Raw genomic sequence first — 57,671 nt, 5'->3', positions numbered from 1 at the left:
CTTCGCTGGCACCGATGTAATGGCCGAGGAAGGATTTGGTGATGGCCACCAGCGCAATCAGCGGCGCGGCGTAGGCGATCACCGGCGTCTGGAAGTGGTTGGCCAGGTACGACAGGATCGAGATGTTCTGCGCCTTGGCCGCTGCTAGGTCGGCCGGCGACAGTGCCAGTACGCAACTGAAGCAGAAGAACATCACGGTCAGCACCATCATGCCGTGGGCGGTGGCCAGGATGCCGCTGCTTTTACGCTCGGCCTGGGCGCCGTACACGCGTTTCTGGTCGACGGCGAAGGCGGAGATGATCGGTGAATGGTTGAACGAAAACACCATCACCGGGATCGCCAGCCACAGGGTCTTGAAGAATATCGGCAGGGGCATGCCCTCGCTGGCGGAAGCGAAGAACGCGCCGTTCCAGTTGGGAATCAGGCTGATTGCCAGCAACAGCAGCGCCGCGACGAACGGGTACACCAGCACGCTCATGGCCTTGACGATCACGCCCTGGCCGCAACGCACGATGGCCATCAGGCCGAGGATCAGCACCAGCGACAGGATCGCCCGGGGCGGCGGGGTCATGTGCAGTTGGTGTTCCATGAAGCTGCCGAGGGTGTTGGTCAGCGCCACGCTGTACACCAGCAGGATCGGGAAGATGGCGAAGAAATACAGCAGGGTGATCAGCTTGCCCGCGCCGATGCCGAAGTGCTCTTCGACCACTTCGGTGATGTCGCCGGATTTGCCTGACAGCACAAAGCGCGTCAGCCCACGGTGGGCGAAGAAGGTCATCGGGAAGGCCAGCAGTGCCAGCACGATCAGTGGCCAAAAACCGCCGACGCCGGCATTGATCGGCAGGAACAGGGTGCCGGCGCCGATGGCCGTGCCGTAGAGGCCGAGCATCCAGGTGGTGTCATGTTGGGTCCAGCCGGTGGTCACGGTTGCTTCTACAGCAGGGTTTTCTACGGCAGGTGTACGTACATCGGTCATCGTTATTGCCTCGTTATTATTTTTGCGCGGGCTCACGTTGGGGCAGGTAGCAGTGCTCCGATCAGCACTCCACCCAGCTGACCGCCAGGCCGCCCCGTGAAGTTTCTTTGTATTTGTCATGCATATCGGCGCCGGTATCGCGCATGGTGCGGATCACCCGGTCGAGGGAAATGAAGTGTTTGCCGTCACCGCGCAGGGCCATTTGCGTGGCGTTGATCGCCTTGACGGCGGCGATGGCGTTGCGCTCGATGCATGGCACTTGCACCAAGCCGCCGACCGGGTCGCAGGTGAGGCCCAGGTTGTGCTCCAGGCCGATCTCGGCGGCGTTTTCCAGCTGCTCGGGAGTTGCACCGAGCACGTCCGCCAAGCCGGCGGCGGCCATGGCGCAGGCCGAGCCGACTTCGCCCTGGCAGCCGACTTCGGCGCCGGAGATGGAGGCGTTTTTCTTGCACAGGATGCCGACGGCGGCGGCAGCCAGGAAGAAATTGACCACATCGTCGTCGGACGCGTCGGCATTGAACTTCATGTAGTAATGCAGCACGGCCGGGATGATCCCGGCGGCGCCGTTGGTCGGCGCGGTGACCATGCGCCCGCCGGCGGCGTTTTCTTCGTTGACGGCGAGGGCGAACAGGTTGACCCACTCCATGGCCGACAAGGTAGAAGTAATGACATTCGGCTTGCCGATTTCCAACAGGCTGCGGTGCAGTTTCGCGGCTCGGCGCGGCACGTCCAGGCCACCCGGCAGGATGCCTTCATCGCGCAGGCCTTGCTCCACGCATTCGCGCATCACCGACCAGATATGCAGCAGGCCGCTGCGAATATCTGCATCGCTGCGCCATGCGCGTTCGTTGGCCATCATCAGTTCGGAAACCCGCAGGCCGTGCTTGTTGCACAAGGCCAGCAGCTCGACGGCGCTGGAGAAGTCGTAGGGCAATTGCACATCGCTGGTCGGCGCAATGCCAGAGGCTGCCTCGGCCGCTTCGATAATGAAACCACCGCCCACCGAGTAGTAGGTCTGCTCGCTCAGCAGGCCGTTTTCACCGTAGGCATGCAGGGACATGGCGTTGGGATGGTAGGGCAGGCTTTCGTCCAGCAGCAGGAGGTCGGTGTGCCAGTTGAAGGCAATCTCCTGTTGGCCTGCGAGCAATAGGCGGCCGGATTCGCGCAGTTGCTGGATACGGGCATTGATCGAGGTGGGATCGACGGTGTCTGGCCACTCGCCCATCAAGCCCATTACGCAGGCGCGGTCGGTGGCATGGCCGACACCGGTGGCGGACAGCGAGCCATACAAGCGCACCTCCACACGGTGAGTGTGGTTCAGCAGTTGTTGGTCGATCAGGGCCTGTGCAAAGGTCGCCGCCGCGCGCATGGGGCCGACGGTATGGGAGCTGGAAGGGCCGATGCCCACCTTGAATAGATCAAATACACTGATAGCCATGCTAAAGCCTTACAAGCAATGGAGTAGGAATCGCTGCCATGTTTTGTAGGACGAGCGCAATTGGCGCGATACTGAGCCTCTAGCACGGCACTGACCAACGAATTATCCTAAGACACCCTTTAGCAGGACTAAACGCTATGACCCGGCCCCTTCATGGCCAGACGTATGTCTGGCTGCACGTTTTTTCCTGTGCAGCGCGGCACCTGTCGTTCACCCGTTGCGCCGAAGAACTGCACATCACACCGGGCGCGGTGAGCCAGCAAATTCGTCAGTTGGAGGAGCGATTGGGGTTTCGTTTGTTTCATCGGCGCGCCCGTGGGGTGGAGCTCAGTGCCGAGGGGCAGCGCCTGGCCGCGACGGTGGGTGAGGCCTACGGCAGCATCGATGCCGAATTGCAGCGGTTGGACGCGGGCATGATCAGCGGCACCCTGCGCCTGCGCTCGATCCCGTCGTTTCTCGGCAAGTGGCTGACCCCGCGTCTGCCGCGCCTGCAGCAGCGCTTTCCGGATATTCAGCTGCGCATGGTCGCCGAGGACAGCAGCATCGCCCTGCACGAGGGCGACTTCGACCTGGCCATCGACTTGAATGACGGCAGTTACCCCGGCCTGTTATCCACAGCCTTGCTCGACGAGCAGATTTTCCCGGTGTGCGCGCCGAGCCTGCTGCGCGGTCGTCCACCGTTGCATGGCCCGGCCGACCTGGTGCATTTCCCGCTGCTGCATGACATCACCGCCTGGCGTGGGAGCTATGAGTATGCGGAGTGGGAGTTTTACCTGAATGCCATCGGCTACCACGACGCCGATGTGCGCCGTGGCCATACCTTCAACCGTAACCACCTGACCATTGAGGCCGCCATCGCCGGCATGGGCGTGGCCATCGCACGGCGTACGTTGCTTAATGATGAGTTGGAGCGCGGCACCCTGATCGTGCCCTTCGGCCTGGCTGTGCCTAACCATAAACGCTACGTGTTGCTGTATGCGCCGGGTGCGCTGAGCCATCCGGGTGTGCGTGCGGTGCATGATTGGCTGGTGGAAGAAGCGGAGATCTTTCGCGGATTGCATCCGTTGGGAGAGGGGCAATTGTGAGGTTAGCTGTGCGTAAGAAGATGTAACTAACTCCCCACCCTAACAGCGTTTTTGCTCGTAGTCAGACTTAATTTGTAATGTGGGATTTATCTTTGCAAAGGGGTTGAATTGTTCTGCGGACTGCTCAATTGTGTAATCAAGAGGTCATGGTTTCACCACCCCGGTGTCGCAGTTGTGACCTCTCGCGAGCTAGCTGAAATAAGGGAAGAACTATGCAAATCCAAGTCAATAGCGATAACCATATTGAAAGCAGCATCCGACTGGAGGAGTGGGTACGTACTACCATTGAGAGCACGCTCGAACGCTACGAAGAAGACCTGACCCGAGTGGAGGTCTACCTGCGGGATGAGAACGGCGACAAGCCCGGTCCCCACGATTTGAGTTGCCGCCTGGAAGCGCGGCCAAAAGGCCATCAGCCGCTGTCGGTGCTGCACAAGGCCGATACCCTGGAACAGGCGATCGACGGTGCGGCGACCAAGCTGGACCATGCGTTGGAACATCTGTTTGGCAAACTGCAAGGCAAGCCGCGCGCTGCCGGGAAAAGCCAGCCGACCACCAAAGTCAATGAAGATGAGCTAGAGCAGGAGTTTCTGGAAAAAGAACGTGCCGTGTTCAACGGCTGATAACTTTCTCACGCTCCACTAAGAACGGGCCTGCATTTGCAGGCCCGTTTTCATTTACTGCCCGCGTCGGAAAAAGTACCGGCTCGATAGCGCCAGCCCACAGGCACCCAACCCTGCAAACAGCATCGCCCAGCCGGCACCATGACGCAGTGCGGCCTGGGCCTGCGCGACGCTCACCCCCGGTACATCGAGCTTACCCGCCGCGATGTTCTGGCTGATGCCCGGCCAATCCAGCGCCGTGGCGCCCGGCAGCACATTGGCCAGTTGAGCGCTGATCCCCAGCAACAGCACCAACCCCATCAACGCGATGTTGAGCGCCAGGGTAATCAGCCGTGCGCTCAGGTCGATGCCCGAGGCCATGCCGGCGCGGTCCGCCGACACCGAGCCCGTGGTGGTGTTGGTGGTGGGGGAGTTGGTCAGTGCCAGGCCCACGCCGGCAATGATGCAACTGGCCAGGATCAGCAGGATGCTGGGTTGCGCCGCCCGATTGGCGGCGGCCATGGCCAGGAAACCCGCACCCATCAAACCCAGGCCCAACGGGATGATGCGCTCGGCGCCGTAGCGCAGGGCCAGGCGCTCCGCCAGCGGCGGCACCAGCAGCGTGGGCAGGGTGTAGGCGAGCAGGGCGCCGCCGCTGGTCAGCGTGTCGTAGCCCAGGCCCGCCTGGAAATACAGCGGCAGGTAGATCATGAACGGCCAGAAGCTGAAGTTCATGCCGATGGAACCCATCAAGGCGCCATTGAAGCGCTGGATGCGGAACACCGAGAAGTCGAACATCGGGTGGGCGCTGCGTCGCTCAACGACGATGAACAGCAGCAACCCGGCCACCGCCAGCCCAGCCCAACCGAGCATGATCGGTGTGCCAAAACCGTTCTCGGTGCCCTGGGTGATGAAATAGACCAGCGCGAACACTGACAGCGTCAAGGTGAGCATACCGGCGATGTCCAGGCGGTGGCTGGCCGGGTCGCGGGATTCCTGCACGCTCACGTGCAGCAGCACCAGGGTGAACACGGTGAGCGGCACATGCACCAGGAACACCCAGCGCCAGTCCGCTACCGCCAGGATCAATGCGCCCACCATCGGCCCGAAGCCCAGGCCCACGCCAGCGATCACGCCCCAGATCGCGAACGCCCGTGCCCGCGCCGCCGGTTCGCGAAACAGGTGCGACAGAATCGCGAACTGGCAAATCATCATCGCCCCGGCGCCCACGCCCTGGACGAAGCGTGCGGCAATCAGCGTCGGTGCATCGTTCGCCAGCCCGCACGCCAGCGAAGCCAGCCCGAACAACCACAGACACAGCACCAGCATGCGCTTGCGACCAAAGCGGTCGGCCAGGGTGCCGGCGGCCATCAACACGCTGGTGCAGGCCAGGGTGTAGGCATTCATGATCCATTGGGCATCCTGGAAACCCGTGCCCAGTTGCTGTTCCAGCGTGGGCAGGATCACCGGCACGCTGGAGATCTCCAGGCCGAACATCAGGGCGACAAGGCATACGGCGGTGAGGGCGAGGCCGTTTCTGGCGGAGCGGGGTGGGTTGGCGGCCGATAACGTGGCGGCGGGTGGCATGGGATTCTCCTGAGGTTGAGGGATTGTTAGATTTTCAGGGGAATCTGTTTCTTTATTCGTGATAAGTTTTCCGGCAATAAGGGAATCATGGGCGACAATATAATCATGACCACTGCGCGTTTTGATGGCGTTGAACTGTTTCTGCAGATCGTCGAGAGCGGCAACCTCACGGAGGCTGCCGAACGCCTGAACCTGACGCGTTCGGCGGTGGGCAAGGGCCTGGCACGGCTGGAGGCGCGGCTGGGGACTTGCCTGTTGCAGCGCTCCACTCGCCGCCAGCGTCTGACGGAGGACGGGCAGGCGTACTACGAGCATTGTCTGCGCGCACTGGCCGAACTCGAAGCCGCTGAATCGGTGCTGGAAAGCGGCCGGCAGCAGCCACGCGGCAGACTGCGCGCCAGCGTGCCGCTGGCTTTCGGGCATCACTATGCGGCGCCCGCTTTGTGGGGGTTGATGGACCGCTATCCGGAACTGGAGATCGAGGTGTGTTTCGCTGACCGCATGACCGACCTGGTGCAGGAAGGCTTTGATATCGCTGTGCGAATCGGCCCTTTGCCCGACACCGACCGCTTGAGCGCACGGCGCCTGGGTGAACAATCTGTGGGGCTGGCCGCTTCACCGGCGTACTTGCAGCGGGTGGGGCGGATTGAATCGACGGATGACCTTGCCGGCCACCGCGGCATTGCCTACCGCAGCAATACGCCGCACCGCTCGCGGGTCGTTTCGCCGTTGGTGCTGGATGACCTCCAGGCCGTGGCGGACGCTGCCATCGCGGGCGTCGGCCTGGCCTGGTTGCCCAGTTGGTTGATTGCACACTACGTGCTGCGCGGGCAATTGGAAGCGGTGTTGCCCGCCTACCGTGAGCAACCCTCGCCGATCCACGTGATCTGGCCGACCGCCGCGCATATGCCGGCCAAAACCCGTTGCGCCATCGACGCTTTGGTCGCAGCTACCCCCAGTTGCCTGGCGGGCAGTTAGAAGCAGACGGTCGGGGATGAGCAGTGTCCATTGTGGCGAGCGGGCTTGCCCCGCGTTGGGTTGCGAAGCGACCCCCCAAATGGGCCTGCTACGCAGTCCGACGCGGGGCAAGCCCGCTCGCCACAACAAATCTGCTCACCACAGGGAGTGCTTCTCGCGCGGTTAGAACGCGATCGAGGTCTGCACGTACACCGTGCGTGGCTCGCCGACGTATTTGCCTTTGTTGTTATCGTCGAACGAGCGCGTGTAGTACTGCTTGTTGAAGATGTTTTTCACCCCCACCGCCACATTCAGATCCGACAACTGCGGGCCGAAGTCATACGCGGCGCGGCTGCTGAACAACATGTATCCGGGGATGCGCCCATTCGCACCGTCGGCGCTTTCGGCCTGGGTGTTGGCGTTGTCGGCGAACTGGCTGCTCTGGTAGCTGCTGTCCAGGTTGAGCTTCCAGCGACCTTCGGTGTAACCCACGCCCAGGGTGCCTTTGTGCTTGGACGAGAAGGGCACGCGGTTGCCTTTGTTCGGGCCGTCTTCGCGGATGGTGGCGTCGACATAGGCGTAAGTGGCGTACACATCGAACCCGGCAAGTGCAGGGCTCAAGCCATCGAGCGCGTAGTTGACGCTGGTCTCGATACCCTGGTGGCGGGTTTCGCCACGGGCGATCACCGAGTCGTTGGTCTGGTTGCTTTCGTACTGGTTGTCGAAGTTGATCAGGAACGCGCCGATTTCCGCGCGCAAGGTGCCGTCGTCGTAGCGGGTACCCAGTTCCCAGGTGCGGGCTTTTTCCGGTTTCACTTCGCCGCTGGTCACGCGGTTGGGCATCTGGCTGTACTGCACGCTGCCGAACGAACCTTCGGTGTTGGCATAGAGGTTCCAGCTGTCGGTGAGGTGGTAGAGCACGTTCAGCGCCGGCAACGCGGTGTTGTAGTCGCCTTTGTACTTGACGTGGGTGAGGTTGTTGGTCTGCTGGGACTCGATCATCTCGTAGCGAATGCCCGGGGTGATGGTCCACTTGCCGATATCAATCCGGTCGTCGATGAAGAACGCATTGGCTTCGGTACCGCCACGGGTGTCGCGGTCGTTGCGGCTGTTGGTGGTGGGGATCTGCTGGTTGGCGGCAATCGGCGTGCGGTAGCGCAGTTCGTGGCCGGCTTCGTTGATGTAGCGGTAACCGACGCCCACTTCGTGGCTGGTCGGGCCTAAATCAAAGCCTTGGGCGAAACGGGTTTCCAGGCCTCTTACCCAGTACTCGCGCGGGGACAGCGAGAGGAAGGTGCCTTGGTCCAGATAACCGCTGCGCAAGGTCTTGGTGAAGAAGCTGTTCACGGTGAATTCGCGACGGTCCTGTTCATAGCGATAGCCGACGTTGAACATCGTACGGCGGCCCCAGAACTTGTCGTAGGGGCGCGTGGACTGGTACGGATCGGCTTTGTAGTCCACAACGTTCAACCCCCCAGGCATATCGGCCTGGCCTTCGTAGTACTGCGCCATGGCGTTGAAGCTGTTGGCGTCATCGAGCTGGTATTTGCCCTTGAGGATCAGGTCGTCGATGCGCGTGTTGCTGTTCTCGCGCCAGTCGCCGCCACGGGTGCCGGAGTACAGCAGCGCACCGCCAAGGCCGTTGTCGGCCGTGCCGCCGGCCAGCAGGTTGCCGGTGGTCTTGAAGCCGTCATGGCTGGAGGAGGGGCTGGTTTCGGTCTGCAGGCCGCCTTTGACGGTAGGCGCATCCGGAATCGCGCGGGTCACGAAGTTGACCACGCCCCCGACGTTCTGCGGGCCGTAGCGCACGGCGCCGCCGCCACGCACCACGTCGACGGCATCCATGTTGCCCATGCTGATCGGCGCGAACGACAGTTGGGGTTGGCCGTACGGGGCGAACGGCACCGGGATGCCGTCCATCAGTACGGTGGAGCGTGAGGCCAGGCGCGGGTTGAGGCCGCGAATACCGAAGTTCAGCGCCATGTCGTGGCTGCCGGTGCCGTTGTTGTCCGGGGCGTTGACGCCGGGGATGCGATTGAGCACGTCCTTGGCCTGGGTGGCGCCCTGGCGTTCGAATTCTTCGCGGCGGATCACATCACGGGCGCCGGGGTGTTCGAACACGTTGGTCTGTGCTGCGTCGCCGAGCCAGTCGCCGACCACGCTGGAGGTGCCCAACTCGATAGTTGCCGGTGCACTGGCCGGCTGCAGGCTGTAGGCATTGTCGCCTTCGGCGCGGGCTTGCAGGCCGGTGCCTTCCAGCAGTTTCTGCAGGCCGTCTGCGGCGCCATAGTTACCCGACAAGCCACGGCTCTGCATGCCTGCGGTGACTTGCGAGCCGAAGGAGATCAGCACACCCGCTTCACGTCCGAATTGATTCAACGCCGCTTCCAGCGAAGTCGGCGCGATGTGATAAGGCTTGGCCTCGTCTGCCATAGCGTGTGGCAGTACCGTAAGACTCAGGCTGGCGCCAAGCAGGAGTTGGCGCAGGGTGCGGGCGAGAAGCGTGGGGTGCTGGGGCATGACGAACGGTCCTGAGAAGGAAGGATCAAGGGGGCTTTCCTTCTCTGTCACGCGAGGTGTGGAAAACGGCTCACAGTGTTTGAAATTAATGTCAGGCGCGTGCCTGCACGGTCACCCAATACCGCGTGAAACGCCGTACTTTCACCGGCAGGCTCACTTCCAGCAGGTCCAGAATGCGTTCACTGTCGTCCAGCGGGTAGCTGCCGGAGATCAACAGGTTGGCCACCTGCGGGTCGCAATTGAGCTGGCCACGACGATAACGGCCGAGTTCGCCGAGGAAATCTTCCAGGCGCATGTGGGCGGCGACCAGCATGCCGTCGGCCCAGGCACCGCTGTTGGCGTCGGTAGGGCGAGGGGTATCCCAGCCTTTGCGGGTGAAGTTGACCTGGCGCGCGGCCTCGACCGTCAGCGGCAGGCCGCTGTAGGTGTTGGGCATTACCTCGACGCGGCCATCGAATACCGCCAGCTGGGTGTGGTCGTTGAACTGGCGCACGTTCATGCGTGCCGCGTGGCTGGTAAGTAGACCCTGGCCGGTCAACACGTTAAGCGGTGTGTTGCCGGCGAAACCGGTCAGCAGGATTTCGCCTTCAAGCAGGCGGATCAGTCGTTGCTGGCCATCGAAGTGCACATCCACTGCGCTGCCGGTATTGAGCTGCAACTGGCTGCCATCGGCCAATTGCACCTTGCGCCGCTGGCCGATGGGGCTGCGGTAATCGGCGGTCAGCGGCGGCAGGATATGTTGCTGGCGCAGGCCCCAGGCGGCGGCCGAACCGGCACCGAGGATCAACAGCAACTTGAGCGCTTGGCGGCGGCTGGTGGAGGTTGGCGCGTTCAACGCCGCGTGGGCCAGCGGCGAGGGCATGCCGCGCAGGCGCTGGTTGACGCGTTGCATATGGTCCCAGGCGCGCTGGTGTTCGCTGTGGGCGTTCAGCCAGTGTTGCCAAGCGGCCTGCTGGCGTGGGTTGAGGCCGCCTTGCTGCATTTCCATCAGCCAATGCACGGCCTGTTCGGCGACTTGAGTGGAGAAGGTCATAGGGCGAAATAGCAGCGCATGGCCGCTTTGGTCAGGTGACGCTTGACGGTGGCGATGGAAATCCCCAACTCAGCGCCGATTTGCGCGTAGGTCAGGCCATCCAGCTGGGCCAGCAGGAAGGCGCGCTTGACCTGCACGGGCAGGCCGTCGAGCAGTTGGTCCAGCTCGACTAGGGTTTGCAGGATGATTGCGCGTTCTTCTTCGGATGGCGCCACGTGTTCGGGCATGTGTGCCAGGGCATCGAGGTAGGCGCGTTCCAGGTCCTGGCGGCGGTAGAAGTTGAACAGCACGCGCTTGGCAACCGTGGTGAGAAACGCACGGGGCTCGACCAGCGTGGGGGTTTCCCGCGCGGTGAGCACGCGCATGAAGGTGTCCTGGGCAAGGTCAGCGGCGCTTTCCGGGCAGCCGAGCTTGCGTCGCAACCAGCCGGTGAGCCAGTGGTGATGGTCGGTGTACAAAACTTCGACGGTGTTGGACGGGCTCAACGGGGACACTCCACAAGCATCGCCATGCTTTAGAGAACAAGAATTGTTCGCATTGTAGGGGCCGTGAAGGGCTTCGGCAATCCATCCGCGCAGGTGATTCATCCGTTCTGTTTTGCTTATGAGAATATTTATCATTAATATTGCGCGCTGATGAACCTGGCGCCTCCCGCATGAAAAGCAAAACCTCGCTGCCTGTCTCTTATCGTCTTGCCGTGACCTCGCGTGTGTTGGCTGCCGTGGTGGGCGGTTACCTGATGGCGTCCCTGGCCAGTATCTGCCTGGCGCTGTGGCTGCCCACCTCCCGCGCCGATGCGGTGATCACCGGGATGATGAGTTCCTTCGTGTTCTACCTGCTGGCAGTCATCTGGTGTTTCGCCTGCCGCAGCGCCGCACGTGCCTGGTTCGGCGTGATGCTGCCAAGTGCCGCGTTTGCCACCTTGGCGGGTGTGGGCTTGTGGATGGCACGGGTATGAAAGAGGGTTTCCGTCAGGCGATGGCCTGGTTGCACACCTGGGCCGGGCTGATCTTTGGCTGGCTGCTGTTTGCGATTTTCCTGACAGGCACCCTGTCGTATTTCAAGGACGAGATCAGCCACTGGATGCAGCCCGAAGTGCAGGCCCGTCCCTTGGACGATGCACGCAGCCTCACCGTCGCCCAAACCTATCTGCAGCAGGTCGCACCCACCGCCGCTCGCTGGTTCATTACCTTGCCGGATAGCCGCGATCCCGGCCTGTCGGTGATGTGGCAGGACAAAGTCGACCCCGGCAAGCGTGGCAACTTCATCCAGAAAACCCTCGACCCCGTCACCGGCCAGGCCGTGCAGGCCCGTGAAAGCATGGGCGGCGAGTTCTTCTATCGTTTCCATTTCCAGCTGCAAATGCCTTACCCGTGGGGCCGCTGGCTGTCGACCATCGCCGCGATGGTGATGTTCATCGCGCTGATCACCGGCATCATCACCCACAAGAAAATCTTCAAGGACTTCTTCACCTTCCGCCCCCGCAAAGGCCAGCGTTCCTGGCTTGACGGGCACAACGCGGTGGGTGTCCTGGTGCTGCCCTTCCATCTGATGATCACCTACAGCAGCCTGGTGATCTTCATGAGCATGGTGATGCCAGCACCGATCCTGGCTTCCTACGGCAACGACACCCGCGCCTTTTTCAGCGAGGTGTTCCCGAACACCAACAACGCACCGGCATCTGGCCAGCCAGGCACATTGCTGCCGCTGGTGCCGATGTACGAGCAGGCGCGTGCGCAGTGGGCGGGTGGGCATGTGGGGCGTGTGGCGGTGAATAACCCCAGCGATGTGAACGCCTCGGTCAATGTATTTCGAGCAGGTTCCGACAGCGTGGTGCACGATTTCGGCAGTACTGTGTCCTTCAATGGCAGCACCGGTGAACTGTTGCGAGTGAGTGGCGGGCAGTCGCTGCCGGCGGCTATCGGCGGCAGTTTCTATGGCCTGCACATGGGCCATTTCGCCGGCCCGGTGCTGCGCTGGTTGTACTTTATCTGTGGGTTGGCGGGCACGGCGATGATCGGCACCGGGCTGGTCATCTGGCTTGGCAAGCGCCAGCTCAAGCACGCCAAGGCCGGCGTGATGCCCTTTGAGTTGCGACTGGTGGAAGTGCTCAACATTGCCAGCATGTCCGGGCTGATGATCGCTATCGCGGCGTTCTTCTGGGCCAACCGCCTGCTGCCGGTGAGCTTCGCCGAGCGTTCCGACTGGGAAGTGCAGACCTTCTTTATTGCCTGGGGCCTGAGCCTGCTTCACGCCATCCTGCGGCGTGGCCGCCAGGGCTGGGTCGAGCAGTTGAGCGTCGGCGCATTGCTGTTTATTGCCATTCCATTGCTCAACGCGTTGACCACCTCGCATCACCTGGGCGTTTCATTGGCCACCGGCGACTGGGCCATGGCCGGCTTCGACCTGACGTGCCTGGCCAGCGGCGTGTTCCTCGGCTGGGCAGCCTGGAAGATGCAGCACCGCACCGTGCCTGCGCCCAAGGCCGAACGTGCACGCGGGTTGACGCTCAAGCAGGAGGCGAACTGAATGCTACTGGCGCTGCTGATGTGCTACGTCGGGTTCACCGCATTGTGCTTATCCACCGACCGTCATCACGGTGAGTTGCTGCACAGCAAACTCTCGTCCCGTCGGCGTACGGGGTTGCGTGTGGCCGGGTGGTTGCTGCTGACCGTGTCGATCTGGCCCGCCGTGGCCATCGCCGGTTGGGGCCAGGGCCTGGTGGAGTGGTGCGCCGTGTTGATGCTCAGCGCATTGCTGCTGGTGTTTCTGTTGCCATATAGGCCAAGGCTGGCCTTGATCCTGGCGGGTGTCGGCCTGCTCGCCAGCCCTGTTGCAGCCTTCGCCACCCTCTGAGCCCGCCCATGATGATCAGCACCCCACCCGAACCCCAGGACAGCCAGCACGCTGACGCGGCCGGTGGGCGTGCGCATTTCCTGCAGGTGTTCCTGTCCCAGCGTTCGCAGATGGAGGCCCTGGTGAGTCGCCGCGTGGGGTGCCGCGCGACGGCGGCGGACCTGGTGCAGGACCTGTTCCTGCGCTTCTGGCGCCGGCCGCTGGTGCAGGTCGAAGAACTCAGTACCTACCTGTTGCGCTGCGCCGGCAATATCGCCATCGATCACTTGCGCAGCGAAGGCGCGCGAGTGCGCAGCAACGAAGGCTGGCTGCCCGAACAGCAGGACAACCAAGGCTCCGAGCCCCAGGCGGCGCTGGAAGCTGGCAATGATCTGCGCCATGTCGAAGCGGCCCTGCGCAGCTTGCCCGAGCGCACGCGGCAGATTTTCCTGCTCAACCGCATCCACGGCCGCAAGTACGCAGAAATCGCCAAGGCCATGGGCTTGTCCCAAAGTGCCGTGGAAAAACATATGATGCGTGCCCTCGAAGCCTGTAAAGCCAGCCTTCGCGACCCCTCATCCCCACGCACGCCAGGGAAAGCACCGTGAACGTCACCCCCACGCCCGCCCAGGAACACGCCGCACTGGCCTGGCTGAGCCTGTTGCATGATCAGCCGAGCAGCGGTGACCAGGCCACGTTCAGCCGCTGGCTGCGGGCCGATCCTGCGCATGTCGAGGCGTATGCCCAGGCCCAGGTGCTGTGGGAGTTGAGCGAAGTCCCGGCGCGCAGGCTGGCGGATGAAGAGGCAATGGCCTTGCAGGGCTACCTCAATGCGATGAACACCCCGAAGCGTTCGCGGGTGGTGCGTTGGTCCGGGGCGTTGGCCATGGCTGCGTGCCTGTTGGTGATGGTGTCCATGGGGGCTGGTTGGCAGCCGTCGCGGTGGGTCGATGACTTTGGTGCGGACTACGTGACGGCGCCCGGGGAAATCAAAACCGTCACGCTGGCTGACAAATCCCAGGTCACCCTGGACGCTGACAGCGCCATCGCTGTGGATTTCAACCATGGTGAGCGGCATATCCAGTTGCGTCGCGGCGCCGGTTTTTTCAGCGTGACCCATACCGGTGAGTCGTTCGTGGTGGAGGCGGGCAGCGGTGAAGCGCGGGTGCTGGGTACTCAGTTCGAAGTGCGCCTGCAACCGGCAGGCGCCCAGGTAACGGTGTTGTCCGGGCGGGTTGGCGTGACGCCGTCAAAGCAGGGGCAACAGCAGATTCTTACCGCCGGCCAGCAAGTGGCCTACGCCGATGGCAGTGCCGAACCGATGCATGGGGTCGACAGCGAATCACGCCTGGCCTGGCGCGACGGCTGGCTCAACTACTACAAGGCGCCGCTGGCGGACGTGGTGAAGGACCTGGGCCGTTACTACCCCGGTCGCATCCTGTTGCTCAACGACGAGATGGGCGCCAAACGCGTCAGCGGCAGCTTCCCGAGCAAGGACCCACTGGCGGTGCTGAATGCGTTGCAGGCGGTGCTGGGGTTTGAACAGCACCACGTGCTGGGGCGCATGATCGTGGTGCGCTGATTACTTCAGCGCTGCCATGATCTTCTCCGGGCTGTACTCGCGAATCAGTGTGCCGTTCACGTCCACAAACGGAATCCCACCACCGCCCAACGCCTCATACGCCTTGCGCGCCTGGGCGTCCTTCTCGATATCGAACGCCTGGTAAGGGATGCCTTTCTGGTCCAGGAAACGGCGGATCTGCTTGCAGTACCCGCACCACTCGGTGGCGTAGAGCGCCACGCGCGCCTTCGCCCGCGTCTGCTCTGGCACCACCTGCGATGGGTTGAACACCCGCTCGATCTTGCCCCAGTTCTGGATCACCACCACCACCAGCAATACCAGCAGGACTTTCTTGAAGACCCCGCCGAGCATCAGTTACGGCGCTTGAGCTGGTCGGTCAGTTGGGTCGGCAGGCCCTTGATGATCAAGGTGCCGGCGGCTTCGTCGTACTCGATCTTGTCGCCCAGCAGGTGTGCTTCAAAGCTGATGGACAGGCCCTCGGCGCGGCCGGTGAAGCGGCGGAACTGGTTGAGGGTGCGTTTATCCGCCGGAATCTCCGGTGACAGGCCGTAGTCCTTGTTGCGGATATGGTCGTAGAACGCCTTTGGCCGATCTTCATCGATCAGCCCCGAGAGTTCTTCCAGGCCCATGGGTTCGCCGAGCTTGGCCTGGCTGCTGGCGTAGTCCACCAGGGTCTTGGTTTTTTCGCGGGCGGATTCGTCCGGCAGGTCTTCGCTCTCCACGAAGTCACTGAACGCCTTGAGCAAGGTGCGGGTTTCGCCCGGGCCGTCGACGCCTTCCTGGCAGCCGATGAAGTCGCGGAAGTATTCCGACACCTTCTTGCCGTTCTTGCCCTTGATAAACGAAATGTACTGCTTGGACTGCTTGTTGTTCTGCCACTCGGACACGTTGATCCGCGCCGCCAGGTGCAGTTGGCCCAGGTCCAGGTGACGGGACGGGGTCACGTCCAGCTCGTCGGTCACCGCCACGCCTTCGCTGTGGTGCAGCAGGGCGATGGCCAGGTAGTCGGTCATGCCCTGTTGGTAGTGGGCGAACAGCACATGCCCGCCGGTGGAAAGGTTGGACTCTTCCATCAGCTTCTGCAGGTGCTCGACCGCCGTGCGGCTGAAGGTGGTGAAATCCTGCCCGCCGTCGAAATACTCCTTCAACCAGCCGCTGAACGGGTGCGCGCCCGACTCGGCATGGAAGAAACCCCAGGCCTTGCCTTGTTTGGCGTTGTAGCTCTCGTTGAGGTCGGCAAGCATGTTCTCGATGGCGGCCGACTCGGCAAGCTCGGAGTCGCGGGCATGGAGAACTGCGGGTGTGCCGTCGGGTTTTTTGTCGATCAGGTGGACGATGCAATGACGGATCGGCATAGGCTTCTCGGCTGGTTGAGAGGGGAGCGGTGGGCCTCCCCGAAAAGTCGCCAAGTGTACCGCACCATTGGCCAAGACGTGCTTCGAAGGGTGTTTTGGGCAGCTTCCGACGGGGCATATGCCTTTTTTTCACGGTTTAGAGCGATAAAGCTGACCAAATGGGTAGGTAGAGGCGGATATTTCCCCGTCTCTGTGCTAGTTTTGCCCCGTCTTACGCCAAGTCTCGGCGATAAGCGTGCATTCAGCATCTGTCAGGTCGAACCAATCCCCGTTTCAAGCATCTATAACCCCGATCTCCGTGGTTATAAGCCTGGGGTGCCAGACCATGACGGTCGGGCTCGACGGCTGACACTGCACTCTGCAATCCATATGAATTTGATAGGGAAGGAACACCACAATGGCTATTACTAAAGACCAACTGATCGCTGACCTGGCTGAAGCAGTAGACGCACCGAAAACTACCGTGCGCGCTCTGCTGGACCAACTGAGCCAAGTTGTTGCTGACCAGCTGGAAAACGGCGGCGAAATCACTCTGCCAGGCGTTGGCAAACTGAAAGTGACCGAGCGTCCTGCCCGTACTGGCCGTAACCCTTCGACTGGCGCTGCCATCGAAATCGCTGCCAAGAAAGTTATCAAGCTGGTTGTGGCCAAAGGCCTGACCGACGCTGTTAACAAGTAAGACGCAGCAAAAAAAACCGTGCTTCGGAGCGATCCGGGCACGGTTTTTTGTTGCCTGCGATTTGTGTCTAGCGCACCCAGCGCTGGCGCCAGATCTGTTGCTCGTTCTTGGTCTGGAAGGTCCAGGCTACAAAGCGGCTCTGCTTCTGCCCCTGGGACATTTCCACCACCTGGCTTTCCAGCACGCCGGCTTTTTTCAGGGCTGTCTCGATCGCGGGCAAGTTCGACGCTTTTGACACCAGGCAACTGAACCACAACACCTTGTGGGCAAAATGCGCACTTTCAGCGATCAGTTGCGTCACAAAGCGCGCTTCGCCACCTTCACACCACAGTTCAGCCGATTGGCCACCAAAGTTCAGCACCGGCAACTTGCGCTTGGGATCGGCCTTGCCCAGGGCGCGCCATTTGCGTTCGCTGCCCTTGGTCGCTTCGTCCATGGACGCATGGAACGGCGGGTTGCACATCGTCAGGTCGAAGCGCTCACCCGGCTCCAGCAAGCCTAGCAGGATCTGCTTGGGGTTGGTTTGCTGGCGCAACTGGATGACCTTGCTCAGGTCGTTGGACTGCACGATGGCCTTGGCTGCGGCCACTGCGATAGGGTCGACCTCGGAGCCGAGGAAGTTCCAGCGGTATTCCATGTAGCCAATCAGCGGGTAGACGCAGTTGGCGCCCATGCCGATGTCCAGCACCTTGACGATCGAACCGCGCGGGATCTTGCCTTCATTGGTGCTGGCCAGCAGGTCGGCGAGGAAATGTACGTAATCCGCACGCCCCGGCACTGGTGGGCACAGGTAGTCGGCCGGAATGTCCCAGTGCTGGATGCCGTAGAAGGCTTTGAGCAGCGCACGGTTGAACACGCGCACCGCATCCGGGCTGGCGAAGTCGATACTTTCCTTGCCGTACGGGTTGATGATCACGAATTGCGCCAGTTCCGGCGTGGTCTTGATCAGCGCCGGGAAGTCGTAGCGGCCTGTGTGGCGGTTGCGCGGATGCAGGGTGGCCTCTTTGCGCGGCACAACGGGCTTGGCCGTGGCTGCGGTTTTAGGCTTCTTGCGCGGAGGTTTTGGCGTGCTGGGGGCGGTCATGATGATTCTGGTGTTGGCTCAAAGTGGTGGGCATTGTCACACATCCTGAGCCTGTCCCGGTCAAATGTGGGAGGGTGCTTGCCCCCGATGGCGGTGTGACAGTCAAAAAGAATGAGACTGATACACCGCCATCGGGGGCAAGCACCCTCCCACATTGGCCGCGTGTATAGGCGTTTCAGACAAAAAAAGAGACCCGAAGGTCTCTTTTTCTACACGACTCACACCTTACAGGCTGGAAATCCGCGCATGTTGCTCCGCCAGCTTGCCCAGGGCCTGTTCAGCCTCGGCCAGTTTGGCGCGTTCCTTCTCGATCACTTCAGCCGGCGCTTTGTCGACGAACGCCGCGTTGGACAGCTTGCCGCCCACCCGCTGCACTTCGCCTTGCAGGCGTGCGATTTCCTTGTCGAGACGGGCCAGTTCGGCACCCTTGTCGATCAGGCCGGCCATCGGCACCAGCACTTCCATCTCGCCAACCAGTGCGGTCGCGGACAGCGGTGCTTCTTCGCCGGTTGCCAATACGGTGATCGACTCCAGCTTCGCCAGCTTCTTGAGCAGCGCATCGTTCTCGGCGAGACGACGCAGATCCTCGGCGCTGGCGTTCTTCACAAACACCGCCAATGGCTTGCCCGGCCCGATGTTCATCTCGGCACGGATGTTACGCGTACCCATCATCAGGGTCTTGAGCCATTCGATATCGCTTTCGGCCGCTTCATCGATGCGCGCTTCGTTGGCCACCGGCCAAGGTTGCAGCATGATGGTCTTGCCTTCGATACCGGCCAGTGGCGCCAGGCGCTGCCAGATTTCTTCGGTGATGAACGGCATGAACGGGTGCGCCAGGCGCAACGCCACTTCGAGTACGCGCACCAGGGTGCGACGGGTGCCGCGCTGACGTTCGATCGGTGCGTTCTCGTCCCACAGGACCGGCTTGGAGAGTTCCAGGTACCAGTCGCAATACTGGTTCCAGATGAACTCGTACAGGGCCTGTGCGGCCAGGTCGAAACGGAACTGGTCGAGCTGGCGGGTCACTTCGGCTTCGGTGCGTTGCAGTTGCGAGATGATCCAGCGGTCGGCCAGGCTCAGTTCGACGGCTTCGCCGTTCTGACCACAGTCTTCGCCTTTATCCAGCACGTAGCGCGCCGCGTTCCAGATCTTGTTGCAGAAGTTGCGATAGCCTTCGACGCGGCCCATGTCGAACTTGATGTCGCGACCGGTAGACGCCAGCGAGCAGAAGGTGAAACGCAGGGCGTCTGTGCCGTAGCTGGCGATGCCATCGGCGAACTCGTCGCGGGTCTGCTTCTCGATCTTCTTCGCCAGTTTCGGCTGCATCAGGCCCGAGGTGCGTTTCTGCACCAGGGTTTCCAGGTCGATGCCATCGATGATGTCCAGTGGGTCCAGGACGTTACCCTTGGACTTGGACATCTTCTGGCCCTGGCCGTCACGCACCAGGCCGTGCACGTACACGGTCTTGAACGGTACCTGCGGGGTGCCGTCCTCGTTCTTCACCAGGTGCATGGTCAGCATGATCATCCGGGCAACCCAGAAGAAAATGATGTCGAAGCCGGTGACCAGTACGTCGGTGGAGTGGAATTTCTTCAGGAATTCGGTCTGTTGCGGCCAACCCAGGGTGGAGAAGGTCCACAGGCCCGAGCTGAACCAAGTGTCCAGTACGTCGTTGTCCTGCTGCAGCGCAACGTCGGGGCCCAGGTTGTGCTTGGCGCGCACTTCGGCCTCGTCACGGCCTACATAGACCTTGCCCGACTCGTCATACCAGGCCGGGATGCGGTGGCCCCACCAGAGTTGACGGCTGATGCACCAGTCCTGGATATCGCGCATCCACGAGAAGTACATGTTTTCGTACTGCTTGGGCACGAACTGGATGCGGCCGTCTTCCACAGCGGCAATCGCCGGTTCTGCCAGCGGCTTGGTGGACACGTACCACTGGTCGGTCAGCCACGGCTCGATCACAGTGCCGGAGCGATCGCCCTTCGGCACTTTCAGGCCGTGGTCGTCAACGCTCACCAACAGGCCGGCGGCGTCGAAGGCAGCAACGATCTGCTTGCGCGCTTCAAAACGGTCGAGGCCGGCGTATTCAGCCGGGATCTTGCCGTCGATGCTCTCGTTCAGTGTGCCGTCCAGGTTGAACACCTGGCAGGCCGGCAGAACGGCGGCGTTCTTGTCGAAGATATTCAGCAGCGGCAGGTTATGGCGCTTGCCGACTTCGTAGTCGTTGAAATCGTGGGCCGGGGTGATTTTCACGCAACCGGTGCCGAATTCAGGGTCGCAGTAGTCGTCCGCGATGATCGGGATACGGCGGCCAACCAGCGGCAGTTCGACAAACTTGCCGATCAGCGCCAGGTAGCGTTCATCGTTCGGGTTAACCGCCACGGCGGCGTCGCCGAGCATGGTTTCCGGACGCGTGGTGGCGACGATCAGGTAGTCGTTGCCTTCAGCGGTCTTGGCGCCGTCGGCCAGCGGGTACTTGAGGTTCCACAGGAAGCCTTTCTCGTCGTGGTTTTCCACTTCAAGGTCGGAAATCGCCGTGTGCAACTTGGTGTCCCAGTTGACCAGGCGCTTGCCGCGGTAGATCAAGCCGTCTTCATGCAGGCGCACGAAGGCTTCTTTCACAGATTCCGACAGGCCGTCGTCCATGGTGAAGCGCTCGCGGCTCCAGTCTACGGACGAGCCGAGACGACGGATCTGACGGCTGATATTGCCGCCGGACTGATCCTTCCATTCCCAGATCTTTTCCAGGAATTTCTCGCGGCCCAGGTCGTGACGGTTCTGGCCGGTGGCTTCGAGTTGGCGTTCCACCAGCATCTGGGTGGCGATACCGGCGTGGTCGGTGCCTGGCTGCCACAGGGTGTTGCGGCCCTGCATGCGGCGGAAACGGATCAGTGCATCCATGATCGCATTGTTGAAGCCATGGCCCATGTGCAGGCTGCCAGTGACGTTCGGTGGCGGAATCATGATGGTGTAGGAATCGCCCGCGCCTTGCGGGGCGAAATAATTCTCGGATTCCCAGGTGTTGTACCAGGAAGTTTCGATGGCGTGCGGCTGGTAGGTCTTATCCATGCGCGGCGGGACCCTAGTTGGCATTTATTCAGGAAAGCCGGCAAGTATAACGGGGCTGGGAGCTGAGGGCGAGTTGAAGACTTGTGCAAATCAAAGGTGGGAGGCTTGTCCCCTCCCACAGGAAGTTTATGCAAGGCTCAGGACTGGTATTGGCTGAGCAGCCGCTCCATCCGCGCATCCAGCCGGCGCTTGATCTCGGTTTCGATATGCGGGGCGAAGTCGTCGATCACGTCCTGCATGATCAGTTGTGCGGCGGCGCGCAGTTCGTTGTCCAGGTGCAGTAGCAGGGCGTCGGGCCCTTTTTCAGCGGGGGCAGGTTCGACGGCGGGAGCTTCGACAACCGGCTCCGGCGCGACAGGTTTGCCGCCGACCATGTCGAACAGCAGCGGAATCTGTACCTCGCCATCGACCGTCTCGGTCAACAGCGGCGGTTGCAAGTCATCATCACCCAGTAACTGACGGATCGACTCCAGGTCGTCCAGCAGGTGGTCGTCTTTTTTCTGCGGGTTTGGCGTGTCCATCATTTACTCAAAGTCGTTGTAGCCGGTGATCCTGGAGAGGATAGCCCTGTTCGCGGTAGAAACGGAAACTCTCCCGCGCGGCCTGACGAATAGCCGGATCTTCCACCACCACCTCTGCCACACGGGCAAAAGCCTTGGCGAATGGCGGTACTTTCAGGTCCAGGTTGACCAGCAGGTCATGGTGATCGCCGCAACTGTCACCCAAACCCAGCACCACCAGGCCTTCAGGTTCAGACTCGGCGGGGCCGTGGGGTACGAAGCTTTCGCCCTTGAAGCGCCACAGGCGGGCATCCAGCTCATCGCGTTGGGCGGCATCGCTGCAATGCAGGTAGATGCGGTGGCCCATGCGCCAGGCTTTTTCGGTGAGTTTGCAGGCAAAGTCCAGGCGCGCGAGCGGATCGGCGCTGGGCAATATATAGAAGTCGACTTGGGTCATTGCGGTTCCTGAGACCGAGGCGACGTAAGAGTCGCCTCGGAATCTTCAGTTTCAGGCCTTGGCGCGATCCAGCAGGTACTGGGTCAACAATGGCACCGGACGGCCAGTGGCGCCCTTGTCCTTGCCGCCGCTGGTCCAGGCCGTGCCGGCGATGTCCAGGTGCGCCCAGTTGAAGTTCTTGGCAAAGCGCGACAGGAAGCAGGCCGCAGTGATGGTGCCGGCTTTTGGACCACCGATGTTGGCGATGTCGGCGAACGGGCTGTCCAGCTGTTCCTGGTACTCATCGAACAGCGGCAGTTGCCAGGCGCGGTCGTCGGCGGCTTTACCGGCGCTGAGCAGTTGCTCGATCAGCTCGTCGCTGTTACCCAGCAGGCCGGAAGTGTGGGAGCCCAGGGCGACGATGCATGCGCCGGTCAGGGTGGCGATGTCGATCACGGCCTGTGGCTTGAAGCGCTCGGCGTAGGTCAGGGCATCGCACAGCACCAGGCGGCCTTCGGCGTCGGTGTTGAGGATTTCGACGGTCTGGCCGCTGAGGGTGGTGACGATGTCACCCGGACGGGTCGCGCCGCCGCTCGGCATGTTCTCGGCACAGGCCAGGATGCACACCAGGTTGATCGGCAGCTTGAGTTCCAGCACGGCACGCAGGGTGCCGAACACGCTGGCGGCGCCGCCCATGTCGTACTTCATCTCGTCCATGCCCAGGCCCGGCTTGAGGCTGATGCCGCCGGTGTCGAAGGTGATGCCTTTACCCACCAGGGCGTAAGGCTTCTCGGACTTCTTGCCGCCGTTGTATTGCATCACGATCAGGCGTGGCGGCTGGTCGCTGCCTTGGCCCACGGCATAGAACGAGCCCATGCCCAGTTCCTTGATCTTCTTCTCGTCCAGCACTTCGACTTTCAGGCCCTTGAACTCCTTGCCCAGCGCCTTGGCCTGTTCGCCGAGGAACGTCGGGTGGCAGATGTTCGGCGGCAGGTTGCCCAGGTCACGGGTGAACGACATGCCGTTGGCGATTGCAGTCGCGTGGGTCACGGCGCGCTCGACTTCAGCCTGGGCGGCCTTGATGGTCAGCAGGGTGATTTTCTTCAGGGCACGCGGTTCGGCCTTGGTGCTCTTGAACTGGTCGAAGATATAGCCGCCGTCCACCAGGCTTTCGGCCAGCAGGCGGGTCTTGCCGTAGCTGTCACGGCCTTTGACCACGATTTCATCGAGGGCCAGTGCGGCATCAGTGCCACCCAGGCCCTTGAGGGTGTTGAGGATGCCGCTGATGATCTTGCGGAACGGGCGGTCGCCCAGCTCGGCATCCTTGCCCACGCCTACCAGCAATACGCGGTCGGCCTTGAGGTTGGGCAGGCTTTGCAGCAGCAGGCTCTGGCCGACTTTGCCGGCCAGGTCGCCGCGCTTGAGCACTGCGCTGATAGCGCCGCCGCTGAGTTCGTCGAGTTGCTTGGCGGCCACGCCGAGCTTGCGGCCTTCGCCGATGGCGACCACGAGGGTGGCGGTTTTCAACGTTTCGGGGCTAACGCTTTTTACAACCAGTTCCATTTTCGGGTCCCTTATAAAGGTCGGTTAGCCAGGAGTCTGTACTCCGGCTTTAATACCAGGCAGCTGTGTAAACCGCCGGCGACAAAGGCCGCAGTTTGAACCTCGCCGACGGAGCCTGACAACCCTTGGTGCACGCTTTGTGCGTGTGCACGAGCAAGCTCCGTGACAGGCGCGGTCAATCACAGGATAATGCGCCATCTTTTTAGCCGGCCCTGTATAAACGGGCTGTCTCGGTATGCTTGCTTGTTTGGCCGCCTTAGCCTGACAACCCTGGAGTGTCTGGTTTGATTGTCTTCCGTTATCTGTCCCGCGAAGTCCTGTTGACCCTGAGTGCCGTGAGTGCGGTGCTGCTGGTCATCATCATGAGTGGTCGTTTCGTCAAATACCTGGCCCAGGCTGCCTCCGGCGCCCTGGACCCGGGCTCGCTGTTCCTGATCATGGGCTTCCGCCTGCCGGGCTTCTTGCAGTTGATCTTGCCGTTGGGCCTGTTCCTCGGGATCCTGCTGGCCTATGGCCGCTTGTACCTCGAAAGCGAAATGACCGTGCTCTCGGCCACCGGCATGAGCCAGCAGCGCTTGCTGGGCATGACCATGATCCCGGCCGCCGGCATCGCGCTGATCGTGGCCTGGCTGAGCCTGGGCCTGGCGCCCCAGGGCGCCTTGCAGTTCCAGTTGGTGCTGAACAAGCAGGATGCGATGACCGAGTTCGACACCCTCGAGCCCGGTCGCTTCCAGGCGCTCAATGACGGTTCCCGGGTGACCTACACCGAAACCCTGACCGACGACCGCGCCAATCTGGGCGGTGTGTTCATCTCCGAGAAACGCCTGGGCCAGGACAAGAAAGACCGAGGCATTTCCGTGCTGGTGGCCGATTCGGGGCGCCAGGAAGTGCGTCCTGATGGCAGTCGCTACCTGATCCTGGAGAATGGCTACCGCTATGACGGCAGTCCGGGCATGGCCGATTACCGCGCAATCAAGTACGACACCTATGGCGTGATGCTGGCTCGCCCGGACATCAGCGACGAAGTCACTGACCGTGATGCCATCCCGACGACTGACCTGTGGGGCAGCAAGGAACTGCGCTCCGTTGCCGAGCTGCAATGGCGACTCTCCCTGCCGCTGCTGGTGTTCATCGTGACCTTGATGGCCGTGCCGCTGTCGCGCGTCAACCCGCGTCAGGGCCGATTCCTCAAGCTGTTGCCGGCGATCCTGCTGTACATGGCTTACCTGACCATCCTGATTTCCGCCCGCGGCTCCCTGGAGAAGGGCAAGCTGTCGCCGACCCTGGGCCTGTGGTGGGTGCACGGGATCTTCCTGGTGATCGGCCTGGGGCTGCTCTACTGGGAACCGATCCGTTTGAAAATGATGAGCCGTCGCGGCCAGAAGGAGTTGGCTCGTGGCTAAGCTCGATCGCTACATTGGTAGCAGCGTACTGATCGCCATCCTGGCGGTATTGGGCATCATCCTCGGGCTGGCGTCGTTGTTCGCCTTCATCGATGAAGTGGGCAACGTCAGCGACACCTACACCGTGTGGGACGTGCTGAGTTATGTGGCCCTCACCGCGCCGCGTCGCCTCTACGACATGATGCCGATGGCCGCGCTGATCGGCTGCCTGATCGGCCTGGGCAGTCTGGCCAGCAACAGCGAACTGACCATCATGCGCGCCGCCGGCGTGTCCATCGGTCGTATCGTCTGGGCGGTGATGAAGCCCATGCTGCTGCTGATGGCCTGCAGCGTGCTGATCGGCGAATACGTCGCGCCACCGGCCGAAACCACTGCCCAGGCCAATCGCGCCCTGGCCCAGGGGTCGGGCGACGCGCAAAGCTCCAAGCATGGCCTGTGGCACCGCCAGGGCGATGAGTTCATCCATATCAACGCGGTGCAGCCCGGTGGCCTGTTGATTGGCGTGACCCGCTACACGTTCGACAAAGAACGTCACCTGCTGGAATCCAGCTTCGCCAAACGTGCGCAGTACAGTAGCGAAAAATGGCAACTCAGCGACGTCACCACGACCTACTTCCGTAATGTCGGCCAAGGCACCAAGGCCAGCACTGAAGTGATCAACGTGCCGAGCGAGGAGTGGGACATCGCCCTCAAGCCGGAACTGCTCAATACCGTGGTGATGATCCCGGAAAGCCTGCCGATCTCCGGGTTGTGGGGCTATATCCACTATCTGAAGGACCAGGGCCTGAACAACGGCCGCTACTGGCTGGCGTTCTGGGTCAAGGTGTTGCAACCGGTGGTGACCGCCGCGTTGGTGCTGATGGCGATTTCCTTCATCTTTGGCCCGCTGCGTTCGGTGACCCTGGGCCAGCGCGTATTCACGGGGGTGCTGGTGGGTTTCACCTTCCGCATCGCCCAGGACCTGCTGGGTCCGTCGAGCCTGGTGTTCGGCTTCTCGCCGCTGTTTGCGGTGCTGGTGCCCACGGCCATCTGCGCCCTGGCGGGCTTCTGGTTACTGCGTCGGGCCGGTTGATACCGCGCTTATGATCAAAAAATGCCCTGGTCGAGAGATCGGGGTATTTTTGTTCTGGTCAGCAAAGATGACGTCTGGCCTGAGCATCAGGTACAATTCCCGGCTATTTTTCAGCGGGCAATCTGCCTGCAGCCTTTTTGAGTGTTGATCCGTGAGTGATTTGAGTCATATCCGCAATTTCTCCATCATCGCCCACATTGACCATGGCAAGTCGACGCTGGCCGACCGGTTCATCCAAATGTGCGGTGGCCTTGCCGAGCGTGAAATGGAAGCCCAGGTCCTGGACTCCATGGACCTCGAACGCGAGCGCGGCATCACCATCAAGGCCCACAGCGTTACCCTGTATTACAAGGCCAAAGACGGTATCACCTACCAACTGAACTTCATTGACACCCCGGGCCACGTCGACTTCACCTACGAAGTCAGCCGTTCCCTGGCGGCCTGTGAAGGTGCCTTGCTGGTGGTGGACGCAGGCCAGGGCGTGGAAGCGCAGTCGGTTGCCAACTGCTACACCGCGATCGAGCAGGGCCTGGAAGTCATGCCCGTGCTGAACAAGATCGACCTGCCCCAGGCCGAGCCAGAGCGCGTCAAGGAAGAGATCGAGAAGATCATCGGCATCGACGCCACCGACGCCGTCACCTGCAGCGCCAAGACCGGCCTGGGTGTCGACGAAGTGCTCGAACGCCTGGTGCACACCATCCCCGCGCCGACCGGCAACTACGAAGATCCGCTGCAAGCGTTGATCATCGACTCCTGGTTCGACAACTACCTGGGCGTTGTCTCCCTGGTGCGCGTGCGTCATGGCCGTGTGAAGAAGGGCGACAAGATCCTGGTCAAGTCCACCGGCAAGATCCACCTGGTGGACAGCGTCGGTGTATTCAACCCCAAGCACACCGCGACCGTTGATCTGAAAGCCGGTGAAGTAGGCTTCATCATCGCCGGTATCAAGGACATTCACGGTGCACCGGTGGGGGACACCCTGACCCTGAGCTCCACGCCGGATGTCGACGTGCTGCCGGGCTTCAAGCGCATCCAGCCGCAGGTCTACGCCGGTCTGTTCCCGGTCAGCTCCGACGACTTCGAAGACTTCCGCGAAGCCCTGCAGAAGCTGACCCTCAACGACTCGTCGCTGCAGTACACCCCGGAAAGCTCCGACGCCCTGGGTTTCGGCTTCCGTTGCGGGTTCCTGGGCATGCTGCACATGGAAATCATCCAGGAGCGCCTCGAGCGCGAATACGACCTGGACCTGATCACCACCGCGCCCACCGTTATTTTCGAGTTGTTGCTGAAAACCGGTGAAACGATTTACGTCGACAACCCGTCCAAGCTCCCGGATCTGTCGGCCATCGAAGACATGCGCGAGCCTATCGTGCGGGCCAATATCCTGGTTCCGCAGGAGCACTTGGGCAACGTCATCACTTTGTGTATCGAAAAACGTGGCGTACAGCGCGACATGCTGTTCCTCGGTACCCAGGTCCAGGTGACCTACGATATGCCGATGAACGAGGTGGTGCTGGACTTCTTCGACCGTCTCAAATCCACCAGCCGCGGCTATGCTTCGCTGGATTACCATTTCGACCGTTACCAATCGGCTAATCTGGTGAAACTGGATGTGTTGATCAACGGCGACAAGGTCGATGCCCTGGCACTGATCGTGCACAAGGACAACGCGCACTACAAAGGTCGCCAGTTGACCGAGAAGATGAAAGAACTGATTCCGCGCCAGATGTTCGACGTCGCGATCCAGGCCGCCATTGGCGGGCAGATCATTGCACGAACCTCCGTCAAGGCACTCAGAAAGAACGTACTGGCCAAATGCTACGGCGGTGACGTAAGCCGTAAGCGCAAGCTGCTTGAGAAGCAAAAGGCCGGTAAAAAACGCATGAAGCAAGTAGGTAACGTGGAAGTTCCACAAGAAGCCTTCCTTGCGGTGCTCAGGTTGGATAGTTAGGTCCTATGTCGCTAAATTTCCCGCTGTTGCTGGTCATCGCCGTTGCCGTTTGCGGTCTCCTGGCGTTGCTCGATCTGGTGTTCTTCGCCCCGCGTCGGCGGGCGGCTATCGCGGCCTATCAGGGCAGCGTCAGCCAGCCCGATGGCGTGGTGATCGAGAAGCTGAACAAAGAGCCTTTGCTGGTTGAATACGGCAAGTCGTTCTTCCCGGTGTTGTTCATCGTGCTGGTGCTGCGTTCGTTCCTGGTGGAGCCGTTTCAGATCCCGTCGGGGTCGATGAAACCTACCCTGGACGTGGGCGACTTCATCCTGGTGAACAAATTTTCCTACGGGATCCGCCTGCCGGTGATCGACAAGAAGGTCATCGAAGTCGGTGACCCGCAGCGCGGCGATGTGATGGTGTTCCGCTACCCGAGCGACCCGAACGTCAACTACATCAAGCGTGTGGTAGGCCTGCCGGGCGACGTGATTCGCTACACCAGTGACAAGCGCCTGTTCATCAACGGTGAGTCGGTGGCCGAGAAGCTGCTGGGTTCCGAGCCGAACAGCCTGGGCAGCGCCGAGCTGTACCAGGAAAAACTCGGTGCGGTAGAGCACGAGATCCGCAAGGAAATGAGCCGCTACCGTGCACAGCCTGACGGCCAGTGGACCGTGCCGGCCGGGCACTACTTCATGATGGGCGACAACCGCGACAACTCCAATGACAGCCGGTACTGGGATGACCCCAACATTCCCAAGGACCTGCTGGGCATGGTTCCCGACCAGAATATCGTCGGCAAGGCCTTTGCGGTCTGGATGAGCTGGCCGGAACCCAAACTCAGCCACCTGCCGAACTTCTCGCGGGTCGGGCTGATCAAGTAATACAGGCGGCGCTGTGAACACAGCGCCGAATGCTTTTCTGGGGTGGGGACAAATCGGTCCTGCCTCATGCAGCACCAACCAGGATTTGAATTTGAACACTGCGTCAATCGTCGATGGCCGCCGGTGCCACCAACTAGATATGGATAAACCGTGACCGTTTCTCTAGCACGTCTCGAGCGCCAGCTCGGCTACACCTTCAAGGACCAGGAATTGATGGTCCTTGCCCTCACACACCGCAGCTTTGCCGGGCGCAACAACGAGCGCCTGGAATTCCTCGGTGATGCCATCCTCAACTTCGTCGCCGGTGAGGCGCTGTTCGAGCGCTTCCCCCAAGCCCGTGAAGGTCAGCTGTCGCGCCTGCGTGCGCGCCTGGTGAAGGGCGAGACCCTGGCCGTGCTGGCCCGTGGCTTTGGCCTGGGCGAGTACCTGCGCCTGGGTTCCGGGGAGTTGAAGAGCGGCGGTTTCCGTCGCGAGTCGATCCTGGCCGATGCCCTTGAAGCGCTGATCGGTGCGATCTACCTCGATGCCGGTATGGAAGCCGCCAAGGAGCGCGTCACCGCCTGGCTGACCTCCGAGATCGAGAGCCTCACGCTGGTCGACACCAATAAAGACCCCAAGACCCGCCTGCAGGAATTTTTGCAGTCCCGCGGGTGCGAACTGCCACGCTACGAAGTGGTGGATATCCAGGGTGAGCCCCATTGCCGCGTGTTCTTCGTGGAATGTGAAATCACCTTACTGAACGAAAAAAGCCGAGGTCAGGGTGTGAGCCGCCGTATTGCCGAACAGGTAGCGGCCGCCGCAGCACTGATTGCCCTGGGCGTGGAGAATGGCCATGACTGATTCAACCGCAACACGCTGTGGCTATGTTGCCATCGTCGGCCGCCCGAACGTGGGCAAGTCCACGTTGCTCAACCACATCCTCGGCCAGAAGCTGGCGATCACCTCGCGCAAGCCGCAGACCACCCGTCACAACATGCTGGGCATCAAGACCGAAGGCAATGTGCAAGCGGTGTACGTCGATACCCCGGGCATGCACAAGGGTGGCGAGAAGGCGCTTAACCGCTACATGAACAAGACCGCTTCGGCGGCGTTGAAAGACGTCGACGTGGTGATCTTCGTGGTCGACCGCACCAAGTGGACCGACGAAGACCAGATGGTCCTCGAACGTGTGCAGTACGTCACCGGTCCGTTGATCGTCGCGCTGAACAAGACCGACCGTATCGAAGACAAAGCCGAGCTGATGCCGCACCTGAGCTGGCTGCAGGAACAACTGCCGAACGCCCAGATCATCCCGATCTCGGCCCAGCACGGCCACAACCTCGATGCCCTGGAGCGCGTGATCGCCGAGCACCTGCCCGAGAACGAGCACTTCTTTCCGGAAGACCAGATCACCGACCGTAGCAGCCGCTTCCTCGCCGCTGAACTGGTGCGCGAGAAAATCATGCGCCAGATGGGCGCGGAGCTGCCGTACCAGATCACCGTGGAAATCGAAGAGTTCAAGCAGCAGGGCAAGACCTTGCACATCCATGCGCTGATCCTCGTCGAGCGTGATGGCCAGAAGAAAATCATCATTGGCGACAAGGGCGAGCGCATCAAGCGCATCGGCACCGAGGCGCGCAAGGACATGGAATTGCTGTTCGATTCCAAGATCATGCTCAACCTGTGGGTGAAGGTGAAGGGCGGCTGGTCCGATGACGAGCGCGCACTGCGCTCCCTGGGCTATGGCGACCTGTAAGGTCCTGAATGCACCGCAGGGCTGAAAATGTGGGAGGGGGCTTGCCCCCGATGGCGGTGGGTCAGTTGACAAATAAGTGACTGACACACTGCCATCGGGGGCAAGCCCCCTCCCACATTAGGTTTGTGTCGTTTTCAAAAGTGCATTCCAGCAGTGAGCAGCCATGTCCCAATCCCCACCCCCCAGCCAACTCGCCTACGTCCTGCACAGCCGCGCCTACCGCGAGACAAGCGCCTTGGTGGACTTCCTCACGCCCCAGGGCCGCCTGCGCGCAGTCTTGCGCAGTGCGCGGGGCAAGGCGGGCACGCTGGCGCGGCCGTTCGTGGCCCTGGACGTGGAGTTTCGCGGCAAGGGCGAGCTGAAAAACGTCGGCCGCATGGAAAGCGTGGGCACCTCGGCCTGGCTCAACGGCGACGCGCTGTTCAGCGGCCTCTACCTCAATGAACTGCTGATCCGCCTGCTCCCCGCCGAAGACCCGCACCCGGCAGTCTTCGATCACTACGCCGCCACACTGTTGGCCCTGGCCGAAGGTCGTCCCTTGGAGCCGCTGCTGCGTGCGTTCGAATGGCGCCTGCTCGATGACCTGGGCTACGGCTTCGAACTGGCCAACGACCTGCACGGCGAGCCCATCGCCGCCGATGGCATGTATCGCCTGCAGGTGGACGCCGGCCTCGAGCGTGTGTATCTGCTGCAACCCGGCCTGTTCCAGGGCACCGAGCTGCTGGCCATGAGCGAAGCGGACTGGACGGCGCCCGGCGCCTTGTCCGCCGCCAAACGCCTGATGCGCCAGGCCCTGGCTGTGCATTTGGGCGGGCGCCCGCTGGTCAGTCGCGAGTTGTTTCGAAAGCCCTGACAACCCCGTGTATGCTGTGCGGCGTTTCTTTCCCTTTTCAGGAGCGCTTCCGTGACCACCAGCAATCGCATTCTTCTTGGCGTCAACATCGACCACGTCGCTACCCTGCGCCAGGCCCGGGGCACCCGTTACCCTGACCCGGTCAAGGCTGCGCTGGACGCCGAAGAAGCGGGCGCCGACGGCATCACCGTGCACCTGCGCGAAGACCGCCGCCACATCCAGGAGCGCGACGTGCTGCTGCTCAAGGATGTGCTGCAAACCCGCATGAACTTCGAAATGGGCGTCACCGAGGAAATGATGCAGTTCGCCGAGCGCATCCGCCCGGCGCACATCTGCCTGGTGCCCGAAACCCGTCAGGAACTGACCACCGAAGGTGGCCTCGACGTGGCCGGCCAGGAAGCGCGGATCAAGGCCGCCGTGGAGCGCCTGTCGAAGATCGGCAGTGAAGTCTCGCTGTTCATCGACGCCGACGAGCGCCAGATTGAAGCTTCGCGCCGTGTCGGTGCACCGGCCATCGAACTGCACACCGGTCGTTACGCCGACGCCACCACCCCTACCGAAGTGGCTGACGAACTGCAACGCATCATCGACGGTGTGAGTTGCGGCCTCAAGCAAGGCCTGATCGTCAACGCCGGCCATGGCCTGCACTACCACAACGTCGAAGCCGTGGCCGCGATCAAGGGCATCAATGAGCTGAACATCGGCCATGCGCTGGTGGCCCATGCGCTGTTCGTTGGTTTCAAGGGCGCGGTGGCCGAGATGAAAGCCCTGATCCTGGCCGCCGCCAAGCACTAAAAAACACTGAAGATCCAATGTGGGAGGGGGCTTGCCCCCGATAGCAAGGGGTCAGCTACCTCATCCATGGCTGACACACCGCCATCAGGGGCAAGCCCCCTCCCACATGCGAACCCTTACTGTTTAGCCGTTGCAGGTGTATCGTATCTGCCCTTTGCAGGCCTTGGGCCTGCGGCCGATACGTGAGGTTGTTGTGTCCCGATCCTTTTCCCGTCGACAAATCCTGGGTGGTCTTGCAGGCCTGGCCGTAGTGGGCGTCGGTGCCGGTGGCGCCTATCGCTACTGGCTGGGGAAAGTCGCCGAAGCCGAGGCTGGGCATGATTACGAACTGATCGCCGCGCCGTTGGACGTGGAGTTGGTGCCAGGGCACAAGACCCAAGCCTGGGCATTCGGCCCCTCAGCGCCGGGTACCGAGTTGCGGGTGCGCCAGGGCGAATGGCTGCGGGTGCGTTTCATCAACCACCTGCCGGTCGCCACCACCATTCACTGGCACGGCATTCGCCTGCCGCTGGAAATGGACGGCGTGCCCTACGTCTCACAATTGCCGGTACTGCCCGGCGAATACTTCGACTACAAATTCCGCGTACCCGACGCCGGCAGCTACTGGTACCACCCCCACGTGAACAGCAGCGAAGAACTCGGCCGTGGCCTGGTCGGCCCGTTGATCATCGAAGAGCGCGAACCCACAGGTTTCAAGCACGAACGCACCCTCAGCCTGAAAAGCTGGCATGTGGATGAGGAGGGCGCTTTCGTCGCGTTCAGTATCCCGCGTGAGGCCGCTCGGGGCGGTACGGCAGGGCGTTTGTCGACGATCAACGGCGTGTCCCAGGCGGTGATCGATTTGCCGGCCGGGCAGATCACCCGCGTGCGGTTGCTCAACCTCGACAACACCCTGACCTATCGCATCAACATCCCGGATGTTGAAGCGCAGATCTACGCGCTGGACGGCAACCCCATCGAGCCACGCCCCCTGGGCAAGGAATATTGGTTGGGCCCGGGCATGCGTATCTGCCTGGCGATCAAGGCGCCGCCGGTGGGCGAGGAACTGTCGATCCGCAACGGTCCGGTGCGCCTCGGCACCTTCCGTTCGGTCGCCAATACCGATGCGCCCGGCGAATGGCCGTCTGCGTTGCCTGCCAACCCGATCAGCGAGCCGGACCTGGCCAATGCCGAGAAACTCAACTTCAATTTCGAGTGGGTGGGTTCGGTCTCGGTCGATACCGACAACGGCAAGCCACCCAGCCTGTGGCAGATCAACGGCAAGGCCTGGGACATCACCGACAAGACCTGCGCCGATCGTCCGATTGCCAAGCTGGAGAAGGGCAAGAGCTACATTTTCGAATTGAAGAACATGACCCAGTACCAGCACCCGATCCACCTGCACGGCATGAGCTTCAAGGTGATCGCCTCGAACCGCCACAAGGTGATCCCGTATTTCACCGATACCTACCTGCTGGGCAAGAACGAGCGTGCCCGCGTGGCGTTGGTGGCGGATAACCCAGGCGTCTGGATGTTCCACTGCCACGTGATCGACCACATGGAAACCGGCCTGATGGCCGCCATCGAGGTGGCGTGATGCGCCAGATCCGCCCCACCGCGATCATCGACCGCAGCCGCGACCAGGACTTTATGCGCGAAGCCCTGGCCCTCGCCGCCCAAGGTGCTGCGCTGGGTGAAGTGCCCGTCGGCGCGGTGCTGGTGCAGGACGGTCAGATCATCGGCCGAGGCTTCAACTGCCCGATCAGCGGCAACGACCCCAGCGCTCACGCTGAGATGGTCGCCATCCGCGCCGCCGCGCAAGCCATCAGCAATTACCGCCTGGTGGGCAGCACCCTTTACGTGACCCTGGAACCGTGCAGCATGTGCGCGGGCCTGATCGTTCATTCACGGGTTGCCCGTGTGGTGTATGGCGCGCTGGAGCCCAAGGCGGGGATCGTGCAAAGCCAGGGGCAGTTTTTTACCCAGGGCTTTCTGAATCATCGAGTGTTGTTCGAGGGTGGTGTGCTGGCTGAGGAGTGCGGGACGGTATTGAGCGAGTTCTTCAGGGCGCGCCGGGCCAAACCTGCTCTCTAAACGACGCTGGAGATCAAAATGTGGGAGGGGGCTTGCCCCCGATAGCAGTGGGTCAGTAAGCATATTTATGACTGATACACCGCCATCGGGGGCAAGCCCCCTCCCACATTTGGAACTCTATTTTATCAGTGAGGTATCAGCGTCACTTCCTGGCGACGATCACCGCCCGCATCGGCGCCGGCAGCCCTTCTATCGTCTTGCTGTGGTCTTCGGGGTCGAGGAAGTCACTCAGCGACTGGTACTTCATCCACTCCGTCCCGCGCTGTTCCTCGACCGTGGTCACGCTCACATCCACGCAGCGCACATCGCTGAAGCCTGCACGGCGCAGCCATAGCATCAGCGCCGGCACTGAGGGCAGGAACCACACGTTACGCATCTGCGCGTAGCGATCTTCCGGCACCAGCACTTGTTGCTGATCGCCTTCCACCACCAAGGTTTCCAAGACCAGTTCGCCGCCTTTGACCAAGGTGTCTTTCAACGCCAGCAAATGCTCGATGGGCGAACGCCGGTGATAGAACACGCCCATGGAAAACACCGTATCAAAACCTTCCAGATTCGCTGGCAGGTCTTCGAACGGGAACGGTAGGTGCCAGGCCTTGGGCTCGGAGAGGTAACGCTGCACCGCCTGGAACTGGCAGAAAAACAGCCAATTCGGGTCCACGCCGATCACGCTGTCGGCGCCGGCGCCGAGCATGCGCCACATGTAGTAGCCGTTGCCGCAGCCGACATCGAGAATGCGCTTGCCCTTCAGGTTCAGGTGCGGCGCAACCCGCGACCATTTCCAGTCCGAGCGCCACTCGGTGTCCACATGCACGCCGAACAGGTTGAACGGCCCTTTGCGCCACGGGCTCAGGCCCATCAACGCAGTGTGCATCTGCGCGCGGGTGTCATCGTCGCAGTCGGTGTCGAGTGTCAGGCCGTTGAGCAAATCCACGTCGCTGGGCTGGATCTTGGGCAGCGCATCCAGCGCACTCTGCCAACGCGCAAGGTCGCCATGACCCTTTTCCATCTTGCTGTCGAGTTGCGCTTGCAGGCCCTGGGCCCACACGGCCAGGGGAGTGCCGACCAGGTGGCGGGCGAGGGGGGACAGATCAATCATGGCAAGGCAATCAACGAGGCAAAGTTAAGACACTGGAACCACGGCACGACTTTAGAGAACCCGGCCGCCAGCAGGCGTTCGCGGTGTTCTTCGAGGCTGTCGGGCTTCATGACGTTTTCGATGGCGCTGCGCTTCTGGGCGATTTCCAGTTCGCTGTAGCCGTTGGCGCGTTTGAACGCGATATGCAGGTCGGTGAGCAGCGCGTGTTCTTCGGCATTGTTGAAGCGCAATTTCTCCGACAGGATCAACGCACCGCCCGGCAACAGCGCTTGGCGGATGCGCGAGAGCAACGCCAGGCGCTCATCGGGGGCAATGAATTGCAGGGTGAAATTCAGCGCCACCACCGAGGCCGGGGCAAATTGCAGTGCGAGGATATCGCCCTCGATCACCTCGACCGGCAGCAACTCCTGGAACATCGAGTCCTGGCCGTTGAGGTATTCACGGCAGCGCTCGACCATCGCCGTCGAGTTATCCACCGCGATCACCCGGCAACCGTCAGTGCGCACATGGCGACGCAGGGCCTGGGTGACCGCGCCGAGGGACGAGCCCAGGTCATAGAGCACGCTATTGGGTTGGGCAAATTGCGCCGCGAGTACGCCGAGGTTCTCAACGATGGTCGGGTAACCCGGCACCGAGCGCTTGATCATGTCCGGGAACACCCGCACCACGTCTTCGTTGAAGGCGAAGTCCGGCACCTGGGGCAGGGGCTGGGCGAATAGGCGATCGGGTTCTTTGCTCACGGTTGTTCCGGCGACGATTGGGGAAAGGCCGGCATTTTAGCCAACTTGGCCCTCGGATGCGCGGGTTGTCTGATGGAAAGCCGAGGCGGTGATGCCCCATTGTCCCAGCCAATAAGTGACGATCAGCAAATACGGCGCCGCCTCGAACGCCACCACAAACCGATTGATCCCGATCAGCGTGTCGGAAAACACAAACGACGCCGCGCCCGCCGCCGCCAGCAGTGCCGAGCGCTGCGGCACTTCACTGCCCAAGCGTGCCAGTGCACGCCAGAGCATGGCGCTGATCACCAGCGCATACACCACCACCGGAATCAGCAGGTCGCCCAGGCCGTGGGAAATCAGGATGCTCAGCAGGATCGCGCCCACGCCCAACGCCAGTAGCAGCGGCAGCCATGCAAGACGACGGCAGTCGCTGAAATAGGCCTTGAGGTACGCCAGGTGCGCAAACAGGAACGCACCCAGGCCAAAGATAAACAGGTCGCCGGGCCAGGCCAGCAACACGTCGCCCACCAAGGAGAAAATCAGCCCCAGGCTGATCCAGCGTCGATAGTCGGTGGGCGGTGCATCATGCAGCCAGCCCAGCAGCGCCAGCACCGGCAGTGGCTTGACCAGCAGGCACAATAAGGTGGCATGGGTGGTCAGGCCGTAGATGAAAGTGCCGGCGCCCATCAACGCAAGAATCAGCCAAGGCATATCAGTTCACCGTAATGGCGCAGTCAAAGGTTTCGACGGGCTCGGCTTCCGGCTCCCAGGGTTGCTGGGAGGTCAGGCGCAAACGGCCCTGGCCGGCGGCGAAGGCCTGGAAGCGCCAGGTCGATTGGCCGCCGCCGCCGATCACGCCGGATTCTGTGCTGCTGTAGACCTCAGGGCTCAACGCACGCAGTACGCCGCCAGCGGAATCCTGGATGGCCCAGCGGTAACCGGTGGTGGGGTTGCTTGGGAGGGTGAGGATCAGGTTTTGCCCGGTTTTAAGTTGAAGCGGGCAGGTGCTCTGGTTGTCCACGCTGATGTTTTGCTTCGGTGCGCTGGCACACGCGGCCAGCAGGGCAAGGCTCAAGGGGAGAAGCAGGCGGGCAGCGGTCATGGGGGCTCCGTTCATTCACGACGAAGGGCGAGCATAACCGAAGATGAGACAAGGTGTGACAACAGGGGATTTTGTGATGAATGTTCTGGCCCCATCGCGGGCAAGCCCCCTCCCACATTTTGATTTGTGAACACATTCAAATGTGGGAGTGGGCTTGCCCGCGATGGCGTCATACCAGGCGCTGGATAGCTGTCAGAAGAGCACCTTCGCCACATCCGCAAAGCGCTTGGCAAAGTGCACCGTCATGCCTTCCTTGAGGTACTCCGGCAACTCTTCAAAACTGCCACGGTTCGGCTCCGGCAAGATCAGCTCATGGATCTTCTGGCGCCGGGCCGCGATCACCTTCTCACGCACCCCGCCAATCGGCAGCACATGCCCGGTCAACGTCAGTTCGCCGGTCATGGCCACGCCTTTTTTCGGCGGCTGGTTACGCGCCAGCGACAACAACGCACTGGCCATGGTCACCCCGGCGCTCGGGCCGTCTTTGGGCGTGGCGCCTTCCGGCACATGCAAGTGCACGAAGGCTTCATCGAAGAATTTCGGATCGCCGCCAAACGATTTCAGGTTCGAACTGATGTAGCTGTAGGCGATTTCGGCGGATTCCTTCATCACTTCACCCAATTGCCCGGTGAGCTTGAAGCCGCGGTTGAGCGTATGGATGCGCGTGGCCTCGATCGGCAAGGTTGCGCCGCCCATGCTGGTCCAGGCCAGGCCGGTGATCACGCCGGTGCCGGACAGCACTTGCTCATTGCGGAACACCGGCATGCCCAGGGAGCTTTCCAGGTCCTTGTTGCCGATCTTGATCACCGAGTCCGGCTCATCCAGCAGCTTGACCACCGCCTTGCGCACCAGTTTGCCCAGTTGTTTCTCCAACTGGCGCACCCCGGCTTCGCGAGCATAACCGTCGATGAGTGCGCGCAGGGCGCCGTCGCTGATGGTCAGGCTGGTTTTCGCCACACCGGCTTTTTCCAGCTGCTTGGGCCACAGGTGACGCTTGGCGATGGCGACTTTTTCTTCGGTGATATAGCCCGACAGGCGAATTACTTCCATGCGGTCCAGCAACGGGCCGGGGATGGAATCCAGGGTGTTGGCGGTGCACACGAACAGCACTTTGGACAGGTCCAGGCGCAGGTCCAGGTAGTGGTCAAGGAATTCGACGTTCTGCTCCGGGTCGAGGGTTTCCAGCAGCGCCGACGCCGGGTCGCCCTGGAAGCTCTGGCCCATCTTGTCGATCTCGTCGAGCATGATCACCGGGTTCATCACCTCCACGTCCTTGAGCGCCTGCACCAGCTTGCCGGGCAGCGCGCCGATGTAGGTGCGGCGATGACCCTTGATCTCGGCCTCGTCGCGCATGCCGCCGACGCTGAAGCGATAGAACGGCCGGCCCAGGGACTCGGCGATGGATTTGCCCACACTGGTCTTGCCCACACCCGGTGGGCCGACCAGCAGCACGATCGAGCCGGCGACTTCGCCTTTATAGGCGCCCACCGCGAGGAACTCGAGGATGCGACTCTTGATGTCATCCAGGCCCGCGTGGTGTTTATCCAATACCTTGCGTGCGTGTTTCAGGTCGAGTTTGTCCTCGCCGTACACGCCCCACGGCACCGAGGTGGCCCAGTCCAGGTAGTTGCGCGTTACCGCGTATTCCGGCGAACCGGTCTCGAGGATCGACAGCTTGTTCAGCTCTTCATCAATGCGTTTTTTCGCCTGAGCCGGCAGCACTTTACCTTCCAGGCGTTGCTCGAACTGTTCGACGTCCGCGCTGCGGTCGTCCTTGGTCAGGCCCAGCTCCTGCTGGATGACCTTGAGCTGTTCCTTGAGGAAGAACTCACGCTGGTGCTCGCCGATCTTGCGGTTCACCTCGGCGGAGAGTTCTTTTTGCAGGCGGGCGACTTCGACTTCCTTGCGCAGCATCGGCAGCACTTTTTCCATGCGCTTGAGCATGGGCACGCAGTCCAGCACTTCCTGCAACTCGTTACCGGTGGCCGAGGTCAGCGCGGCGGCGAAGTCGGTAAGCGGCGACGGGTCGTTGGGGCTGAAGCGGTTGAGGTAGTTCTTCAGTTCTTCGCTGTACAGCGGGTTGAGCGGCAGCAGTTCCTTGATCGCATTGATCAGCGCCATGCCATAGGCCTTGACCTCGTCGGTCGGCTCGCTGGGCTGGTGCGGGTATTCGACTTCCACCAGATACGGTGGGCGGTGATGCTTGAGCCAGGTCTTGATGCGCACGCGGGTCAGGCCCTGGGCGACGAATTGCAGCTTGCCGTTCTCGCGGCTGGCGTGGTGCACCTTCACCAGGGTGCCGTACAACGGCAGGCTGGAGGTGTCGAAGTGGCGCGGGTCTTCCGGCGGCGTGTCCATGAAGAACAGGGCCAGGGAGTGGTGATCGGACTTGCTTACCAGCTCCAGGGTTTCGGCCCATGGTTCTTCATTGACGATTACCGGCAGCACTTGCGCCGGGAAGAATGGCCGATTGTGGATCGGGATGATATAGACCTTGTCCGGCAGGTTTTGCCCAGGCAGGGCCAGGCCGGTGTTGGACGAGGCGGATTCAGCGTTTTCGGGGTCGGCGTAGTCGTTGAGGTCGTAATCGGGGAAATCTTGCTGGTCGCTCATGGGGCACCTGCATAAGGAAGTATGGTGCTTAGATGGGGCGGGGCAGTGGTGGTTTCAATGGCGGGGTGGAGTTAGCAACAAATTGCATGAATTCAGCTGATCTTGTGCAGATAACTCGGCAACGGCTGCTCCGGTAACACCGACAGCACCTTCAACCGCTGCAACATACGTTGCCTGGCCCGCTGCAAATGCTCGCGCAGGTTCAGCGCCGCCGCATCAAACGCACCATGCAGCAGCAGCTCCAATATCAACCGATGTTCGGCCAGCATGGCTGGATCCGCGCCGATCCCCAGCAAGCGGTAGAAAATCCGGCTGATGATCATTGGGCTCTGACCTTGGCGGATCAACGCCGCGATCTTGCGGTTCTGCAGGCCGGCCAGGCAGCGTTGGTGCAAGTCTTCCTCGATCTGTTCGATGGCCTCCAGACTGCAGTGGGGGCTGTCCTGAGCGGCCTGCACGCGCTGCAACATGGCTTCGAGCAACTCGCGGTCGAGGTGGGGCGCGCTCTGGCGCAGCGCTTCAGGTTCCAGACAGGCGCGCAGCTCGTAGTCTTCGGTGACTTCCCGTGCTGTCAAAGGCCCCGCCAGCCATTGCGAGTAGGGCTCCTTTTCCACCAGGCCACGGTCGCGCAGGCGCATCAGCGCTTCGCGCACCACTGCGCGGCTGACACCGTAGTGGTCGGCGGCGGCTTGCTCGTCGAGGCGGTAATGGCCGAAGGCGATGCAGGTGGACAGCGCCGTGCCGATCTCTTCGACGATGCGTTCGCCCAACGGCCGCGTATCCACCAGTTCATCCTCACCGTTGAGCCCCAGGTGTGCATGGCTCAGGGGCAGGCGCAGCGGTTCCATCGCCAGGCCTTCGGGGTTGATCAGGTAACCCCGGCCGTTGAAGCGACAGATCAGGCCTTCTTCATGCAACAGGTCCAGGGCCTTGCGCACCGGCACGCGACTGGTGCCGAACAATTCGGCCAGCGGTGCTTCCAGCAAGACCAGGCCGTGGCGCGCAGTGCCGTTGACGATCGCGTCACGCATCACCTTGTGAATCATCGCGTAACGGGAGGCCGAGGCGGACACTGCTTTCATTGCATTCTCTGGGCTGAAGAGTCTGGGGCCGAGGATTCTCTCATAAGTCGTGCCTGTCACTCTGCGCCACGTCGGTGGCACTTTTTTGGGGCCTGGAAAGTGAGGATGTTACTTTTCTGCACCAAAATGTACTTATTAATAAAAGATACATTATTTCATTGAAGGCGCTCTTCCGTGTCCTGGCAAGATTTTTCCTGCCATCTAAAAGCATCTATCCCGCTGCTCTGGGCAAATATCCCTCACCGCGCACAAACGTCACGATACAGGCTGGCACGGAACCTGCCTTTGTAAAACGTACATTTTATTAATATGTACGTTTTATGAGGATCAAGTCGATGTCAGACGCCACTTCCATGGCCGAGGATTTCGCCAGCGGTCGCAGCGACCCGGTGCAAGTCCTCGAACAGGCACTTGATAAGGCCAGCCAAACCCCGGCCGTGTTCATCAGCCTGACCGCCGAGCGTGCCCGCCGTGAAGCCGAAGCCTCGGCTGCCCGTTGGCGCGCCGGCCAGCCATTGAGTGGGTTCGATGGGGTGCCGCTGGCCTGGAAGGACCTGTTCGATGTGGCCGGCAGCATCACCACCGCAGGCGCTGCCTATCGCCGCAACGCGCCTGCCGCGTTGCTTGATGCGCCTACGGTCGGCCTGTTGTGCCGCGCCGGCATGGTCAGTATCGGCAAGACCAACCTGAGCGAACTGGCTTATTCCGGCTTGGGCCTGAACCCGCATTTCGGCACGCCGCATAATCCCCATGGCGGCGACCAACCGCGCATTCCTGGCGGCTCGTCGTCCGGCTCGGCGGTGGCGGTGGCGGCCGGGATCGTGCCCATCGCCATGGGCACTGACACCGCCGGTTCCATCCGCATCCCGTCAGCGTTCAATGGCCTGGTGGGCTACCGCAGCAGCAGCCGACGCTACAGTCGCGACGGCGTGTTCCCCCTGGCCCACAGCCTCGACAGCCTCGGCCCGCTGACCCGCAGCGTGCGCGATGCGCTGGCCATCGACGACCTGCTACATGGCCGTACCCAGACCCACACTGCCCGCAGCCTCAAGGGCCAGCGCTTTGTGCTGGCGCAACAGGACGCTGAACCCGCCGTGCGCAACAATCTGCTGCGCGCAGTGGAGCAACTCAAGGCCCGGGGCGCACTTGTTGAAGAGCGTGAATGCGCGACGTTCCAGGCCACCCTGGACCTGATCAAGCACCACGGCTGGCTCGGTTCCTTCGAAGCCTTTGCCCTGCATGAAGCGCTGCTCGACAGCCCCGACGCCGAGCAACTCGACCCTCGCGTACGTCGCCGCCTCGAAGCCGCGCGCGCACTGCCCGCCAGTCAGCTTATCCACCTGACCGACGCACGCCGCCGCCTGCAACAGCAACTGATCGACGACCTCGACGGTGCACTCCTGATCACCCCGACCGTCGCCCATGTCGCACCCGCCCTGGCAGCGCTGGAGGCCGACGACGACCTGTTTGTCAAAACCAATCTCGCCACCCTGCGCCTGACCATGCCCGGCAGCTTGCTCGACATGCCCGGCGTGACCCTGCCCAGCGGCCGCGATGCCCAGGGCCTGCCCACCGGGCTGCTGCTCAGCGCCCCGACCGGAGAAGACGCGCGCCTGCTGCGCGCGGCGTTGTCCGTCGAAACCGTACTTAACGTTTAAGGAGACACACCATGGCTAAAGACATCCTCTGTGCATTTGGCGTCGACGTTGACGCCGTCGCCGGCTGGCTCGGTTCATACGGCGGCGAAGACTCGCCGGACGATATCTCCCGCGGCCTGTTCGCCGGTGAAGTCGGCGCGCCGCGCCTGCTGAAATTGTTCGAGCGCTATGGCCTGCGTACCACCTGGTTCATTCCCGGCCACTCGATGGAAACTTTCCCCGAGCAGATGAAGGCCGTGGCCGACGCCGGTCACGAAATCGGGGTGCACGGCTACAGCCACGAAAACCCCATCGCGATGACGGCCGAGCAGGAAGAAATCGTCCTGGATAAATCCATCGAACTGATCACCCAGGTCACCGGCAAGCGCCCCACCGGCTATGTCGCGCCGTGGTGGGAATTCAGCAAGGTCACCAACGAACTGCTGCTGAAAAAAGGCATCAAGTACGACCACAGCCTGATGCACAACGACTTCCACCCCTACTACGTGCGCAAGGGTGACAGCTGGACCAAGATCGACTACAGCCAGCACCCCGACACCTGGATGAAACCCCTGGTGCGCGGCGAAGAAACCGACCTGGTGGAGATCCCGGCCAACTGGTACCTCGACGACCTGCCGCCGATGATGTTCATCAAGAAAGCCCCCAACAGCCACGGTTTCGTCAACCCGCGTCACCTCGAAGAAATGTGGCGTGACCAGTTCGACTGGGTCTACCGCGAACACGAACACGCGGTGTTCACCATGACCATTCACCCCGATGTCTCCGGCCGCCCGCAAGTGCTGCTGATGCTGGAACGCCTGATTGAACACATCCAAAGCCATGCCGGTGTGCGCTTCGTCACTTTCGACGAAATCGCCGACGACTTCATCCGCCGCCAACCGCGTACCTGAACCTTTGCAACCACCCCTGAGGCGCGACCCATGTCCATCTACAACAAGCTTGACCTGACTGGCTGGAAACCCCGGCAACTGACGTCCCAGGAAGTGCGCTTCGCCACCTGGATCGCGTTTTTCGCCTGGGTGTTTGCGGTGTATGACTTCATCCTGTTCGGCACCTTGCTGCCGGAGATTGGCCGGCACTTTGGCTGGGGTGAAGTGGAGCAAGCGGAAATCGCGACCTGGGTCGCGGTGGGCACGGCGGTGGTGGCGTTTGCCATTGGCCCGGTGGTCGACAAGTTGGGCCGACGCAAAGGCATTATCTTCACCGTGGCCGGCTCCGCGCTGTGTTCGGCGCTGACTGCGATTGGCGGCGCGTGGGGCAAGTCGCCGCTGATTTTGATCCGTTCTCTGGGCGGCCTGGGCTATGCCGAGGAGACCGTCAACGCCACCTACCTGAGCGAGCTGTACGGCGCCTCGGAAGACCCGCGCCTGACCAAACGCCGTGGCTTTATCTACAGCCTGGTGCAAGGCGGCTGGCCGGTCGGTGCGTTGATCGCGGCCGGGTTGACCGCGCTGTTGTTGCCGATCATCGGCTGGCAGGGCTGCTTTATCTTCGCGGCGATCCCGGCCATCGTCATCGCGATCATGGCGCGCAAGCTCAAGGAGAGCCCGCAGTTCCAGATCCACCAGCGCATCAGCGAGCTGCGTAAAAGCGGTGCGGTGAAAGAAGCGCAGAACGTCGCCGTGACCTACGGCGTGGACTACGACGAACACAGCAAGGCCGGCCTCAAGGCCGCCTTCCGTGGCCCGGCGCGCCGCGCCACCCTGGTGATCGGCGCCGCGCTGTTGCTCAACTGGGCAGCGATCCAGGTGTTCAGCGTGCTGGGCACTTCGGTGATCGTCAGCGTGCACCACATCTCGTTCGAGAACTCGCTGATCATCCTCGTGCTGTCGAACCTGGTGGGCTACTGCGGTTACCTCAGCCACGGCTGGATGGGCGACAAGATCGGCCGCCGCAACGTGATCGGCCTGGGCTGGATGCTCGGCGGCCTGGCGTTCGCCGGGATGCTGTTTGGCCCGAGCAATATGCCGATGGTGGTCGGGCTGTACAGCCTGGGCCTGTTTTTCCTGATCGGGCCTTACTCGGCGGCGCTGTTCTTTATCAGCGAGAGTTTCCCCACCAGCATCCGTGCGACCGGTGGCGCGATCATCCACGCCATGGGGCCGATCGGCGCTGTAGTCGCAGGCTTTGGCGCGACCCAAGTGTTGTCCGCCGGCAGCGACTGGCAGACCGCCGCGCTGTGGTTCGGCGCGCTGCCGTGCTTCCTGTCCGGCGCCTTGATGTTTGCCGCACGCCATGTGCGTCCGGAAACCGTTCAGTAAGGAGTGATCGATGAGCCGTAAAGTTGCCTTGATTACCGGTGCCGCCAGCGGCATCGGCCAAGCCCTCGCGGTGGCCTATGCCCGCGTGGGTGTGGCGGTGGTTGGCGGGTATTACTCGGCCGATCCCCATGACCCGCAGGCCACCGTCGGCCTGGTGGAAGAAGCCAGCGGCGAATGCCTGATGCTGCCGTTGGACGTGGGCAATACCGCCTCGGTGGACGCCCTGGCCGAACAGGCGGTGGCGCATTTCGGCCGGCTGGACTACGCCGTGGCCAACGCCGGCCTGCTGCGCCGCGCACCGTTGCTGGAGATGACCGACGCGTTGTGGGACGAGATGCTCAATGTCGACCTCACGGGGGTGATGCGCACCTTCCGTGCGGCCACCCGGCATATGACCGAAGGCGGCGCGCTGGTGGCGATTTCGTCGATTGCCGGTGGCGTGTATGGCTGGCAGGAACACAGCCATTACGCGGCGGCCAAGGCTGGTGTGCCGGGGTTGTGCCGGTCGCTGGCGGTGGAGTTGGCGGCCCGGGGGATTCGTTGCAATGCGGTGATTCCGGGGCTGATCGAGACGCCGCAGTCGCTGGACGCGAAAAATTCGCTGGGGCCGCAAGGCTTGGCGAAAGCGGCGCGGGCGATCCCGCTGGGGCGGGTAGGGCGGGCGGATGAAGTGGCGTCGCTGGTGCAGTTTTTGACCAGTGAGGCGTCGAGTTATCTGACCGGGCAAAGCATCGTCATCGACGGTGGTTTAACCGTGCGCTGGCCTGACTGATGTACCCGATCCAAATGTGGGAGGGGGCTTGCCCCCGATTGCAGAGTGTCAGCTACAGATAAGCTGGCTGACAAACTGCCATCGGGGGCAAGCCCCCTCCCACATTGGAACTGTGTTTTCTGTAGGAGATGTGTGTATGCCTCAACTTCTTAACCGTCGGGCCGTGATCACCGGCGCCGGCAGCGGTATCGGTGCGGCCATCGCCCGTGCCTACGCCGCTGAAGGCGCACGCCTGGTGCTGGCTGACCGCAATGCGGCCAGCCTCGCCGAAACCGCGATCACCTGCCGCAACCTCGGCGCCGAGGTGTTCGAATGCCTGGCCGACGTGGGCACTGTCGAAGGTGCCCAGGCCAGTGTCGACCGCTGCGTCGAACACTTTGGCGGCATCGACATCCTGGTCAACAACGCCGGCATGCTCACCCAAGCCCGTTGTGTGGACCTGAGCCTTGAAATGTGGAACGACATGCTGCGCATCGACCTCACCAGCGTGTTCGTCGCCAGCCAGCGCGCGTTGCCGCACATGCTCGCGCAGCGCTGGGGGCGGATCATCAATGTGGCTTCGCAACTGGGCATCAAGGGTGGCGCCGAGTTGACCCATTACGCAGCGGCCAAGGCGGGGGTGATCGGTTTTACCAAATCCCTGGCGCTGGAAGTGGCCAAGGACAATGTGCTGGTCAACGCCATCGCCCCCGGCCCGATCGAGACGCCCCTGGTCGGCGGCATCAGCGAGGACTGGAAGCGTGCCAAGGCCAAGGAGCTGCCCCTGGGCCGCTTCGGCCTGGCGGATGAAGTGGCACCGGTGGCGGTGCTGCTGGCCAGCGAGCCGGGCGGCAACCTGTTCGTCGGCCAGACCCTGGGCCCGAACTCCGGCGATGTCATGCCATGAGTGAGGTGTAGCCATGTGCGGACTCTGCGGGCTGCTCGGCGAAGACCTGCACTGGAGCGATCCCCTGGGTGACGAACTGCCCCGGCGCCGCGAACGCCTGCGCCGGATTGCGGCGATCAACCAGGTGCTGGCGGTGTTCCGGCTCAAGGTCGAGGACTTCCAGGGCGCGTCTTATCTGCTGTTGGGCGCTACCGGGAAACAGGAACTTGCCAGCGGCCTGGATCAACTCTGGCGGGCCGCCGAGACCATGCTCGGCCGCCCGTTGGACCCGCTCGACCCACGCTTGCTCGATCATTTGGAGGCCTGCGTATGAGCATCGCCCTCAACGTCATCACTGGTTTTCTTGGCAGCGGCAAGACCACCTTGCTCAAGCGCTTGCTGCAAGGCGAAAGCCTGGGCGACACCGCGTTGCTGATCAACGAGTTCGGTGACGTCGGCATCGACCACCTGCTGGTGGAGGAGGTGGCGCCGGACACTGTGCTGCTGCCCAGCGGCTGTGTGTGCTGCTCGATCCGTGGCGAGTTGAAAGACGCGTTGCTCGGTCTGTTGCAACGCCGTGAGCGCGGTGAAATCCCGGCGTTCAAGCGGGTGATCCTGGAGACCACCGGCCTGGCCGACCCGGCGCCGATCCTCGCGACTTTGAACAACGATGTGCAACTGCGCGGGCGTTTCCATATCGGCCTGGTGATCACCCTGGTCGACGCCAGCCATGCCGCCCTGCAAGAACGCCTGCACCCGGAATGGCTGGCGCAGGTGGCGGCGGCGGATCGCCTGTTGTTGAGCAAGACCGATCTGGCCGGTGACTGCACTGTGTTGCGCAACCACTTGCAGGCACTCAATGCCGGCACGCCGATCTTCAATACCCAGGACATTCACAGCGGCGACCAGTTACTGCTCGGCGAAGGTTTGCGCAGCGCCGAACCTGCGGTTGAAGTCAGCCGTTGGCAGTTGCATCGCACCACCACCGCCACCCACGGCGCCGCACAAGTGTGCAGCCTGACCTTTGACCAGCCGCTGGACTGGGTGGGTTTCGGAGTGTGGTTGTCGATGCTGTTAAGATGCCACGGCGAACGAATCCTCCGGGTCAAAGGGCTGCTCAACGTGAACGCCAGTAACGCTCCCATCGTCATCCATGGCGTGCAGCATTGCCTGCACGCGCCGGTGCATTTGCCGGCGTGGCCAGGCACCGACCGCCAATCGCGCCTGGTGTTTATTCTGCGTGGCCTCGACCCTGCGCTGCTGCGGCGCTCTTTCGACGTGTTCTCGCGGCGGTTCGCCGTATGATCACACTGCGCGTCCTTGGCACCTCCGTTACCCTGCTCGAATGCCTGCGCGTACGCGCCGAACAGGAACTGGGCATTCGCCTGGTGTACCAGGTGCACGACGTCGAACAGGCCCAGCGTATCGCGGTGATGCAGCCCGACAGCTACGACCTGTACGACCAGTGGTTCCACAACGTCGACTTTGTGTGGCCGGCCCAGGCGATCCAACCCATCGACACTCGGCGTATCGCCTTGTGGCATGAGATCAACGACCTGCCCAAGCGCGGGCGCCTATCGGCCGACGACCGCCTGGGCAGCGGCAGCGTGCCCAGTGAGCGGCTGTTCGTACAGCACGACGGCAGCCTCGGCAGCACGGTCACCGAGCGCATCAGCATGCTGCCGCTGACCCACAACGCCGACAGTTTCGCCTACCGCCCCGAGCGCTTGCCTGAGGGTTTTTGCCACGGCAACGAGAGCTGGGGTTGGCTGCTGGACCCGGCTTGGCGTGCGCGCACCGCGCTGCAAAGCGACGCCGCCATCGGCGCCCTGGACGCCGCACTGGCGGTACAGGGCGCGGGGCTGGCCAGCTTCAGGGACATCGGCAATATGAGCATCGAGGAGATCGACGTGCTCGCGGACATCCTCGTGCGCAAACAGAAAGAAGGGCACTTCGCGGCGTTCTGGTCCGATGATGAAGAGGCTGCGCAGTTGATGCTCAGCCCGAGTATCGATATCCAGAGCCTGTGGTCGCCGACCTTGATGCGCCTGCATCGCGCGGGGGTTAAGTACCGCCTGGCGGTGCCGCGCGAAGGTTATCGCGCGTGGTTTGGTGGGTTGTCGTTGTCGCGGCATGCCAAGGGGGTGGTGCTGGACGCGGCGTATGCGTATTTGAACTGGTGGTTGTCCGGCTGGCCTGGGGCGGTGATGGCGCGGCAGGGGTACTACATCGGTAACCCGGCGCGCAGTCGTGATCATTTGAGCAGTGCGGAGTGGGATTACTGGTATGCGGGGCTGCCGGCGCGGGAGGAGTTGCTGGGCAGTGATGGGTTGCCGCTGATCGATGTGGGGGAAGTGCGGGATGGGGGGTCTTATGAGCAGCGCATGGGGCATATTGCGGTGTGGAACTCGGTGATGGATGAGCATAATTATCTGGTGCGGCGGTGGGGGGATTTTATGCGGGCTCGGGGGGGGTGATTGGTTGATTGAGTACATATCCGTTATTTAGGTAACGGCCACCTATGGTTCCGCTCTTACAGCGGGTCACTTTTTGAAGAGCGCAAAAAGTAACCAAAAACGCTTCGCCCCAACACTCGGCACCTCGCCTAGGCTCGGTGTGCCCTCACTCCGGCTAGCGTGTTTGACGGGGCGCCCCAGATCAAGATCAAGAGCGCGGCGGCCTTAGAGCCGACCGGATTGAATGGCCGGTACTCGGTCAAAGTGTGGGAGGGGGCTTGCCCCCGATGGCGGTGTGTCAGCCAACTCATCAGTGACTGACCCACTGCCATCGGGGGCAAGCCCCCTCCCACAGTTTGATCTTCATGTATCAGTTGAAGGGTGGTTTGCTCTGGCTCTGGCTCTGGCTCTGGCTCTGGCTCTGGCTTTTGATCTGCTTTTGATTTTGATCTTAGGCGCCCCGTCAAACACGCTGGCCGGAATTCGGCAGGGATTTGGGGGGTAAACCGGCAGGGATGCCGGTTTAGCCGCCCCGCGCCATGGATGGCGCGTGGCGGCGGCCCCCCAAATCACTGTCGAATTACGGGCACACCGAGCCTAAGCGAGGTGCCGAGTGTTGGGGCAAGAGCGTTTTGCTTACTTTTGCGCTCTATCAAAAGTGAGCCGCCGTAAGGGCGGAACCAATATCCGCCGTTACCCAAATAACGGATATGTACTCAACTCAACTCAACCTAACCCACTAGCCAACCCATTGTCGCCAAAAAACCGCCACAAAACCCTCGGGTTTTATTGGGTGCACTTAAGCCCACTCCCAGCTAATCTCCTGAAACCGAATATTCAATCCAAATGGATATTTTTTTGACGCCAGGTCAGCAGTCGCAGGGAATGCACATGACAAAGGGACGTAATGGCAGAGAGAGGCGAACGCTGCCAGAGGGTACTGCAATGAGGTGGCGCCACACGTTCCAGACCCGCATCGCCGGGGTGCTCGCGCTGTTGCTGCTGGTGGTGGTAGCCGCCACCTATTTCTCTGTGAAGACCGCCACCGCCCGCGCCATGGAAAACCAGGCGCAAGTCCAGCTGAAAACCGGCAGCCAGGTGTTCGAACGCCTGCTCGATCTGCGCGGGCGTCGCCTGCAATACGGCCTGGACTGGCTGACCGTCGACCTGCCGTTCAAGCAAGCCGTGGCCGACGGCAAGACCGTGCCGATTCTGGCCGCGCTGCGCCGTCACGGCACGGGTATCCGTTCCAGCGAGGTGTTTGTGCTGGGCCTGGATGGCAAGGTCATGGTCAGCACGTTGCCGATCCTCACCCGTGGCCAGTTTTTCCCCTACGACAATGCCCTGCGTCACGCGCGGCGCACGGGCCTGCAGATGCTGATCGTGGCCTTGGATGGACGGCCTTATCTGTTGGTGCAGGATGAAGTGATCGACGAGCTGCCGATCGCACGCATCGTCATGGGGTTCCCCATGGACAAGCTGTTCGCCAATGAACTGCGCTCCATGAGCAACCTGGAGGTGTCGTTCCTCAGCGTGCAGGACGGCCAGCCCGGCCCGTTGTTCAGCACGCAGCCGGACGCCTACCAGGCCGGCACCCTCAGCCTGTTGCGCGAAGGGCACGTCGACCCCGAACCGCAGATCCATTTGTTCTACGGCCAGCGCGTGCTCAGCCAGGTGTTGCCACTCGCCAATACGGGCGACGGCGATGAAGTGCGGGTGCTGTTGCAAAGCCCGCTGGACCACGCCCTGGAATCCTTCGCGCCGCTGGACCGGCAGTTCCTCGGGATTGCCCTGGCGGTGCTGGTGGTGTCATTGGCCGGCGCGTTGTTTTTGGCGCGGCGGGTGTCGCGTCCGCTCAATGCGCTGGTGCAGGCGGCCGAACGCATCGGCGCCGGTGACTACCGCACGCCGGTGCGGGTGCGCAGCCATGATGAGTTCGGCCTGTTGGCCCGTGCGTTCAACGCCATGCAAAGCGGCATCGCCGTGCGTGAGCGGCAACTGGCGCACAACGCGTTGCATGATCCGCTCACCGGCCTGCCCAATCGCGCCCTGGCGATGGAGCGCCTGGGCAGTGCGATCAGCGCAGGCAGGCCGGTGGTGTTGCTGTACGTGGGGATCGAAAATTACCGGCTGATCAACGAAGGTTTCGGCCCCGAAGGCGTCGAGGAAATGCTGCGCGAAGCCAGTCGCTGCCTGGCCATGAGCCTGTTGGCCAGTGACACCGCAGCACGCATCGCCGGCAGTGAATTCCTGCTGTTGCTGGAAAACACCGAGGTCGACCGCGCCGTGGCCCGTGCCGACCGCCTCTATGCATTGCTCACCGAGCCCCAGCGCATCGGCAATGACGAACTGCGCCACGAAGTGAGCATTGGTATCGCCGCTTACCCCGCCGACGGCCAGCAAGTGGAAGAGTTGATCAGCCGCGCCGCTATCGCCCGGCATGACGCCGCGAGCCTGCCGGGGCATCTGCAGATCTACCAGCAGGACCGCGACCTGGCCCATCAGCGCCAGATCACCCTGATCCGCGACCTGCGGCGTGCCGCCATCGAAGGCGAGTTGTTCCTGTGCTACCAGCCCAAACTCGACCTCAAGCACGGCCATGTGCGCCAGGCCGAAGCCTTGTTGCGCTGGCAGCACCCGACCCTGGGCCAGGTGTCTCCCGCCGAGTTCATCCCCCTGGCCGAACGCACCGGCAGCATGAGCAGCCTGACGCTGTGGGTGATCGAAGAAGCGGTTCGCCAGATCGCCGAATGGGCGCAGCGCGGCCTGCTGATCCAGCTGTCGGTGAATATCTCGGTGGACGACCTTGCTGATGACGACCTGGCGATTCGCGTCACCGCGCTGTTGATGCAGTACCAGGTGGACGCCGAGCAACTGATCTTCGAAATCACCGAAAGCGCGATCATGCACAACCCGCAACAGGCCCTCAGCGTGCTTGAGCAACTGCGCGGCTGCGGCATCAGCCTGTCGGTGGATGACTTCGGCACCGGCTACTCGTCCCTCGCGCAATTGCAGCGCTTGCCGGTGCAGGAGTTGAAGATCGACCAGTCCTTCGTACGCAACCTCAACGGCACCAGCGGCGACGGCGTTATCGTGCGCTCCACCATCGAGATGAGCCACAACCTCGGGCTCAAAGTGGTGGCCGAGGGCGTGGAATTCGCCCCCAGCCTCAAGCTGCTCAAGCAGTGGAATTGCGACACTGCCCAGGGCTACCTGATCAGCCGTCCGCTGAACGCGATGGCGTTCGAGATGTGGATGCGGCGCGAGCGGGTGCCGGTCTAGAAAAGCCTTTCCCGTCGACTACAGATTTTCAAGACCGCGTCGATAACCTCTACAGAGTCTGACCGAATGCATAGTTTTTTTGCCGACCGACGGTCATGCACTGCTGTGGATTAAGTGATGGCAATTGGCCTTATCTGCGTCATCATACGTGTACTTCAACGCTTCCGTGCCAAGGCTGGCCGCTCTTTTAGCCCACTTCTTGCGGATCGACCATGGCTTGGATACTTCATTCGTTACTTCGTACTGCGCTGTTGCTGGCGATGGTCGGTCCTGCGTCGGCGGCGACGCTTGAGATGCTGGCCCAGCAGGCCGATGGTCAACCTGTTGCCGATGCGGTAGTAACCTTGCAAGGCCCAGCCGAGGCGCCGCAAGGCGTGCTCAAGGCCGACATGGACCAGCGCGGTCAGCGCTTCGCGCCCCATGTGCTGGCGGTGCATACCGGTACGCAGGTGCGCTTCCCCAACAGCGACAATATTCGTCATCAGGTGTATTCGTTCTCCGCCGCCAAGCGCTTCGAACTGCGACTTTACGAAGGTACGCCCACTGACCCGCTGCTGTTCGACAAGCCCGGCGTGGTGGTGCTCGGCTGCAATATCCATGACTGGATGCTCGGCTATATCTACGTCACCGACGACCCGCGCTTCGGCGTCAGCGATGCCCAGGGTCGGGTGCGCCTGGAACAGCTGCCGGCCGGTGACTACCACCTCACCTTGTGGCACCCGCAACTGGCCGATATGCAGCCGCTCGATGGCGGCACCTTGCACATTCCTGCTGCTGGTCTCAGCCATCGTGTGACGTTGAGTCTGGAACCCGCACCGGCGGATTTGCCGCCGCCGCCCAGCGCCTTTGGCGATGCCTTCAATCGAGCCGCCCGTGAAACTGCGCAGTAGTTTTCAGGCGCGGGTCGCCTGCGTGCTGATCGTGCTGTCACTGGTGGTGATCGGCGCGCTGTATTTCAGCGTCAAGGCTGCGACCCGTTCGGCGGTCCACGGCCAGGCTCTGGCCCAGCTGGATGTGGGCACGCGGGTATTCGAGCGCTTGCTCGACACACGCGGTCGGCGCCTGGCCGATGGCGTGCAGTTGTTGGCGGCTGACTTCGGTTTTCGCGATGCCGTCGCTAGTGGCGATTCGGCAACCCTGCGCTCGGTGCTGCTCAACCACGGCAAGCGCATCAACGCCAGCGACATGATCCTGCTGGGCATGGACGGCAAAGTCCTGGCCAGCACCCTGGCGGAAGTCCCCGAGGGCTCGACCTTTCGCTACGACCAGGCCTTGCGTGAGGCCAAGCGCAATCGCCAGGCGATGCTGATGGTGCCGTTGCAGGGCGAGCCGCATCTGTTGGTCGAAGCCTCGGTGCTGGCGCCGCTGCCGATAGCGCGGGTGGTGATGGGGTTCAGCATGGACGCGGCGTTTGCCGATGAGTTGCGCTCGTTGAGCAACCTGGAAGTCTCGTTCCTGGCAATTGACCATGACCGCCCCGGCGAGCTGGTCAGCACTCAGCCGCAGGCACTGCGCCAGAGCATCAGCGCGCTGATGCAGGGCGACTCGACGCGCCGTGGCGTGTCCACCACCGATCATCTTGAACACAGCTTCCTCAGCCAATCCCTGGTGTTGGCCAGTGATGAAAACGGCAAAGTCCTGGCCCTGTTGCAAAGCCCGCTGGATGCAGCGATGCAGGCCTTTGTGCCGCTGGATGAAAAGATCCTGGGGATTGCCCTGGTCGCGCTGATCGCTTCGTTGATCGGTGCGTTGCTGCTGGCGCGCACGGTGTCGCGGCCAGTGCAGGCCCTGGCGCAGGCGGCCGAGCGCATCGGTAGCGGCAACTATCAGACCCCGGTGCTGCTGGCGCGCAGTGATGAACTGGGGCGCCTGGCCCTGGCGGTCAATGCGATGCAAAGCGGCATTGCTGAGCGCGAACAACAGTTGGCGCACAATGCCTTGCATGATCGTCTTACCGGCCTGCCGAACCGTACGCTGGCCATGGAGCGCCTGGGCAGTTCGATTGCCCTGCAACGCCCGATGGCCTTGATCTACCTGGGCATCGACAACCTGCGCGCCGCCAGCGAAACCGCCGGCCCCGAAGCGGTGGACCAATTGCTGATGACCGTGAGCCAACGCCTGCAGGCGGCGTTGCGTCCTGGCGATACCCTGGCGCACTTGATCGCCGATGAATTCCTGCTGCTGCTCGAAGGTGCGGGCAGCGACGAGGCGGTGGGCATGGCCGACAAACTGCAACAGCTGCTGCTGCGCCCCCAGCGCATCAACGGCCATGACCTGGCGCTGGACTGCCGTCTGGGTATCGCGGCGTACCCGGCTGATGGCGAAAGCGCGCACACCTTGCTGGAGCGCGCTGCCATCGCCATGAAGGACGCCGCGCAAATGCCCGGCCGCCTGCAAATCTACGAGCAGGGGCGCGACCTTGCGCACCGCCGTCAGATCACCCTGATCCGTGACCTGCGCCACGCGGCCAACCAGGGCCAACTGTTGCTGCACTACCAGCCCAAGCTGGATATTCGCCAGGGCCATGTGCGCCAGGCCGAAGCGCTGTTGCGCTGGCAGCACCCGCAGTTCGGCATGGTCTCGCCGGCTGAGTTCATCCCCCTGGCCGAGCGCTCGGGCAGTATCCAGTTGCTGACCCAATGGGTGATCGAGGAGGGCATTCGCCAGTTGTGTGAATGGAACCGCCGTGGCCTGTCGTTGCAACTGTCGCTGAACATCTCGGCGGACGATCTGCTCGGCGATGAACTGGCCCATCGAGTCTCGGCATTGCTGCGTCGCTACGGTTTGCCGGCTGACCAATTGCTGTTCGAAATCACCGAAAGCGCGGTGATGCGCGAGCCGGAAAAAGCCCTCAAGGTGCTCAACCTGCTGCGTGACTGCGGCATCGGCCTGTCGGTGGATGACTTCGGCACCGGCTATTCGTCACTGGCGCACCTCAAGCGCCTGCCGGTGCAAGAGTTGAAGATCGACCAATCCTTTGTGCGCAACCTCGATGAAACCAGTGAAGACGCAGTGATCGTGCGCTCCACCATCGAGATGAGCCACAACCTGGGCCTCAAAGTGGTTGCCGAGGGCGTCGAATATGCCCATAGCCTGCGCCTGCTGGAGCGCTGGCAGTGCGACACGGCCCAGGGGTACCTGATCAGCCGGCCCTTGAGTGCCGACGCCTTCGAAGCCTGGGTGGCCTTGCCGCTCAGTGCGCAAACTTCCCTGGTTCATTGAGTGGCATGACGGTGCGTTTTTCTTTCCTGATCGGTTGCCTTGGCGCACTGACCCTGCAAACGGCACTGGCCGATAACGGCCGCCTGATCGCTACCGGCGGCGCCAGCAGCCTGGAAGGCGTGGCGGGCGGAGGGATCACACCCTGGGCGGTTTTGGCCGGATATGGCGAACAACACGAGTGGGGCGCCACGGCGTTCGCGACCACGGTCAACCTGCCGGATTATCGGCTGGACGTGGCCGGGCTGGCGCTTGCCTATGACAACCGCGTCGAGGCGTCTTTCGCCCACCAGCGCTTCGACCTCGGCAGCCTGGTGCATAAGCTCAATCTGCCCGAGGACAACCTGGGCCAGGACGTACTCGGCCTCAAAGTGCGCCTGTTCGGTGATGTGATCTACGATGCGTTGCCCCAGGTCTCCCTGGGCCTGGAATACAAGCACCAGACGAACTTTGCTATCCCCAGCCTGGTGGGCGCCAAGCGCGACAGCGACGTCGACGGCTACCTGGCCGCCAGCCGCCTGTTCATGGGCGCCGCGTTTGGCTACAACGTGCTGGTCAACGGCAGCCTGCGCTACAGCCGCGCCAATGAAACCGGCTTGCTTGGCTTTGGCGGCGACCGCCGCGACACTCGCAGCCTGCTCAAGGAAGGCTCGCTGGCATTGCTGCTCAACCCGCGCTGGGCGGTGGGCGTGGAGTACCGTGAGAAGCCCGACAACCTGTCGTTTGCCGGCGAAAGTGATTGGGCGGATGTGTTCGTGGGGTACTTCCCCAACAAGCATGTGTCGTTCGTATTGGCTTATGCACGGCTTGGCGAAATCGCCACGCTGGACCACCAGAACGGCACGTATTTGTCGGTGCAGGGGAGTTTCTGATGCGCTGTTTACCACTGGTTTTCGCCCTGCTACTCAGCGCCTGCGCCCAGCAACCGCCCAAGGACGACAGCCTCTATCGCGACCTCGGCGCCATGCCCGGCATCACGCGGATCGTGGAGGGCATGTTGCTCAACATCGCCCGGGATGAGCGCATCGTCGAACGCTTCCGGCGCATTGATGTACAGCGCCTGCGCAACAAATTGATCGAGCAGTTCTGTGTGGAAGCGGGCGGGCCGTGCACTTATACCGGGGATAGCATGGCGGAGAGTCACAAGGGGCAGAATGTGAGCCGCAGTGACTTCAATGCGTTGGTGGAGGATTTGATCAAGGCGATGGACAGCGAGGGGATCTCGGTACCGGTGCAAAACCGCTTGATTGCACGGTTGGCCGTGATGCGCGGGGATGTGATCGAACACTGATCCCCAAAACTACCCAGATAAAAATGTGGGAGGGGGCTTGCCCCCGATAGCGGTGGTTCAGTCACAAATGCATTGACTGACACTCAGCAATCGGGGGCAAGCCCCCTCCCACACTTACAGTCCTCATGCCGGTGTCGCTTATTCCGGCAGTTTGAACGCCATCACATAGTCACCCTGCTTGGTGCCCAGGGAACCGTGACCGCCGGCCATGACCAGCACGTACTGCTTGCCGTCCTTGCCGGTGTAGGTCATCGGGGTGGTCTGCGCGCCGGCTGGCAGGCGACCTTCCCACAGTTGCTTGCCGTTTTTCACGTCGTAGGCGCGCAGGTACTGGTCGAGGGTGCCGCTGAGGAACGCCACGCCACCGGCAGTGGTGAAGGTGCCCCCCAGGCTAGGCACGCCCATGGTCAGTGGGACTGGAACCGGCGAGCTGTCACGCACGGTGCCGTTCTTGTGCATCCAGATGGTTTTGTGGGTGGTCAGGTCGACCGCGGCCACATAACCCCATGCCGGTGCCTGGCACGGCAGGCCCATTGGCGACAGCATGGCTTCGAGGATCACGCCGTACGGCGCGCCTTTGTTTGGCTGCACGCCCTCGGTTTCGCTGACACGCGGGCCTTGCTTGGCGATGTCGGCGGCCGGGATCAGCTTGGACTTGAACGCCATGTAGCTCGGGTTCACGAAGGCGATCTGGCGCACCGGGTCGACGGAAATGCCACCCCAGTCGAACACGCCGAAGTTGCCCGGGTAAACGATCGAACCTTGCAGCGATGGCGGGGTGAACGCACCGTCGTAGCGCATGGATTTGAAATCGATGCGGCACAGCAGTTGGTCGAACGGTGTCACGCCCCACATGTCACGCTCTTTGAGCGGCGGCGGCATGAAGTTCAGGTCCGACTTCGGTTGGGTTGGCGAGGTGTGGTCGCCGGCGACGGCGCCTTGCGGCACGGCCACTTCGTGGATCGGCACGACCGGTTGGCCGGTGGCGCGGTCCAGCACGTAGATGCTGCCTTGTTTGGTCGACGCCATCACCGCTTGCTTCACGCCGGCTTCGGTCTTGATGTCGATCAGCGACGGCTGGCCGCCTACGTCCATGTCCCACAGGTCATGGTGAGTGAACTGGAAGGTCCATTTCACGTGGCCGCTGTCGATGTCCAGGGCGGTGAGGCCCGCGCTGTATTTTTCCGAGTCTTCGGTACGGTC

Annotated in this window: 52 protein-coding genes (2 of these 52 running past the window's edge); 32 read left to right on the top strand and 20 right to left on the bottom strand. The window is 62.2% G+C overall.

What is annotated here, in order from left to right; genetic code table 11:
• Nucleotides 1-976: the 5' portion of a serine/threonine transporter gene (locus tag NL123_RS25105; protein WP_494356577.1), read on the bottom strand. It extends 311 nt beyond the left edge of the window; 976 of the gene's 1,287 nt are visible here — the first part of the coding sequence; it begins with the start codon at nt 974-976; its stop codon lies off the left edge, out of view.
• 61 nt (nt 977-1,037) lie between these two features.
• A complete protein-coding gene (locus NL123_RS25100) occupies nt 1,038-2,414 on the bottom strand; it encodes an L-serine ammonia-lyase (protein ID WP_248486389.1) in 1,377 nt (458 codons plus the stop codon).
• A gap of 137 nt (nt 2,415-2,551) precedes the next feature.
• On the opposite strand from NL123_RS25100, the gene NL123_RS25095 reads away from it, so the two are divergent.
• Both NL123_RS25095 and NL123_RS25090 read left to right on the top strand, forming a co-directional pair.
• Nucleotides 2,552-3,499, top strand: coding sequence for a LysR substrate-binding domain-containing protein (locus tag NL123_RS25095; RefSeq protein WP_071494031.1), 948 nt, complete (start codon nt 2,552-2,554; stop codon nt 3,497-3,499).
• Nucleotides 3,500-3,711: 212 nt separating this feature from the next.
• Nucleotides 3,712-4,122 carry an HPF/RaiA family ribosome-associated protein gene (locus NL123_RS25090; protein WP_071488620.1) on the top strand — a complete coding sequence of 137 codons (411 nt, stop codon included), beginning with the start codon at nt 3,712-3,714 and terminating at the stop codon, nt 4,120-4,122.
• A 54-nt stretch (nt 4,123-4,176) separates the two neighbouring features.
• Here the strand turns inward: NL123_RS25090 and NL123_RS25085 are convergent, their stop codons facing one another.
• Nucleotides 4,177-5,688 (bottom strand): MFS transporter, encoded by a 1,512-nt coding sequence (locus tag NL123_RS25085; protein ID WP_494356576.1) that lies wholly within the window; start codon nt 5,686-5,688, stop codon nt 4,177-4,179.
• 105 nt (nt 5,689-5,793) lie between these two features.
• Between NL123_RS25085 and NL123_RS25080 the strand changes: the two genes are divergently transcribed.
• Complete coding sequence (locus NL123_RS25080; RefSeq protein WP_248488174.1) at nt 5,794-6,666, top strand: LysR family transcriptional regulator; 873 nt, start codon at nt 5,794-5,796, stop codon at nt 6,664-6,666.
• A 162-nt stretch (nt 6,667-6,828) separates the two neighbouring features.
• On the opposite strand, the gene fecA is transcribed toward NL123_RS25080, so the two are convergent.
• The 3 genes from fecA to NL123_RS25065 all read right to left on the bottom strand — a co-directional run bounded on the left by fecA (nt 6,829) and on the right by NL123_RS25065 (nt 10,683).
• The gene (gene fecA, locus NL123_RS25075) at nt 6,829-9,165 is read right to left on the bottom strand and encodes a TonB-dependent Fe(3+) dicitrate receptor FecA (RefSeq protein ID WP_494356575.1); all 2,337 of its coding nucleotides are present in this window, start codon (nt 9,163-9,165) and stop codon (nt 6,829-6,831) included.
• 91 nt (nt 9,166-9,256) lie between these two features.
• Nucleotides 9,257-10,198: a FecR domain-containing protein gene (locus NL123_RS25070; protein ID WP_494356574.1), complete on the bottom strand. Its 942-nt coding sequence runs from the start codon at nt 10,196-10,198 to the stop codon at nt 9,257-9,259.
• On the bottom strand, nt 10,195-10,683 hold the full coding sequence (locus tag NL123_RS25065; RefSeq protein ID WP_071488625.1) for a sigma-70 family RNA polymerase sigma factor: 489 nt from the start codon (nt 10,681-10,683) through the stop codon (nt 10,195-10,197). Before NL123_RS25065 ends, NL123_RS25070 begins: the two co-directional genes overlap by 4 nt.
• 170 nt (nt 10,684-10,853) lie before the next feature.
• On the opposite strand from NL123_RS25065, the gene NL123_RS25060 reads away from it, so the two are divergent.
• From NL123_RS25060 to NL123_RS25040, 5 genes are read left to right on the top strand one after another with little or no spacing between them, the layout of a single operon-like run.
• Nucleotides 10,854-11,156, top strand: a complete 303-nt coding sequence (locus NL123_RS25060; RefSeq protein ID WP_071494024.1) for a DUF3649 domain-containing protein — start codon at nt 10,854-10,856, stop codon at nt 11,154-11,156.
• Nucleotides 11,153-12,727 (top strand): PepSY-associated TM helix domain-containing protein, encoded by a 1,575-nt coding sequence (locus NL123_RS25055; RefSeq protein ID WP_494356573.1) that lies wholly within the window; start codon nt 11,153-11,155, stop codon nt 12,725-12,727. Before NL123_RS25060 ends, NL123_RS25055 begins: the two co-directional genes overlap by 4 nt.
• Nucleotides 12,728-13,054: a DUF3325 domain-containing protein gene (locus tag NL123_RS25050; protein ID WP_494356572.1), complete on the top strand. Its 327-nt coding sequence runs from the start codon at nt 12,728-12,730 to the stop codon at nt 13,052-13,054.
• An 8-nt stretch (nt 13,055-13,062) separates the two neighbouring features.
• Complete coding sequence (locus NL123_RS25045) at nt 13,063-13,641, top strand: RNA polymerase sigma factor (RefSeq protein ID WP_248486399.1); 579 nt, start codon at nt 13,063-13,065, stop codon at nt 13,639-13,641.
• The gene (locus NL123_RS25040; protein ID WP_248486400.1) at nt 13,638-14,615 is read left to right on the top strand and encodes a FecR family protein; all 978 of its coding nucleotides are present in this window, start codon (nt 13,638-13,640) and stop codon (nt 14,613-14,615) included. The genes NL123_RS25045 and NL123_RS25040 overlap by 4 nt, the downstream gene beginning before the upstream one ends.
• On the opposite strand, the gene NL123_RS25035 is transcribed toward NL123_RS25040, so the two are convergent.
• Nucleotides 14,616-14,966 (bottom strand): glutaredoxin family protein, encoded by a 351-nt coding sequence (locus tag NL123_RS25035; protein WP_248486402.1) that lies wholly within the window; start codon nt 14,964-14,966, stop codon nt 14,616-14,618.
• Nucleotides 14,966-15,970, bottom strand: a complete 1,005-nt coding sequence (yejK, locus tag NL123_RS25030; protein WP_010212893.1) for a nucleoid-associated protein YejK — start codon at nt 15,968-15,970, stop codon at nt 14,966-14,968. Before yejK ends, NL123_RS25035 begins: the two co-directional genes overlap by 1 nt.
• Nucleotides 15,971-16,367: 397 nt before the next feature.
• On the opposite strand from yejK, the gene NL123_RS25025 reads away from it, so the two are divergent.
• Nucleotides 16,368-16,649 carry an HU family DNA-binding protein gene (locus tag NL123_RS25025; RefSeq protein ID WP_003188840.1) on the top strand — a complete coding sequence of 94 codons (282 nt, stop codon included), beginning with the start codon at nt 16,368-16,370 and terminating at the stop codon, nt 16,647-16,649.
• Between the two features lie 67 nt (nt 16,650-16,716).
• Here the strand turns inward: NL123_RS25025 and rlmF are convergent, their stop codons facing one another.
• The 5 genes from rlmF to NL123_RS25000 all read right to left on the bottom strand — a co-directional run bounded on the left by rlmF (nt 16,717) and on the right by NL123_RS25000 (nt 23,304).
• Nucleotides 16,717-17,733: a 23S rRNA (adenine(1618)-N(6))-methyltransferase RlmF gene (gene rlmF / locus NL123_RS25020; protein WP_071494019.1), complete on the bottom strand. Its 1,017-nt coding sequence runs from the start codon at nt 17,731-17,733 to the stop codon at nt 16,717-16,719.
• Between the two features lie 225 nt (nt 17,734-17,958).
• Nucleotides 17,959-20,805, bottom strand: a complete 2,847-nt coding sequence (locus tag NL123_RS25015; RefSeq protein ID WP_494356571.1) for a valine--tRNA ligase — start codon at nt 20,803-20,805, stop codon at nt 17,959-17,961.
• Between the two features lie 137 nt (nt 20,806-20,942).
• Complete coding sequence (locus NL123_RS25010; protein ID WP_248486406.1) at nt 20,943-21,326, bottom strand: DNA polymerase III subunit chi; 384 nt, start codon at nt 21,324-21,326, stop codon at nt 20,943-20,945.
• Nucleotides 21,327-21,333: 7 nt separating this feature from the next.
• A complete protein-coding gene (locus NL123_RS25005; protein ID WP_012722396.1) occupies nt 21,334-21,762 on the bottom strand; it encodes a DNA polymerase III subunit chi in 429 nt (142 codons plus the stop codon).
• 51 nt (nt 21,763-21,813) lie between these two features.
• Complete coding sequence (locus tag NL123_RS25000; protein WP_248486408.1) at nt 21,814-23,304, bottom strand: leucyl aminopeptidase; 1,491 nt, start codon at nt 23,302-23,304, stop codon at nt 21,814-21,816.
• Nucleotides 23,305-23,588: 284 nt separating this feature from the next.
• On the opposite strand from NL123_RS25000, the gene lptF reads away from it, so the two are divergent.
• The 10 genes from lptF (at nt 23,589) to tadA (ending at nt 34,046) form a co-directional block, all read left to right on the top strand.
• Entirely contained in the window at nt 23,589-24,707 is a 1,119-nt protein-coding gene (gene lptF, locus NL123_RS24995; RefSeq protein ID WP_248486410.1) for an LPS export ABC transporter permease LptF, read from the top strand.
• Nucleotides 24,700-25,779 carry an LPS export ABC transporter permease LptG gene (lptG, locus tag NL123_RS24990; RefSeq protein ID WP_494356570.1) on the top strand — a complete coding sequence of 360 codons (1,080 nt, stop codon included), beginning with the start codon at nt 24,700-24,702 and terminating at the stop codon, nt 25,777-25,779. The genes lptF and lptG overlap by 8 nt, the downstream gene beginning before the upstream one ends.
• A 151-nt stretch (nt 25,780-25,930) precedes the next feature.
• Nucleotides 25,931-27,730, top strand: coding sequence for a translation elongation factor 4 (gene lepA / locus NL123_RS24985; RefSeq protein WP_003188853.1), 1,800 nt, complete (start codon nt 25,931-25,933; stop codon nt 27,728-27,730).
• Between the two features lie 5 nt (nt 27,731-27,735).
• Nucleotides 27,736-28,590, top strand: coding sequence for a signal peptidase I (gene lepB / locus NL123_RS24980; RefSeq protein ID WP_248486414.1), 855 nt, complete (start codon nt 27,736-27,738; stop codon nt 28,588-28,590).
• A 150-nt stretch (nt 28,591-28,740) separates the two neighbouring features.
• Nucleotides 28,741-29,430, top strand: a complete 690-nt coding sequence (gene rnc, locus NL123_RS24975) for a ribonuclease III (RefSeq protein ID WP_012722401.1) — start codon at nt 28,741-28,743, stop codon at nt 29,428-29,430.
• Complete coding sequence (gene era / locus NL123_RS24970; RefSeq protein WP_016978271.1) at nt 29,423-30,325, top strand: GTPase Era; 903 nt, start codon at nt 29,423-29,425, stop codon at nt 30,323-30,325. The genes rnc and era overlap by 8 nt, the downstream gene beginning before the upstream one ends.
• A 163-nt stretch (nt 30,326-30,488) precedes the next feature.
• Complete coding sequence (gene recO / locus NL123_RS24965; protein ID WP_058425777.1) at nt 30,489-31,178, top strand: DNA repair protein RecO; 690 nt, start codon at nt 30,489-30,491, stop codon at nt 31,176-31,178.
• 51 nt (nt 31,179-31,229) lie between these two features.
• Nucleotides 31,230-31,973: a pyridoxine 5'-phosphate synthase gene (gene pdxJ / locus NL123_RS24960; protein WP_494356569.1), complete on the top strand. Its 744-nt coding sequence runs from the start codon at nt 31,230-31,232 to the stop codon at nt 31,971-31,973.
• Between the two features lie 193 nt (nt 31,974-32,166).
• The gene (locus tag NL123_RS24955; protein WP_494356568.1) at nt 32,167-33,549 is read left to right on the top strand and encodes a multicopper oxidase family protein; all 1,383 of its coding nucleotides are present in this window, start codon (nt 32,167-32,169) and stop codon (nt 33,547-33,549) included.
• Complete coding sequence (tadA, locus tag NL123_RS24950) at nt 33,549-34,046, top strand: tRNA adenosine(34) deaminase TadA (RefSeq protein WP_248486419.1); 498 nt, start codon at nt 33,549-33,551, stop codon at nt 34,044-34,046. The genes NL123_RS24955 and tadA overlap by 1 nt, the downstream gene beginning before the upstream one ends.
• Nucleotides 34,047-34,188: 142 nt before the next feature.
• On the opposite strand, the gene cmoB is transcribed toward tadA, so the two are convergent.
• From cmoB to NL123_RS24920, 6 genes are all read right to left on the bottom strand, one after another.
• Nucleotides 34,189-35,145, bottom strand: a complete 957-nt coding sequence (gene cmoB / locus NL123_RS24945) for a tRNA 5-methoxyuridine(34)/uridine 5-oxyacetic acid(34) synthase CmoB (protein ID WP_248486421.1) — start codon at nt 35,143-35,145, stop codon at nt 34,189-34,191.
• Nucleotides 35,142-35,885 (bottom strand): carboxy-S-adenosyl-L-methionine synthase CmoA, encoded by a 744-nt coding sequence (gene cmoA / locus NL123_RS24940; protein ID WP_494356567.1) that lies wholly within the window; start codon nt 35,883-35,885, stop codon nt 35,142-35,144. The genes cmoB and cmoA overlap by 4 nt, the downstream gene beginning before the upstream one ends.
• A 36-nt stretch (nt 35,886-35,921) precedes the next feature.
• The gene (locus NL123_RS24935; protein ID WP_248486425.1) at nt 35,922-36,578 is read right to left on the bottom strand and encodes a lysoplasmalogenase; all 657 of its coding nucleotides are present in this window, start codon (nt 36,576-36,578) and stop codon (nt 35,922-35,924) included.
• Nucleotide 36,579: 1 nt separating this feature from the next.
• Nucleotides 36,580-36,969, bottom strand: coding sequence for a protease inhibitor I42 family protein (locus NL123_RS24930; protein ID WP_248486427.1), 390 nt, complete (start codon nt 36,967-36,969; stop codon nt 36,580-36,582).
• A gap of 192 nt (nt 36,970-37,161) precedes the next feature.
• Nucleotides 37,162-39,582, bottom strand: a complete 2,421-nt coding sequence (gene lon, locus NL123_RS24925) for an endopeptidase La (RefSeq protein ID WP_071488647.1) — start codon at nt 39,580-39,582, stop codon at nt 37,162-37,164.
• Nucleotides 39,583-39,674: 92 nt separating this feature from the next.
• The gene (locus tag NL123_RS24920; RefSeq protein ID WP_494356566.1) at nt 39,675-40,664 is read right to left on the bottom strand and encodes a GntR family transcriptional regulator; all 990 of its coding nucleotides are present in this window, start codon (nt 40,662-40,664) and stop codon (nt 39,675-39,677) included.
• A 335-nt stretch (nt 40,665-40,999) separates the two neighbouring features.
• Between NL123_RS24920 and NL123_RS24915 the strand changes: the two genes are divergently transcribed.
• From NL123_RS24915 to NL123_RS24855, 13 genes are all read left to right on the top strand, one after another.
• The gene (locus NL123_RS24915) at nt 41,000-42,322 is read left to right on the top strand and encodes an amidase (protein ID WP_494356565.1); all 1,323 of its coding nucleotides are present in this window, start codon (nt 41,000-41,002) and stop codon (nt 42,320-42,322) included.
• Between the two features lie 11 nt (nt 42,323-42,333).
• Nucleotides 42,334-43,212: a polysaccharide deacetylase family protein gene (locus NL123_RS24910; protein ID WP_010212857.1), complete on the top strand. Its 879-nt coding sequence runs from the start codon at nt 42,334-42,336 to the stop codon at nt 43,210-43,212.
• Nucleotides 43,213-43,242: 30 nt separating this feature from the next.
• Entirely contained in the window at nt 43,243-44,583 is a 1,341-nt protein-coding gene (locus NL123_RS24905) for an MFS transporter (protein ID WP_071494004.1), read from the top strand.
• Between the two features lie 10 nt (nt 44,584-44,593).
• Complete coding sequence (locus NL123_RS24900; protein ID WP_248486435.1) at nt 44,594-45,355, top strand: SDR family NAD(P)-dependent oxidoreductase; 762 nt, start codon at nt 44,594-44,596, stop codon at nt 45,353-45,355.
• 136 nt (nt 45,356-45,491) lie between these two features.
• Nucleotides 45,492-46,241, top strand: a complete 750-nt coding sequence (locus tag NL123_RS24895) for an SDR family NAD(P)-dependent oxidoreductase (RefSeq protein WP_494356564.1) — start codon at nt 45,492-45,494, stop codon at nt 46,239-46,241.
• Between the two features lie 13 nt (nt 46,242-46,254).
• Complete coding sequence (locus NL123_RS24890; RefSeq protein WP_248486439.1) at nt 46,255-46,554, top strand: hypothetical protein; 300 nt, start codon at nt 46,255-46,257, stop codon at nt 46,552-46,554.
• The gene (locus NL123_RS24885) at nt 46,551-47,525 is read left to right on the top strand and encodes a CobW family GTP-binding protein (protein ID WP_494356563.1); all 975 of its coding nucleotides are present in this window, start codon (nt 46,551-46,553) and stop codon (nt 47,523-47,525) included. Before NL123_RS24890 ends, NL123_RS24885 begins: the two co-directional genes overlap by 4 nt.
• The gene (locus tag NL123_RS24880) at nt 47,522-48,697 is read left to right on the top strand and encodes an ABC transporter substrate-binding protein (protein ID WP_494356562.1); all 1,176 of its coding nucleotides are present in this window, start codon (nt 47,522-47,524) and stop codon (nt 48,695-48,697) included. The genes NL123_RS24885 and NL123_RS24880 overlap by 4 nt, the downstream gene beginning before the upstream one ends.
• Nucleotides 48,698-49,621: 924 nt before the next feature.
• On the top strand, nt 49,622-51,958 hold the full coding sequence (locus tag NL123_RS24875) for a putative bifunctional diguanylate cyclase/phosphodiesterase (RefSeq protein WP_494356561.1): 2,337 nt from the start codon (nt 49,622-49,624) through the stop codon (nt 51,956-51,958).
• 212 nt (nt 51,959-52,170) lie between these two features.
• Nucleotides 52,171-52,848: a methylamine utilization protein gene (locus NL123_RS24870; RefSeq protein WP_494356560.1), complete on the top strand. Its 678-nt coding sequence runs from the start codon at nt 52,171-52,173 to the stop codon at nt 52,846-52,848.
• On the top strand, nt 52,832-55,180 hold the full coding sequence (locus tag NL123_RS24865; RefSeq protein ID WP_494356559.1) for a putative bifunctional diguanylate cyclase/phosphodiesterase: 2,349 nt from the start codon (nt 52,832-52,834) through the stop codon (nt 55,178-55,180). The genes NL123_RS24870 and NL123_RS24865 overlap by 17 nt, the downstream gene beginning before the upstream one ends.
• Before the next feature lie 5 nt (nt 55,181-55,185).
• Entirely contained in the window at nt 55,186-56,049 is an 864-nt protein-coding gene (locus tag NL123_RS24860; protein WP_494356558.1) for a DUF3034 family protein, read from the top strand.
• Entirely contained in the window at nt 56,049-56,468 is a 420-nt protein-coding gene (locus NL123_RS24855) for a group I truncated hemoglobin (RefSeq protein ID WP_494356557.1), read from the top strand. Before NL123_RS24860 ends, NL123_RS24855 begins: the two co-directional genes overlap by 1 nt.
• Before the next feature lie 138 nt (nt 56,469-56,606).
• Here NL123_RS24855 and NL123_RS24850 read toward each other — a convergent pair whose 3' ends face one another.
• Nucleotides 56,607-57,671, bottom strand: partial view of a glucose/quinate/shikimate family membrane-bound PQQ-dependent dehydrogenase gene (locus NL123_RS24850; protein WP_494356556.1) — the end only. It continues 1,353 nt past the right edge of the window; 1,065 of the gene's 2,418 nt are visible here — the last part of the coding sequence; its start codon lies beyond the right edge, outside the window; its stop codon occupies nt 56,607-56,609.

It is taken from the genome of Pseudomonas sp. FBCC-B1565, assembly GCF_059133265.1.
This window is presented reverse-complemented; position numbering and strand designations above follow the sequence as displayed.

What these genes read in the sequence shown, in the direction of transcription:
- NL123_RS25100 (WP_248486389.1), bottom strand. Translation starts at nt 2,414, where the DNA reads ATGGCTATCAGTGTATTTGATCTATTCAAGGTGGGCATCGGCCCTTCC.
- NL123_RS25095 (WP_071494031.1), top strand. Translation starts at nt 2,552, where the DNA reads ATGACCCGGCCCCTTCATGGCCAGACGTATGTCTGGCTGCACGTTTTT.
- NL123_RS25090 (WP_071488620.1), top strand. Translation starts at nt 3,712, where the DNA reads ATGCAAATCCAAGTCAATAGCGATAACCATATTGAAAGCAGCATCCGA.
- NL123_RS25085 (WP_494356576.1), bottom strand. Translation starts at nt 5,688, where the DNA reads ATGCCACCCGCCGCCACGTTATCGGCCGCCAACCCACCCCGCTCCGCC.
- NL123_RS25080 (WP_248488174.1), top strand. Translation starts at nt 5,794, where the DNA reads ATGACCACTGCGCGTTTTGATGGCGTTGAACTGTTTCTGCAGATCGTC.
- fecA (WP_494356575.1), bottom strand. Translation starts at nt 9,165, where the DNA reads ATGCCCCAGCACCCCACGCTTCTCGCCCGCACCCTGCGCCAACTCCTG.
- NL123_RS25070 (WP_494356574.1), bottom strand. Translation starts at nt 10,198, where the DNA reads ATGACCTTCTCCACTCAAGTCGCCGAACAGGCCGTGCATTGGCTGATG.
- NL123_RS25060 (WP_071494024.1), top strand. Translation starts at nt 10,854, where the DNA reads ATGAAAAGCAAAACCTCGCTGCCTGTCTCTTATCGTCTTGCCGTGACC.
- NL123_RS25055 (WP_494356573.1), top strand. Translation starts at nt 11,153, where the DNA reads ATGAAAGAGGGTTTCCGTCAGGCGATGGCCTGGTTGCACACCTGGGCC.
- NL123_RS25050 (WP_494356572.1), top strand. Translation starts at nt 12,728, where the DNA reads ATGCTACTGGCGCTGCTGATGTGCTACGTCGGGTTCACCGCATTGTGC.
- NL123_RS25045 (WP_248486399.1), top strand. Translation starts at nt 13,063, where the DNA reads ATGATGATCAGCACCCCACCCGAACCCCAGGACAGCCAGCACGCTGAC.
- NL123_RS25035 (WP_248486402.1), bottom strand. Translation starts at nt 14,966, where the DNA reads ATGCTCGGCGGGGTCTTCAAGAAAGTCCTGCTGGTATTGCTGGTGGTG.
- yejK (WP_010212893.1), bottom strand. Translation starts at nt 15,970, where the DNA reads ATGCCGATCCGTCATTGCATCGTCCACCTGATCGACAAAAAACCCGAC.
- NL123_RS25025 (WP_003188840.1), top strand. Translation starts at nt 16,368, where the DNA reads ATGGCTATTACTAAAGACCAACTGATCGCTGACCTGGCTGAAGCAGTA.
- rlmF (WP_071494019.1), bottom strand. Translation starts at nt 17,733, where the DNA reads ATGACCGCCCCCAGCACGCCAAAACCTCCGCGCAAGAAGCCTAAAACC.
- NL123_RS25015 (WP_494356571.1), bottom strand. Translation starts at nt 20,805, where the DNA reads ATGGATAAGACCTACCAGCCGCACGCCATCGAAACTTCCTGGTACAAC.
- NL123_RS25010 (WP_248486406.1), bottom strand. Translation starts at nt 21,326, where the DNA reads ATGGACACGCCAAACCCGCAGAAAAAAGACGACCACCTGCTGGACGAC.
- NL123_RS25005 (WP_012722396.1), bottom strand. Translation starts at nt 21,762, where the DNA reads ATGACCCAAGTCGACTTCTATATATTGCCCAGCGCCGATCCGCTCGCG.
- NL123_RS25000 (WP_248486408.1), bottom strand. Translation starts at nt 23,304, where the DNA reads ATGGAACTGGTTGTAAAAAGCGTTAGCCCCGAAACGTTGAAAACCGCC.
- lepB (WP_248486414.1), top strand. Translation starts at nt 27,736, where the DNA reads ATGTCGCTAAATTTCCCGCTGTTGCTGGTCATCGCCGTTGCCGTTTGC.
- era (WP_016978271.1), top strand. Translation starts at nt 29,423, where the DNA reads ATGACTGATTCAACCGCAACACGCTGTGGCTATGTTGCCATCGTCGGC.
- recO (WP_058425777.1), top strand. Translation starts at nt 30,489, where the DNA reads ATGTCCCAATCCCCACCCCCCAGCCAACTCGCCTACGTCCTGCACAGC.
- tadA (WP_248486419.1), top strand. Translation starts at nt 33,549, where the DNA reads ATGCGCCAGATCCGCCCCACCGCGATCATCGACCGCAGCCGCGACCAG.
- cmoB (WP_248486421.1), bottom strand. Translation starts at nt 35,145, where the DNA reads ATGATTGATCTGTCCCCCCTCGCCCGCCACCTGGTCGGCACTCCCCTG.
- NL123_RS24935 (WP_248486425.1), bottom strand. Translation starts at nt 36,578, where the DNA reads ATGCCTTGGCTGATTCTTGCGTTGATGGGCGCCGGCACTTTCATCTAC.
- NL123_RS24930 (WP_248486427.1), bottom strand. Translation starts at nt 36,969, where the DNA reads ATGACCGCTGCCCGCCTGCTTCTCCCCTTGAGCCTTGCCCTGCTGGCC.
- lon (WP_071488647.1), bottom strand. Translation starts at nt 39,582, where the DNA reads ATGAGCGACCAGCAAGATTTCCCCGATTACGACCTCAACGACTACGCC.
- NL123_RS24920 (WP_494356566.1), bottom strand. Translation starts at nt 40,664, where the DNA reads ATGAAAGCAGTGTCCGCCTCGGCCTCCCGTTACGCGATGATTCACAAG.
- NL123_RS24915 (WP_494356565.1), top strand. Translation starts at nt 41,000, where the DNA reads ATGTCAGACGCCACTTCCATGGCCGAGGATTTCGCCAGCGGTCGCAGC.
- NL123_RS24910 (WP_010212857.1), top strand. Translation starts at nt 42,334, where the DNA reads ATGGCTAAAGACATCCTCTGTGCATTTGGCGTCGACGTTGACGCCGTC.
- NL123_RS24905 (WP_071494004.1), top strand. Translation starts at nt 43,243, where the DNA reads ATGTCCATCTACAACAAGCTTGACCTGACTGGCTGGAAACCCCGGCAA.
- NL123_RS24900 (WP_248486435.1), top strand. Translation starts at nt 44,594, where the DNA reads ATGAGCCGTAAAGTTGCCTTGATTACCGGTGCCGCCAGCGGCATCGGC.
- NL123_RS24895 (WP_494356564.1), top strand. Translation starts at nt 45,492, where the DNA reads ATGCCTCAACTTCTTAACCGTCGGGCCGTGATCACCGGCGCCGGCAGC.
- NL123_RS24890 (WP_248486439.1), top strand. Translation starts at nt 46,255, where the DNA reads ATGTGCGGACTCTGCGGGCTGCTCGGCGAAGACCTGCACTGGAGCGAT.
- NL123_RS24885 (WP_494356563.1), top strand. Translation starts at nt 46,551, where the DNA reads ATGAGCATCGCCCTCAACGTCATCACTGGTTTTCTTGGCAGCGGCAAG.
- NL123_RS24880 (WP_494356562.1), top strand. Translation starts at nt 47,522, where the DNA reads ATGATCACACTGCGCGTCCTTGGCACCTCCGTTACCCTGCTCGAATGC.
- NL123_RS24875 (WP_494356561.1), top strand. Translation starts at nt 49,622, where the DNA reads ATGAGGTGGCGCCACACGTTCCAGACCCGCATCGCCGGGGTGCTCGCG.
- NL123_RS24870 (WP_494356560.1), top strand. Translation starts at nt 52,171, where the DNA reads ATGGCTTGGATACTTCATTCGTTACTTCGTACTGCGCTGTTGCTGGCG.
- NL123_RS24860 (WP_494356558.1), top strand. Translation starts at nt 55,186, where the DNA reads ATGACGGTGCGTTTTTCTTTCCTGATCGGTTGCCTTGGCGCACTGACC.
- NL123_RS24855 (WP_494356557.1), top strand. Translation starts at nt 56,049, where the DNA reads ATGCGCTGTTTACCACTGGTTTTCGCCCTGCTACTCAGCGCCTGCGCC.